Genomic DNA, 55,724 nt, shown 5'->3' with positions numbered 1-55,724 from the left:
AGCCAGCCGGGAACCCGGCCGCCGCTGTGGTCGGCCAGCAACCAGCGATCATGTGCCAGCGGCTGCAGGGGCCAGCTGCCAGCCTCGCTGGCGAGGGCTTTGCTGTTGACCAGCAGGGCTATCCGCTCGGCCGGACCGAGGGCAATCTCCGGCAGCCCAGGGAAGCCGACCTGCAAGGTGGCAATCTGTGGGCTATCGGCGGCATCGCTGGCGAATATTGGGGCGATGGCGCTCTCGCTGCTGCCGTGCTGATACAGCTCAAGACCGCTCGCAGCGCTGCCGTTGCTGACGGCGCGCAGCAGGGGGCGGTCGACATCGTTACGATCGCCCCAGCGATATGGGTCCTGCATGCGCAGCAGCGCGGTCTGGTCAGCGGAGGAATGGATTTGCAGTTCCCTTGCGCCGGCCTGTTTCAGCAGTTCCCAGAAGCCGTCGAGGTCGCCGATCAATTGCGCGCGCAGGCGCTGCACCTCAGGATGGGCGCGGCCGTGCTGCCGGATCAATTCGTCAACGCGCCGCACCAGACGCTGGGTGTCCGGGTCCTCGGTAAGGCTGTACACCGCGATCTGGGCTTCGCCTCGCTTTGCCTGCTGGGTGTGCTCCAGCGCACGCAGCTCTGCTCGGGCATCGATGAACAGGTCGGTACGCCACTGTTCATCGCGCTGCTGCCAGGCCGAACTGGCGAGGAACAGAAAGAACAGTGCTAGCAACAGAATGCCGAGCGGTAGGGCGATGCGCCCGTTGCGTAGGGGTTTCGGGGTGGCCATGAGTATTCCAGGTGCGTCCTCAGGCCTGACGATAGCGGTTTGCCGGGCGCCCTGCCAGCGCCCGGTGCCGGTCCGGTTTACAGGCTGTTGTTAACGTGCCCACCGTCGACGTTGATGATGGTGCCGGTCATGAAGGAGCCCGCCTCGCTGGCGAGTAGCAGCAGCGGGCCATCCAGTTCGTCGAGGCGGCCAAGGCGGCCCATCGGCACCTTGCTGCGCACGTAGTTCTGGCCGTGCTCGGTGTCGAAGTAGTCAGAATTCATTTCGGTGCGGAAGTAGCCGGGGGCAATGGCGTTGACGCGGATACCGTTCTTGGCCAGTTCCATCGCCATGGCCTTGGTCAGCTGCACAACGCCAGCCTTGGCGACGGCATAGTGGGCCAGAGCCTTGCCGACGCGCAGGCCGAGGATCGAGGCGATATTGATTACGCTACCGCCCTGGCCGCTGCCGGCCATCGCCTTGCAGCCGCGATGGGCGACGCGCCAGGCGCCGTCGAGGTTGGTGTCGAGCATACTGCGCCAGTTGCCTTCGTCCATCTCAAGGAAGGGGACCGGGTCGCCGATACCGGCGTTATTGACCAGGATGTCGCACACCCCGAAGGTCTGCTCGGCGGCGCTGAAGCCGGCGTCGACGCTGTCGGCATCGGTCACGTCCATGGTCACCGCCATCGCCTCATGTCCCTGTTGCTTGAGTTCGTCGACCAGTGCCGACAGGCGATCGGCCCGGCGGGCGGCCAGCACCACGCGCGCGCCAGCGGCAGCCAGTACGCGGGCGAAGTGGGCGCCGAGGCCGCTGGAGGCGCCGGTAATCAGGGCGGTCTTGCCGGTCAGGTCGAAGCGCATGGTGGTCATGAGACGGATCTCCTGTTGTTAGGGATTGGGCAAACAGCGTCCGAGTATCGGCTAATGGACGGTCGGGCACCAGCAAAGGCTGGCTCGGTGATGTTGCTCAATCAGCACTGCCGAGCAGCGCCAGCGGCAGGCTGACCTGCACCAGCAGACCGCCGAGCGGGCTGTCGCCGAGCTGCAGGTTACCCTGATGGCGCTCGACAATCCGCTGCACAATGGACAGACCCAGCCCGGCGCCTTGGCTGCTGCCCTGGGTGTGGAACCGTTCGAGCAGGCGCTCACGGTCCGCTGCGGCGACTCCGCTCCCGCTGTCTTCGACCCGCAGCACCAACTGGTCTGTCTGGCGCTGCAGGCTGATCAGGATGCGACCGCCATCGGGCGCGTGCTGGATGGCATTGCCGACCAGATTCTGCAGCAGCATGCCGAGACTGCCCGGCTCCATACTGACCTTGTCCGGCAGGTCGCTATCGCTGATCAGTTCCAATTCCTGGTCTCGCCTCAGCGCCAACGGCAGCAGCTCGGCAACCTCATCGCGGCAGCTCTGCAGCAGGGCAAGCGGGTTCCGCTGCCGTTGCTGCTCGTCGGCCAGGCGTGCCAGGGTGAGCATCTGTGAAATCAACCGGGTGGCGCGCTCGACCCCCTGCCGCAGGTGCTGCAGTGCCTGTTCGCGCTCGCCCGGGTCAGTGGCCTGCATGGCGTTTTCCGCGTGAATCTTCAGGACTGCCAGTGGGGTGCGCAGTTCGTGGGCCGCATCGGCAATAAAGCGCTGCTCGCGGGCCAGCAACTGGTGCAACTGCTCCAGCATGCGATTGAGCGCGGCTTGCACCGGTTCCAGTTCGGCGGGCAGGTCACCCAGTACGATCGGTTGCAGGCTGTTCGGTTCGCGCAGGCGGATCAGCTGGGCCAGCTGGTCGAGGGGCTTGAGTCCGGAGCCGATGGCGAACCAGACCAGCAGCATCATCAGCGGTATGCCGAGCAGATCGGGGACCAGGGTGCCGCGCACGATCTTGTCGACCAGTTCGCCGCGCACATCGCTGCGCTCACCGACCCAGACCGCCAGACCGCTGTCCGGTGACTCGAGCACGTAGCCGCGCCACCGGTACGTTTCCTGTTGCAGGTCGGCAAAACCCGGTTGCCAGTCGGCATCAGTGAGCTGCGGCACGTTGAAGGAGCGGGCAATCACGGTGCCGTTGGCGTCGCGGACCTGAAACGCCAGCTTGCTTTCATAGCGGTGGCCGAGCTTGGGGTGCTCGCCGGTGGTTTCCAGCAGCGCCTGGGCCAGCTGTTCGGTCGGAATCTGGCCCTGCGAGGCTCCCAGCAGCCCGATCAGCACCCGCGCACTCTGACCGAGTTGGGCGTCGAACAGTTCTTCTACCTCATGGGTAGAATCATGATGGCTGGCCCAGCCCATGATCAGGGTGCCGACCAGCAGTAGCCCGAGCACCCGAATCAGGATGCGCTTGCGGATGGATTTCATGCGTCGCGTTCTATCATGTAGCCGATGCCGCGTAGCGTGCGGATCAGTCCGCTGAACAGCTTGCGTCGCAGGTGATGGATGTGGACTTCCAGGGTGTTGCTGTCGACTTCTTCATTCCAGCCATACAGCGACTGCTCCAGCCGGTCGCGGGTCAGTACCCGGTCGGGCTGGGCCATGAGTTCATGCAGCAGCACGAACTCCTTGCGTGACAGGTTGACGTTGCGGCCCTCAAACGTGACCTGCTGGCTCTGCGGGTCGAGGGTAACCCCGCGCAGTTGGATGAGTGGCTCGGCGCGCCCGGCGCTGCGTCGCAGCAAGGCACGGATGCGGGCCTTCAACTCGGCGCTGTCGAAGGGCTTGATCAGGTAGTCGTCGGCGCCGGCATCGAGGCCGGCGATGCGGTCCTGCACGCCATCGCGGGCGGTCAGCACCAGCACTGGTACGGCCTGATGGCGGTCACGCAACTCACGCAGTACCTGCAGGCCGTCCATCCGCGGCAAGCCCAGATCGAGGATGGCCAGATCAAAGGGCTCGCTGCTCAGGGCGTGCAGCGCGCTGGCGCCGTCCTGCAGCCAGTCTAGGGTGTAGCCCTCGCCCTTGAGCGAGGTCAGGATGCCCTCGGCGAGGGAGGTATCGTCTTCTACCAGCAGCAGTCGCATGTATTACCTGTTGGCGATTTTGTCCAGTCGGGCGCGGATTTCAGCCTGGCGGCCTTCGTCGGCCAGCGGACGGTCCGGGCGCGGTGCAGCGCCCTGCGCCTTGAGCAGTGCGCTGCGGGCTTCAGCATAGCGCTTCTGGTCGATCAGGTAATCGGCCCAGAAGAAATTGCTGTCGATGCCGTCCGGATTCAGCACCAGTGCCTGTTGCAGCAACGTCTCGGCCTGCTCGTCGTCGCCAAAGCCGATCGGCCAGCCGGGCACTTGATAGTAGAGTGCTCCCAGACTGGTATAGGCCGAGCCCTGCAGGGCCTGGGGGTCAACCTGCAAAGCGTGTTCGAACAGGCTCTTGGCCTCCTTCACCTTGCCCAGCGCGCCGAGTCCGCCTTCAGCGCCGGCCCAACTGCTGAGAATGATGCCGCGCCAGATCAGCAGTGGCGCACTGTCCGGTTCCTCTGCCAGGGCCTGTTCGGCCTCGGCTGCCAGTGCTTCGAAGGCATCGGCTTTCTGATTTTCCGGCAACTGATACTGAATTTCTGCCCAGCGTTTCTGCAGCGGAGCGATATCGGCGGCAAAGGTGCTCAGGCTGAACGTGGCCAGCAGACCGGCGAGAAGATAACGAACCCAGATGGACATGATCAGTGCTCCTTGGTGTGAACAGAAGGTGTGGCGTAATGGCGGATAGTCGGCAACTGGCGGCGCAGGGCCTTGTCGACCAGTCGCGGTAGCAGGCCGTTGAGGCGTACGAACAGTCGCTCAGGAAAGCCCAGATGAACCTCGCGCAGATCGGCATCCAGCGCCTGAACCAGGCGCTCGGCGACCAGTTCGGGGCTGTCCATGCTGACCTGCAGTTCGGCGTTCATGGCTTCCACTGCGGCGTTGTTCATCTCGGTGCGGGTCGCCCGCGGAGCGATGTAGAGCACGCCCACGTTGGTATCGGCCAGCTCCCGGCGCAGCGCTTCGGAAAAACCGCGCAGGGCAAACTTGGTAGCGCAGTAGACGCTGAAGCCGGGGTAGCCGATGGACCCGAAGGTCGAGCCGATATTGACTACGCAGCTCTGCGGCTGGCTGCGCAGCAGCGGCAGCAGAGCGTGGGTCAGCTGCAGGGTGGCAGTCAGATTGGTCTCGATCAGGTCGTTGATGGCCTGCTCCTGCATGTTCTCGAACAGGCCGAAATGATTGATGCCGGCGGCGTTGATCAGCAGGTTGATGTTGCCCAACTGCTGAGCCTGACGCAGCACGCTGGCGCGGTCGGCCGGGCGGCGCAGGTCTGCCTGCAGGCAACTGACCTGGGACGGGTTGCGTTCGACCAGCGCCTGCAGCGCCTGATCCTGGCGGCCGACGACCAGCACCTGCGCTCCCCGCGCGCAGAGCGCGGCTACGATGGCGCGGCCCATGCCGCCGGTCGCACCGGTCAGCAGCACACGACTAGCTGACAGCTGCATGGCGCACCTCCTCTTCAACCGAGCCGGGCAGGCTGCGGAACATCTCGGCGTAGAGCCGATAGATCACCTTGGCGGTGTGCAGTACCGCGGTGCGGTCGGCGTCGTTGTCGATGCGATTGACCAGTTGCTCGAAGAACTTCATGTGCTCCAGGTCCAGCGAGCCGTGCGAGGTCAGGTAGCTGAACGCCTGCGGCGGCAGTCCGAGACCTTCTTTCAGGCTGCCGGCAGCCTGGGTAGCCAGTGCGATGCTGGTGCCTTCCAGCACGAATACCATGCCCAGCATCGACATCGGATTGAGTCGGTTGATACGGTCGTACATGGTGCTGACCATCAGCTCGGTGGCCAGCGCCGGCGTGCTGTGGCGGACCGCCTCGGCGTCGCCACCGCAGGCGCGGATGTCGTTGAGAATCCACTCCTGATGGCCGATTTCCTCCTCGATGTACTCGGCCATGGCTTCGCGCACCCATTCGTGGTCACTGTCCAGTCGCGAGCCGCAGGCCATCAGCAGTGGCACGGTGTGGCGTACGTGATGGAAGGCCTGGGCGAGAAAGGCGATGTAGCTGTGGCGTTGCACCTCGCCGCGCAGGGCGGCCTGGATCAGCGGCGAACTGAACAGGTATTCGCGCTCACTGGTGGTTTCGGTTTGCAGTTGCTCAAAGAAAGTCATAGCGCAATGTCCTCGGTCAGCAGGCCCAACAGGGCCGGACGATAGTGTTCAATGATCTGCTCACGGCGCAGGCGACCATTGCTGGTCAGCAGGCCGTTGTCTGGGGTGAAGGGTTCGCTGGCGGTCAGCCAGGGGCCGATACGGGCGTAGTCGGGCAGGCGGCTGTTGGCCTGGGCAATCGCCTCTTCTATGTCGGTTACTCGGAAGGCCGGGCTGCGTGGCACGATCAGTGCCACGTTGACCGGCAGGGCTTCGCCGTACACCAGGACCTGGGCAATGGCCGGATGGGCGGCGACCTCGGCCTCGACCCATTCGGGGTTGACGTTGCGGCCGTAGGCGGTGATGAACTGGTTTTTCTTGCGGCCGAGGATGCTCAGGTAGCCATCCTCCAGCCGGCCGATATCACCAGTCGGCCACTCGTCGACGGTCAGCGGCGGCTCGCCCAGATAGCCCAGTGCGCGAGCGCCACGGACCATGATTTCGCCGTCATCGGCAACCCGGATCTGCACGTGCGGCAGGGGCTGACCGACCGTGCCCGGACGGTTGTGGCCGGGGCGGTTGAGACACACGACTGAGGCGCATTCGGACAGGCCATAGCCTTCGAAGACCGGCAGGTCGTGCTTGGCCGCGCGCTCCAGCAGTGACGGTGCAACCCGGCCACCGCCGACGGCAACAAAGCGCAGGCTGCGCGGCAACGGTATACCGGCGTCGGCTGCCTGCAGCAGCCCCTGCAGCAGTTGCGGTACCAGAATCAGGCTGTGTGGCTGGCTCTGGTTCAGCACGTCCAGCAAGCGGGTCGGGTTGATCTGCGCGCCTTGCAGGCCGGTATCGGTCGGTACGCTGATGCTGGCGCCGTTGAGCAAGGCGGTGATGGCGCCCAGGTTGTCCAGCAGCACGGCCAGTGGCAGCAGAATAAGGTGTTGCTGCGGGTCGACCGAAGAACAGGCCTCACGCAAGCTGTCCGCGACCTGCAGCATGGCGCCGGCCGACAGGCAGACGCCCTTCGGTATGCCGGTGGTGCCGGAGGTAAAGGTGATCTTGGCGGTGCCGGCCGGGATGCCTACGCCGATCGGCGCCCGCTGCCAGCCCAGTGACGTGGCGGCAAATCCCAACGGTTGCAGCTCCGCGGCGTCGTCAGCCATGCCCAGCACGGTATCGACACCGGCGCGGGTCAGCAGGTGCTCGCGTTGTTGGCGGGTGAAGAAGGGGGCGATGGGCACGCAGGTCAGGCCGGCTTTGAGCAATGCCAGATCCCACAGCAGCCATTCGCGGCCGTTGGGCAACGCCAGGGCGACGCAGCGGCAGCCGACGGCGCGCAGGTGCTCGGCGCGACGACCGATTTCTGCTGGCAGCTCGGCGTAGCTGATGCTGCCCTGCTCGTCGCTCAGCGCGAGCTTGTTGGGGCGCTCAGCCGCGAAACGGTCGAGGCTGTGCCAGAGGGTTTCAGGCGCAATCATTTGCGATCTCCGGGCCAGTTTGCAGGTAGTCGGGTTGGTAGCGCATACGCTCAAACAGGCCGCGGCGCTCCAGCTGGTTGAAGCCTTCCGGGATATAGCCGGCCATTACCCGCGGTTGGGTGGCGTAGTAGCTGCCCCACTGTAGGCGTGCTTCGCCCAGGCGCAGGGGATCGGCCGGGCCCAGATCAATCGGGCTGAGGGTCAGGCGCTGGAAGCTGTTGAGCAGCATCGGCGTGCCGGTGAATACCACCCAGGTGTATCCGCTGGTCGCCAGGTAGTGGGTCAGTGCGATGATCAGCAGACGACCGGCGCCAGGGGCCAGGGCCGCCAGGTTGCCGACCTCGACCACCTGTTCGCGGTGCACCGGCAGATCGGTGTGCTGACGGATGGCGTCGCACACGGGCTGATCCAGATAGTGCTCAAGAAACAGCGGGCCTTCAGCACCGCCGCGCATGCCGACACCGGCGCGCAGTTCGCCTTGCTGGCACAGGCCCAGCAGTTCCGGCATGAATTGTTGGACGTCGGCACCGTAGGTGGCGGCAAAGCAATCGTGAACAAAGTGCTCCAGCCGTGACCGCAGTCGGCAGTCGGAATGCTGGGGTGCGTGTAGCAAGGTGGCGTCATCGCCCAGGCGGGCGAGCTGCCGAGCCTGTGGAACCGGGGTCTGTGACATGGCATTCCTCCTCATGTTGGGGAGGAGAATGGCGGGCGAATCTTAAGATCGGCTTAAGCGAAGCCCTATTGATCGATGCTTGCTGAATTTTCGTCATTTCCGCGCAGGCGGGAATCCACCGAGACGCCGGGCACAGTGATGGATCCCCGCCTGCGCGGGGATGACGTGGTTTTGGGGCTCGTGCGAGGGGGCTGATCGGGCGAGGTGAGGTATTGGATTCCGTTCGGTCACAGCATGCTGTGACCCTACGATTGACGCAGATCCGGTGCAGCCGGCCCGCGAAATTTCTCCATGTGCGTAGATACCGTCATCCTGATCAGTGTGCAAGCGCTCTGATCGGGTCGAACGGCTGACCTGATTTCAGTACGCCGTAGATGATGTGCAGCAGCTTACGCATGGCCGCGCAGACGGCCAACCGACCAGCTTTACCGCGTTCAGCCAGCCTCACTTTCATCGCTTTGATGACCGGGTTGTAGGTCATCGCCGACAGCGCTGGCATGTATAGCGCTGCGCGCAACCGGCCTGACCCGGTGCGCGAGATGGTCGACTTGCCTCGGTATATCCCAGATTCCTGCAAACGCGGAGTCAGACCACAGAACGCTGCCAGCTGCCTTGCGCTGTCGAATCGCAGGGGGCTGCCCAGCTCTGCCAGCAGCGTGGCGGTGGTGCCATCACTGACACCATCAATGCTCTTCATTAGCCGCTTTTGCTCTCGTAGGTCCGGGTCATTGTCGATGTGGTCGTTGATAGCGGTGTTGATTAAGGCGATCTGGCCGTCCAAGTGCTCCAGATGAATACGGATAGAGGCTTGGGCTGATTCTGCGCTAACGTCCAGACGGTTGCGCTCCATCTGCGCCAACTCCTTCAGGTCGGCAAGCCGACGCACCAGGCCGCGTAGCTGACGGATGCTCTCTGGCTCGGGCTCCCAAGGACGCAGTTCTTCCAGATGGCGCTGTGCGTAGCGGGCGATCAATTTGGCGTCGGTCTTGTCTGTTTTAACCCGGCGCAGCTCGCTTTGCGCATATTTGGCGATGCGTGCAGGGTTGATGACACAGACCTGATAGCCCTGCTGATGCAGATGCGTCGCCAGCGCTTCGTGGTACACGCTCGTTGCCTCCATCAGCACCCAGCAATGTGGCTCAGCATGCTTCTCTAACCATTGGTCAAATTGCTTGAAGCCTTCGGGGGAGTTCGCCAGTTTGGCTTTGGTGCGGTATTTATCGCGCTCCAGCGGCTTGGCGATGTCGAAGGTGTGCTTGGCAATGTCGATTCCGATAACGCAGGTCATGGGGCCTCCGGCTCTGTTGACAGGCGATCGTCACCACACTCTGTTCTACCTTGCGAATACGTGCTCAGGCGCTCAGCGCCGGCACCAGATACCGTTCGAACTGTCTGAGTGTGTTGGCAGGTGACGGCCCATCTACGGACCAAGCTCTTGAGGCTTCAGGGGCACGACGACCTGTCACCTGCCACCCGATGATCAGTCGGGGACCATGGTCACAGGGACCACAGTCAACATACAAGGGGCTCGGCATGCCGTGCCCGTCTGCGTCTGGGAACCCAAGGGTTGAGCTCCTCCCCGCCCCTGCGTATATGCTTACCCCCTGCTCCCCACGCCACCAACCCGAGACCTGTCATGGAACAGACTGCCCTGCTGATCAACACGCCAACCACCCTGGCGCTGACGGTGATTGCGCTGTGGCTGGGCTACTGGATCAATCAGCGAGTGAGTCTGCTGAGTCGCTACAACATTCCGGCGGCGGTCAGCGGCGGGCTGACTGTCAGTGCGTTGGTGGCGGTGATTCAGCTGCTGTCTGATCGCGAGATTTTGTTTGATCTGGAACTGCGCAATCTGTTGCTGATCGCGTTTTTCAGCACCATTGGCCTGTCGTCGCGGCTACGCCAGCTGCTGGCCGGAGGCAGAGCGTTAGCGATCATGCTCGGGCTGGCGGTGGTGTTTCTGCTGTGCCAGAACCTGGTCGGTACGCTGCTGGCGCTGGGACTGGGGGAAAGCCCGCTGTATGGGCTGATTGGCGGCAGTATTTCGCTGGCTGGTGGCCACGGTACCGCGCTCACCTGGGGGCAGTTGTTCGAGGAACACTTCCAGCTGGCTAACGCCAGCACCCTGGGGTTGGCGATGGCGACTGCGGGTTTGATCAGCGGTGGCCTGCTGGGTGGACCGGTATCGGCCTGGCTGATTCGACGTCACCAGTTGGCCAGCCGCGAGGTCGAGAGCGAGATGCCGCAGCTGGAAGCGCACGGCAAGACGACCTACCTGATCGATCTGGATCATCTGCTGACCGCGGTGCTGCTGATCGCGCTGTGTTTTGCGCTGGGTGCCAGTGTTTACGATTGGTTGTCGGGGCTGGGTCTGCGGTTGCCGGCGTTTCTGACTTCCATGTTCCTCGGCATCCTGCTCGCCAACGGGCTGGATATGGCGGGCGTGGAGGTCGATGCCAGACCGATCCAACTGGTCGGCGACCTCAGCCTGCAGCTGTTTCTCGGCATGAGTCTGATCAGCCTGCCGCTGCTGTCATTGCAGGGCGCGTTCGGAGTGATCGGTATCATGCTGCTGATGCAGGCCCTGATGATCACCCTGTTTACCGTATTTCTGGTGTTTCCGCTGCTGGGGCGTAATTACGATGCAGCCTGCATCAGCGCGGGGTTTATCGGCATGGGGCTGGGCGCAACGCCAGTCGGCATCGCCAATATGGATGCCTTGACCAGCCGTTACGGTCCCAGCCCCAAGGCCTATCTGGTGATCCCGCTGCTCGGTGCCTTCTTTATCGACATCGCCAACGCGACGCTGGTGCAGACGTTGCTTGAGTTCAAGCTGTTCAACCCTTGAGCAGGGTGCCTTCGCTGTCGAGTACCTTGAGCTGGATCGGCAGGGCGGCGGCGACGCTTTGCGAGACGGTGCAAAACTGCTCGAACTGGTCGAGGATGCGCTCCAGCCGTTCAAAACTGCTGGCCGGATGGCCGAGATGCAGGGTCACCTCCACGCTGACTACGCGCATCCGGTTCTGCTCGTTGCGGCCGATCAGGCCAGCCGCCTCGGTACGGATGCCATCGTTCGGCTGGCGGAATTTGGCCAGGGCGAAGATCAGGCTGTCGCTCAGGCAGTTGGCCAGCGCGGTAACCAGCAGCTGAGCCGGGCTGGGGCCTTCGTTGTTGCCCAGTGGTGCCGGCTCGTCGGTGATCAGCGGTGGCGTGCCGTTGCTGAAGCGGGCTTCAAAGCGATAGCCCTGCTGCTGTTCAAGGGTGACTTCTACGCGATCCTCACTCATTGCTGGCTCCATTTTCGTTAGCTTGCTTGCAAACAATCTATTTTTTTATATATTGTTAGTCAATAGAATGTTCCAAGAGATCGTACTGCTGTCATGAACAATCAATCCGATATCCAGCGCCTGCGCAATTCTGCCGATCAGGCCCATCAACTGCTCAAGGCGCTTGCCAATCGTGACCGGTTACTGCTGCTTTGTCAGCTGGTTGATGGCGAGCGCAATGTCAGCGAGTTGGAGACGTTGCTGGGCATCGTCCAGCCGACCCTCTCGCAGCAACTGGCGGTATTGCGTCGTGAGGGGCTGGTCGACACCCGTCGTGAAGGCAAGCAGGTCTACTACCGGGTGGCCAGCCGCGAAGCATTAGCCATTCTCCATACCCTTTACGGCCTGTTCTGTGCCGAGGAGACCCCTGATGAGCATTGATTGGGCCGCCTTTACCCCGTGGTCAGCGTTGCTGGGCGGGGCGCTGATTGGCGCGGCAGCGGCGTTGCTGATGCTGTTCAACGGCCGCATTGCCGGCATCAGCGGGCTGGTTGGACGGCTGTTGACGCCCCAGGCGGGTAATGGCGAGGCGCTGCTGTTTGTGCTTGGTCTGCTATTGGCACCCTGGCTGTACATGGCGCTGGCTGGTGAGATTAACGTGCAGGTCGAGGCCGGCCCCGTTGCCCTTATCGTCGCTGGGTTGCTGGTCGGCTTCGGCGCACGGCTGGGCTCGGGGTGCACCAGCGGCCACGGTGTCTGCGGCCTGTCCCGGCTGTCGCCGCGCTCGCTGGTCGCTACCCTGAGTTTCATGGGCGCGGGTTTTATTACTGTGTTCGTTCTCCGTCACCTGCTGGGAGTCTGAATCATGCGTGGACTGATTGCGTTGGCCAGCGGCCTGCTGTTCGGTTTCGGCCTGCTGATCTCGGGCATGGCCAACCCGGCCAAAGTGCTTGGCTTTCTTGATCTGGCGGGTGCCTGGGACCCGTCGCTGGCGCTGGTCATGGCGGGCGCGATTGGTGTTGCCTTCCTGCCCATGCAGTGGGTTCAGCGCCGTGGTACGACCCTACGGGGCGAGCAGGCGCAGCTGCCGACCAGCAGGACGATCGATCGCCGCCTGGTCATCGGCAGCCTGCTGTTTGGCGCTGGCTGGGGCGTGGCCGGTTTCTGCCCGGGGCCGGGGCTGGTTGCGGCCTCCGCATTGATTCCGCAGGCGCTGTTGTTTGTTGCCGCGATGCTGCTGGGCATGTGGCTATTTGCCCAATATGACCGCCGGGTGAAGGCGTGAGTCAGGATCTGCGCCTGCAACCGCCGGGCAGCAATGCGCTGTTCGGCTGGATGCGCCACTACCGACGTGCCTGGCTGGCGGGTGATCTGACAGCCGGGCTGGTGGTTGGCATCATGATCATCCCGCAGAGCATGGCCTACGCGATGCTGGCCGGATTACCGGTGCAGATCGGCCTGTATGCCAGCATTTTGCCGCTGATTGGTTATGCGCTGCTGGGCAGCAGTATGACGCTGTCGGTCGGCCCTGTGGCGGTCACCGGGTTGATGACCGCCACCCTGCTCGCCCCGCTGGCCACTGCCGGCTCGGCCGATTACCTGCAGTTGGCAATCTGGCTGGCGCTGCTGTCTGGGGGCATGCTGTTGGCATTCGGGTTATTGCGGTTGGGTTTTCTGGCCAACTTTCTTAGTCATCCGGTGATCAGCGGTTTTATTAGCGGTGCGGCGATTCTGATCGTGCTCAGCCAGCTGCCGAAGATGCTTGGCCTGGCAGCCTGGCCGGACGACCCGCTGACCCTGTCGAGCAGCTGGGACAACAGCAATTCGCTGGTGTTCGCCATGGGCCTGACAGCACTGTGCTGGCTGATCTATGCGCGCAGCAGGCTGGCTGCGCACCTCGGTGCGCTGGGCCTGTCTGCGACCGTGGCCGGCCTGTTGGCCCGGCTGGCGCCGATTCTGGTGGTGGTGCTTGGTGTGGTACTCACCCTGCTGGCTGATTTGCCGAGTCATGGTGTGCCGGTGGTGGGTGAGATTCCGGCCGGGCTGCCGGCACTAGTATGGCAAACACCCGACCTGTCGGCGCTACGCTCGTTGCTGCTGCCGGCAGCGCTGATCAGTCTGGTCAGCTTTGTTGAAAGCGTCTCGATTGCCCAGTCGCTGGCACGGAGAAAACGCCAGAGCATCGACCCGGATCGCGAGCTGCTGGGGCTTGGCGCTGCCAATATTGGCGCCGGCTTGAGTGGCGGCTTTGCGGTGTGCGGCGGCTTTTCGCGTTCCAGTGTGAACATCGAGGCTGGTGCCAACACACCGCTGGCCGGAGTGATATCCGCGCTGGTAATTGGTCTGATTCTGATCAGCATCGCGCCGCTGTTTGCCTGGTTACCGCAGGTGGTGCTGGCGGTGGTAATTCTGGTTGCAGTGGTGCCGCTGATCGATCTGGCCAGTCTGCGCCGCGCCTGGCGCTACGACCGGGCGGAAGGCCTGACCCTGCTCAGCACCGCCGCTGGTGTGCTGGTGCTGGGCATTGAGGCGGGTATCGTGCTGGGCGTTTGCTTCGCCATTGTTGCCCAGCTCTGGCGCGGCAGTCGCCCGCATGTGGCGGTGGTCGGCCGGGTGCCGGATACCCACTACTTTCGCAATACCAAGCGCCATTTGGTCGAAACCGAACCGCATCTGCTGGCGCTGCGGATCGACGAGAACATCTTCTTTGCCAACACCAAGGCGGTCGAGCAGGCCATCTCGCAGGCGCTGGCCGAGTACCCGGACACCAGAGAAGTGTTACTGATTCTGTCGGCGGTCAATCACATCGACAGCACCGGGCTGGACATGCTCAGCGAGCTGACCGAGGGCCTGCGCGAGCGTGATATCCGGCTGCACCTCGCAGAGGTCAAGGGGCCGGTGATGGACCAACTGCAGCATACCGACTGGATCCGACAGCAGATCGCCCAGGTTTTCCCCAGCACCGATATCGCCTTTAACACCCTGGGCAAGGTCAGAGACCACGCCCCAGAGCACTCAGGAGAGTAGCCATGAAAGCCAATGTAGGTACTATTGATCGTGTTCTTCGCATCCTTGTGGGTGTATTGCTGATTGCCCTGACCCTGACCGGCACAATCGGACTTTGGGGTTGGATCGGTGTGGTGCCGCTGGCAACCGGAGCGTTCCGCTTCTGCCCGCTGTATCCGCTGCTGGGGATCAACACCTGCGGGAAGTGAGCCCCCAGAACAACCAAAAAAGGAGTTTGTATGAAATCCGTGATGACTACCCTGCTGGGCTCTGCCCTGCTCGCTACCAGCCTCTCTGCTGCCGCGATGGACCCGGAAAAGCAGATTGAAACCCGTCAGGCCGGTTTTACCTATATGGCCTGGAACATGGGCAAGATCAAGGCCCAGGTAATCGACGGCAGTGTTGAATACAACCAGCAACAGGTCGAGGCTGCGGCCAACACCATTGCTGCGATTGCCAACTCGGGTATCGGCGCGTTGTTCGGTCCGGGCACCGAGCAGGATATCGGCGATGTGCATACCCGTGTCGATCCGGCATTGTTTGAGAACATGCAGGACGTTGCCCAGCTGGCCGGCAATATGGGTACCGCTGCCAATACCCTGGCCGCCAAGGCGGCGACCGGTGACCAGTCGGAAATCCGTATGGCCTTTGCCGAGGTAGGCAAGACCTGCAAAGCCTGCCACGACAAGTATCGGCTGGATTGATGCGCTATGCGTGACGACAAAACCCCGCCATCTGGCGGGGTTTTGTTTTATAGGCGCAACTGGTAGCGCCGGTTGAGAAGGCCTACCAGGCCGGCACGGCGGGCGCGGGCGGCGGCGCGGGAATCCAGGCACCGGAGGCAAACCAGATAGCGGCCGCAGCGATGACCAGCGCGATCACCAGTGCAATCCAGCCGCCGCCCTTCATCTCTTCAACCTGATTGGCCGGCACCTCTGCCTTGCCGTGAATCATCGGCCCAAGCAGGTTCTTGCCGCGCAGCCGATACAGCACGATAGCGAGGATATGCAGCCCCAGCAGGGCGTAGATCAGTTCTTCGGTAGAACGGTGCCAGCCGCTGAGCAGGCTGCCAGTGTCGCTCGAAACCAGCCGGCTGAGCGGGCCATAGAAGGCTACATCGTCGTTGCTGAACAGGCCGGTCACTGCCTGAAACGCCATCAGCCCGAGCAGGGCAAATACCGACAGCGCCCCGATTGGGTTGTGCCCCAGCGCCTGCCAACGGCCGCTCAGATAGGCCTTGAGACGGGCCGGAGTAGGGAAAAAGCTGGCAAAGCGCGAGTGGGTCGAGCCACAGACGCCCCAGACCAGGCGGAAGGCCAGCAGGCCGATCACGGCGATACCAAAGCGCTCGTGCCATTCAATCCAGTTGCCACCGAGACTGATGGTCACCAGCGCGCCGGTGACGGTCAGTGCCAGCAGCCAGTGAAACAGACGCAGGGGAAGATCCCAGACCAGGGTTTTCATCAGGGCAGACTCGTGGTTGTCGGACAGAGGCTGCAAGGCTACCCCTCTGCAGCCAGGGCTCGCAAGCGTCTGGGCGGAGGGGTGCGTTGATATGTCGCTCAGGGCTGCATGTTACGACCCAGCTTGTCGCGCAGCAGCTCCGGGTTGTTGCCGGCGGCCTTGTCCAGCTCGGCCAGTTCTTCGGGGATGTACCAGTGCAACTGGTCCGAGTGGTAGCTGTTCCACACCGCCTTGGCCACTTCAATCGCCTCAATCAGCCGGAATGGCCCCTTGTCCGGCGCTGCCGCCATCATCTCCTCGCTGGGCATCCCGGTCTTGATCAGCCCCGGCAGCGCGTCGGCGCAGCGGATGTCGTAGCGGCGAAACTCGTTGGACAGCGCCTCGGTCAGGCCTTTGACTGCGTGCTTGCTGGCCGAGTACACCGCGATCAGCGGCATGCCCATGGTGGCCGAGGATGACGAGGTGTTGAAGCACAGCGCATTCGGTGTCGCCTTGAGCAGCGGCAGCGCGCTGTGGGTGCCGTTGAGTACACCGATGACGTTGACGTTGATGATCTTCAGCTGATCCTCAAAGGGCAGCTCATCGAAGAAGCCGCGCATGACGATGCCGGCATTGTTGAACAGAATGTCCATGCGCCCGTCGGTGGCTTCGGCAAACGTTGCCACGGCGGCATCAAACTGGCCCTTGTCACTGACATCCAGCGTCTGGATTACGCAGTTGTCGGCGCCCAGCTCCGCCTGCAGTGCCTGCAGACCGTCCAGATTCAGGTCGAAGGCACCGATAAACCAGCCCTTTTCGCGAAACAGACGCGCGGTTTCGCGGCCCATACCTGATGCCGCGCCGGTGATGAAAATCGACTGCCGCCCTGCTGCCAGTGTCATACGCCCATCCTCTTGTTGGTGTTGTAGGTCAGCTGACGGTAGCACCGCGGGCCGGCCTTGGGAGCCAATCGGCAGTGCGGCTGATTGAGCAGCAATCAGAGGGGTGATGAAGCGCCACCGGGCGGGGCGCTGGCGTGTTTTGTGGGACGGGTCAGACGCGTTCTTCCTCGCGCAGGGTGAGCACCTCGTAACCGTCCGCGGTCACCGCGATAGTGTGCTCCCACTGGGCGGACAGCTGCTGATCGCAGGTCACCACGGTCCAGCCGTCCTTTAGCGTCTTGGTTCGTGCCGTGCCCTGATTGATCATCGGCTCGATGGTGAAGGTCATGCCCTCGCGCAGTACCAGGCCTTTGCCCTGGCGACCGAAATGCAGAACCTCAGGCGCTTCATGCATCTCGCGGCCGATGCCGTGCCCGCAGTACTCGCGCACCACCGTGTAGCCACTGCCCTCGGCATGACGCTGAATGGCGTGGCCGACATCGCCCAGGGTGGCGCCGGGTTTGACCACTTTGATGCCCTCCCACATGGCGTCGTAGGTCTTGGCGACCAGCCGCTTTGCCGCTGCCGACACCTCGCCAATCAGGTACATCTTGCTGGAATCGGCGATAAACCCGCCCCTCTCCAGGGTAATGTCGATATTGACGATGTCGCCATCAGCCAGCACCTGCTTGTCCGACGGCACACCGTGGCAGACGACATGGTTGACCGAGCTGTTGAGTACGTACTTGAAACCGTACTGGCCCTTGCTGGCCGGGCGCGCACCGAGCTGGTCGACAATGTAGCGCTCGGCCAGATCGTTGATCGCCATGGTCGACATGCCAGCCTTGATCTGCCCATCGAGGTAGGCAAACACCGCCGCCAGCAGCCTGCCCGACTCGCGCATCAGCGCCATCTCCTGCGGCGTTTTCAGCCTGATCTCAGGCATCGGAAAGCGTCCTCATCTCGACCTCGGCATGCCGCAGCTGCGCGCGCATGATGTCGGTAAACGACATACCAGGGTTGGCCTCGGCCAGCATGCCGATCTTCATCCAGTACTCCGCCTGCGCGTTGATCGAGCGAACCATGACCGAGCTGGCCTTGCGGACCTCCTCGTGCAGCTCATCGTTGATCTTGACGATACCCATACCTGAACCTGGCTATATGAAAAGAGGGCAAATCGTATATGAAGCATATATGGTATGCAATGCGCAGCCGGCTACCGCAGACGTGTCGTCGAAACAATTGCTCACCAAATAGACGCTTTCCCGGCATTAGTGATATTGCCGTGACCGGCAGCATCTAGGCTTGCTGCAGCAGCAAGGGCCCCGCGCACTGGTGGGGGGGTTGTGTCTGGGCATTCGCGTGGTCGCTCCGCTACGCGGCGGGTTTGGCCTTGGCCGCTCCAATGCGACCGATGAGCCGATTAGGCTCCTTATTTGGCTCATACGGTGAGCCGAACAGCTGCTATATTGGGCTCATGAGATCGTGAGGGCGCGTAATGAGTGGCGTGGAATGGATATGGCAACAGCCGGACTGGCCTGCCTTTACCTGGCGTGTGGACGTTCTGTCTGCGTCGCTGCGCGCCTGTGCGCAGGCGCAGGGCAAGCTACTGGGCATGGCGGGAGCGATAGACCCGGGCGATGAGTTGCGTGGGCAGCTGGATACCCTGCTGCAGAACATCATTACCTCTTCGGCCATCGAGGGTGAAACGCTTAACGTGGCCTCGGTGCGCTCGTCGCTCGCTAGGCGCCTTGGCCTGCCGCCGGACGGGAAATCCAACGCCCGTAGCGAAGGGGTGGCCGAGTTGCTGCTTGATGCCACGTGCAATGTCGATCAGCCCTTGACCCTGGGCCGTCTGTTCGACTGGCACCAGCAGTTGTTTCCGGACGACGCTTTGCCGCTGCACGGTGCCATACATGTCGGCGGGTTGCGCGGTGACGAGCCAATGCAGGTGGTGTCTGGCCGTCTGGACCGACCCAGAGTGCATTTTGAAGCGCCGCCCCGTGCAGGCCTGGAGGCGCAGCTGGAGCGGTTTCTTCAGTGGTTCGCTGTCAGTCGCACAGACCATACGCTTGACCCGCTGCTGCGCGCCGGCATCGCCCACTTCTGGTTCGTCACCCTGCACCCCTTTGATGACGGGAATGGCCGCCTGACGCGTGCCATTACCGACCTGGCGTTGGCACAGGCAGATGGTCAGGCCATTCGCTTATATGCCATGTCGGCCAGTATTCTCGATGACCGCTCGGGGTATTACCGAGTGCTCGAAGCCAGCCAAAAAGGCGAGCTGGATATCACGGTTTGGCTGCAGTGGTTTCTGGCGACTCTGCTGGACAGTCAGCAACAGGCAATCGCTCGTATTGAGCGGTTGCTGATCAAAGCGCGGTTCTGGCAACGGCACCGTGATGTCGTGTTTTCGTCTGAGCAGACCAAGGTGCTTAACCGTTTGCTTGACGGAGGTGAGCGTGGTTTTGCCGACGGTATCAGTGCCAGCCAGTATCAGGCGGTTGCCAAGGTGTCCAAAGCCACCGCTACCCGCCATTTGACTGATCTGCTGGAAAAGGGCTGCATCGAAAAGCTGCCGGGTGGCGGGCGCAGTACCCGGTACAGGTTGAGCGCCGTCCCGTAGGGCGGAGTAAGCGCAGCGTCTCCGCGGCTTTTGCGTGTGTGTGGGCGGCACCTATGTTCGCTGGCCCTGTGCATGGCTGGTGGAGACGCCGTTGGCTTACTCCACCCTACCGTGCCGCGTCGGCTCGTCAGAGCACCGCCTTGCCCAGCAACAACACCCCCGTCACCACCAGCAGGCTATACACCACCTGCCGAAAGCGCTGTTCGTTCAGGCGGTGATGGAGGATTTCGCCGAGCACCACGCCGATTACCAGCAGCGGCAGGTAGCTGGCGATGCGTGGCAGGTTGGGCAGGAGGCTGCCGTCGAGCAGAAACAGCACGGTCATGCTGCTGTTGAGGGTGAACCAGACGCTGATCAGGGTGGCGCGCAGCTGGCTTTTGTCCAGTCGGGTACCGGCCAGTGCATAGACCAGCAGCGGGCCGCCGGAGGCGAACAGGCCGTGGGTCAGGCCGGCGCCGAGGGTCAGGCTGCGGCTCAGCCAGCTAGGGTGCGGCGGGCTGATATGACCACGGAACATGCGCAGCAGCTCACGACCGGCAAACCACAGCACCAGCACACCGAACAGCGCCTTGAGCAGCTCACCGCTGAGCCACGGTCGCAGGCCGTAGCCCAGCAGCATGCCGATCAGCATCAGCGGCAAGATCAGCTTGAGCAGCGTTGGCCAGTGGATGTGCTGGCGGTTGCGCCAGGCCAGATAGCCGCTCATGCAGATATTGAGCGGCACCAGTACCGGCAGCATGGCCGGAATCGGCAACAGCAATGCGCCGAGCGACAGGGCAATAACGATACTGCCGAAGCCGGTGATGGCTTCGATGGTGTAGGCCAGCAGGATAAACAGCCCGAGCCAGAGCCAGGGATTGAGCAGCAGGGTGTCGAGGGACATGGTGTCTTCTTGTTGTCGCGGGTGTGTAAGGAATCCGGAGAGCGTCCGCGTCATCATGCGTTGGCGCGGAGCCGGATTCTGCGTCCCGCCGGTTGGTGATCAGCCCAGTTCGCCGGCAAAACGCTTGCGTACCTGGCGCAGATACAGCGCCGGGGCAAAACGCCAGAGCAGGCTGCCGAAGCGGGAAACCGGCTCGGGCAGCAGCCAACGGTGCCGTTTTACCAGTGCTTCGTCAATCAGACCGACCATCCATTCCGGGGTGCGCATGCCGCCGACCATGGAGCGCGCGTGGCTGGCGGGCTTGCCGTCCTTGCCGAGGGCGTTGTGCTCGATCGGGGTGTCGAGGAAGCTCGGGTACACCATCAGTACATGGATGTTGTCGCGCTCCAGTTCCAGCCGCAGCACCTCGAAGAACTGGGTCAGTGCACCTTTGGCCGCGCAGTAGGCGGCGCGGCCCGGCACCGGCATCCAGCCGGCCATCGAACCGATGCAGAGAATCTCGCCGGCGCTGGCGCGCAGCAGCGGCAGCGCGGCCATGGTCAGCTCGACCGGGCCCTGCCAATCCACCGCCATCACCTTGCGGAACACCGCCGGATCGGTCTGATGCGCTGGTGAGCGGTGGGTGATGCCGGCGTTGTTGACCAGCCTATCGAGGCGACCGAAGTGGTCGCTGGTGGCCTTGATCAGCCGCTGGATATCGTTGGCGCTGGTGATGTCGGCGGTGACGGTGAGCACCCGTTTGGGGGCGTTCAGTTCCTCTTCGCGCTGCTTGAGCAGCGCTTCGTTGACGTCGGCCATGACCAGGCTGTGGCCGGCGTCGAACCAGCGCTTGGCCATCGCCCAGCCGAGGCCGGAAGCAGCGCCGGTGATCAGAATGACTTTCATGGGGGGCTCCCTTTGGTCGCAGCGGCAAGCTTCAAGCTGTAAGCCCCAAGCTGGCCGCTGCATCCTTCGCATTTGGGGTTGGCGCCTCACTGCCGGGCGCGCTGAGTGGTTTTCGCTTGTCGCTTGCAGCTATTACTGCCGCAGGCCGCGCTGCTCGATGAAATACTCGAACGTCTCCGCCGAGGTCTTTTGCAGCTGATAGCCAAACTCCTCCTTCAGCCGCCGGTTGCTTAGCACCGGGCGATAGCGCAGGAAGTTGATCTGCTCCGGGCCGGTGGGTTTGCCGAGCCATTTGGCAACCTGCAGGGCACTTTTAAGCAGCCAGGGAGAAACCGTCAGCAGCGGCTTGTTCAGTCGCTGGGCGATCTCGCGCATGGTCAGGGCGCCGTCGCCGGCCATGTTGAAGATGCCTTGGCGGTCACCACGAATACCCATTTCCACTGCGGCCAGCACGTCCTGATCCCAGATGAACACGAACGGCGAGTCGCTGCCCTTGATGGCCAGCACCCGCTTGGCTTCGAACAGGTTGGTGATCTGGTTGCGGGTCTCGCTGCCGAGCACGGTGCCCGGCCGGAAGATCAGCTGGCGCAGTCGTGGATGCTGGTGACGATAGAGCGCCAGCGTCTCCTCGATCTGCCGTTTGTGATCGGAGTAGGCGAACTCACGGTTGCCGCGGATGTCATCTTGCTCGTCAATCCAGCTTGGATTGTCGGCGTAGTAGCCGTAGGCCGCGCCGGAACTGGTGACGGTCAGATGCTGCACCCCAGCCTCCACGCAGGCTTTGAGCACGTTGCGGGTGCCGTTGACGTCGATGTCGAAGTCGCGGTCACGGTCTTTCGAGGCCTGCAGGATGGACGCCAGATGCACCACGTGGGTGATCTGTTCGCGCTTGAGCAGATCGACCAGACCGGCGTCGCGGATGTCCATGACCTGAATCGGAAAATCCAGATCGTCACGGCCGCGAATGTCGGTGCCGATAACGAAGAAGTCCTTGGCCAGACGGTTGCCCAGCTGGTGACCGATATAGCCGGCGGCGCCGGTGATCAGAATGCGTTTGCTCATGGTTACAGGCTCTGCGTTACGCCGCGGCGCGCGGCGTCTTGTTGTTCTTGTTTTTCCCGTTGCTCGACGCGGCGGCTCTGGTGCGCCCACAGCTGCGACAGGGTCAGCCCGGAGACCAGATGCCAGACGCCCCAGAAGGCGGTGATCAGCATCATGCCGCCAGCGTCGGGGAAGAAGGTGAAGAGAATCACCAACCCCAGACCGGAGTTCTGGATACCCACTTCCATGGTCACGGCGCGGCGATCGGCCAGCGGCAGGCGCAGCAGCCGCGCCATGCCGTAACCCAGGCTCAGCGCCAGCAGGTTGTGGGCAACCACCAGCCAGAAGAAGCTGTGGAAGCGCGCGATAAACAGGTCGAAGTTGTTGGTAAAGGCGATGGCGACAAAGCCGAGGAACACCAGCAGGGAGATCACCCGCAGCGGTTTTTCACTGCGCGTTACCAGCGCCGGCCAGCGCTTGCCGCTGAACATGCCGAGCAGCAGCGGCAGGGCCAGCACCAGCAGCACGATGACCAGAATGCCCGCCGGATCGAGGCTGATCTGGGTCAGATACTCACGGGTGTGCGGGTTGAGCCAGCCGTAGAAGGCAAAGTTGAGCGGCGTCAGCACCGTCGCCGCCAGACTGGAAACCGCCGTCATGCTGACGGAAACGGCGACATTGCCGCGGCCCAGCCAGGTCATGACGTTGGAGAAGCTGCCGCCTGGGCAGGAGGCGACCAGAATCATCCCCAGCGCCAGTTCCGGGTCGATGTTCAGCAGCCAGGTGAACAGGCAGGTGGCGGCCGGCAGCAGCAAAAACTGCGCAATCAGTCCAGCCACTGGCGCGACCGGCGCCTTGATGATGCGCTTGAAGTCATCCAGCGTCAGGCTCAGCGATACACCGAACATCATCGCCGCCATGATCAGGTTGAGAGTGATCAGGCTGGCCGGGTCGAATTGGATCGGCAGCGCGCCGCTCATGTCGCCGGCACCGGCTGCGGTGCGGCCTGCTCAAGACCGGCCTCCAGCTCGGCAATGTGCTGGTTCAGGGCCTGCAGGTATGCGTCCTTGTTGACGTAGTAGGCCATGCGCGCGAGCTTGATGTAGTCGTAACCGCCATCCAGATTGGTGCTGGCCTGCTGCCGCTTGGTGGCGGCAAAGCTGGCTGCCTGGGCACTGCCCTGACGGTGCTGGTGAATATACAGCGCGGTCAGCCGGGCCTGCAGGTTGCGGCCTTCCCAGCCGAGACCGGCGGCCTCGATCATGCCCATCATGAACAGGTTGTCGTACTCGGGGTGGAACACGTTCAGGTAGAGCTGTGGCGCATCCAGCGTGGCCGGCCAGTTCAGGTGCTCGCGCCCGATGAAGGGGTAATCCAGCTGATACCCGGTAGCCAGCAGAATCAGGTCGTATTCGGCGCTCTCGCCGTCAACAAAATCGACCCGGTTGCCGTCCATGCTGCGAATGTCGCGGCGGGCGTGGATGTCGCCATGCCCCAGGTGATGCAGGATCAGCGAGTTGACCACCGGGTGCGACTCGTACATGCGGTAGTCCGGATCGGGCAGCCCGTAGTCCGAGGGCTTGCCCATGATGAAGCGGATCAGGGCAGCGTCGATTTTCTGTTTCACTGGGCGTGGCAGCTTGAACTTGCGGCCGGCGCTGAGGGTATCGGTTGGCTTGCCCTTGATGAACTTGGGCAGGAAGTAATAGCCACGGCGCAGGCTCATATCAACTGATTTGGCGTGGTGTACCGCATCGACCGCGATGTCGGCGCCGGAGTTGCCGCAGCCGACGATCAGCACCCGCTTGCCCTTGAACACCTCGGCGCTGCGGTACTCGGCCGAGTGCATGATCTGGCCGTCGAAGCGGCCCGGCAGGGTCGGCCGGTTGGGCGTGTGCAGGGTGCCGTTGGCGATCAGCAGGCCCTCAAAGCGGCGGCTTTGCTGTTCGCCGTCGCGCTCGGTGACGATGGTCCAGTACATACCGTCGCGGGTCACGCTCAGCACCCGGGTGTTGAATTCGTAATGACGGTACAGATCAAAGTGCTTGGCGTAGGCCTGGAAGTAGCGCTTCATCTCGTTGTGATGCGGGTACAGCGCGACGCTGTCTTCCATCGGGAATTCGGCGAACTCGGTCATCCGCTTGGAAGAGATTAGGTGCGCGCTGTCGTACATGGTGCTGTGCGGGTTGTCGATGTCCCACAGCCCGCCAACATCGCTGTGCAGCTCAAGGCCGATGAAGGGAATGTCCAGCTTCTGCAGGTTGCGGGCAGTGGCCAGACCCATAGGGCCGGCGCCGATGACAGCGTACATGGGGATACCTCAACTTGTTCTTGTCGTTGTTATGAGCCCTGCCCGTCACCTGTTACATCCGGGCGGTGGCAGGGTTATGATCACGAGTCTAGCCAAACGCCCTGCGGCGGTATCGGACAAAACGGGACAGGAATCCGGCAATTCAAGCCATGTCGAGCGTCGATCACAGCGTTACTCCCCTCTATGCCCAGGCGCTGCTGCAGTCGGCCCAGCGGCAGGGGATTGCGCTGCCCGCCGAGCTGGTTGCGCGGCTGCAGGGCAACGAGCGTATCCCGCTGGCGGTGCAGGATGAGCTGTGGGAGTGCTACTGCGAACTGGCTGCTGATCCGCTGGCCGGTTTGCGTCTGGGGCTGGACATTCAGGTTGGCCATCTGGACAGTGCAGGGATGTTGCTGGTGACCTGTGAGACCCTCGGCGAAGCGCTCGCCGAGCAGGTCGAATATGCGCCGCTGATTGGTGCCGGTGGTGAGTTTCAGCTGCTGCGCGACGGCGAGGAAATGGCCATCGACTACCTGCCGCAGCTCAAGGTGCGGCAGGCCGAACGGGTCGAGGCGGTGCTGGCCGGCCAACTGAATCTGACCCGCTGGGCGACCGGTGGCCGATTCACCCCGAGCGGCATCTGGCTGGCCCACGCCCCGCTGGCGCCGCTGGCGGACTACCGCGCCCTGATCGACGTGCCCCTGTACTTCGAGGCCGGTTTCAACCGCATCACCTTCCCTGCCGATCAGCTTGAGCTGCCACAGATTCAGGCCAACAGCGCGCTGCGTGATCACCTGCGCCAGCTCGCCGACCAGACCCTCGCCAGCCTCGGTCAGCACAGCCTTGCCGCCGAGGTACAGGCGCAGGTGCGCAGCCAGCCGCGCTGGGGCAAGGAGCGGATTGCCGAACAACTCGGGCTGAGCGGTCGCCACCTCAACCGCAAGCTCGCTGAGGAAGGCCTTTCGTTCAAGACGCTGCGCGAATCGGTACTGCAGGAAATGGCCTGCCAGGCATTGCAGCAGGGGCGCCTGAGCGTCGCGCAGATTGCCGAGCAGTTGGGCTTCTCCGACGAGAACGCCTTTGTCCGTGCCTTCCGCCGCTGGCAGGGTGAGACGCCGGCGCGCTACAAGGCGGGGCGTTAGCGCAGCGACATACCCGGCTTGATCGCTCTGGCGGGTGGTTGTGGCTGGCGTCTTGCTGGCTTGCCTTTAATTTCTGCTGGCGTATGGTAGGGCTCTCATCCTTGTTCTGACCTTCTGACTGGAGCCGTGCGCGTGTCCTTCGCTGTCAGCGCCCAAGCTGTTGCCTTCCTGATCTGAGCCGGGGCGGTTCGTCCGCACCCGGCTGCCGGTACCTGTTCCCTTCCCTTTTGCTGGAGACTGCAGACATGACGTCTGTTGCTGTTGGCGCCTATCCGCGCCTGCGTGCGCTGCTGCGTCAGCGTGGCGCCTGGTATCTGACTGGCCCGCAGGAGCTGGCCACCGTAATTGGTCGGCTGGAGCGGCTTGAGCGCGAGCCCTGCGCCGAACTGGCGCGCCCGGGCAGCCGCCTGTTGCTGCTGGACCTGCACAGTCAGAGTCTGTTCAACCTGCGTCTTGCCGAGCGCAGCCGAGGCGCCGATGAGGTGTCGATTTTTTCCCCGCTTGGTGCGCGCCTGCTGGGAGCGCGGGTCGGTGAGCAGGTGAAGCTGGACGGCTATGGCAGTGGCTGGCGCCTGCTGCTGGTGCAGGTTCAGCCGGGCTGATGCTGACCTCGGTTTTCTGCGCAGGTGCTCTACGGTCAGCCGGATGGCTCCGGCTGACACTGCCGGGCGTGCTATTTGCCGCCAGATGACGCGAACTGACAAGCGGCCGGCCGGCGCAGCGACCATGATGTGAGCAACGATAATGACATGAGTGTGCCTGCGCCCTGATGCGCGAACGGGAGTATGCATGCCTCCCTTTCCGCAGCGCAGATCGCTCTGGTCGTTGATCGTTTTTCCTGTCTGCTGCCCGCCCGTGTGATGGCGCGACGGGCAAGGTGCGTTATCCGAACAGACTCTGACAAGAAGAAAAGGGAGCACTCACATGCAACATCCACGTCCGTTGAGGCACTGGGCCCGCGCTGCGCTCTGCGCAGTGACGCTCGGCGCCGCCTCCATGGCCACCGCCGCCGACAAGCCGAACATCCTGATCATCATGGGGGATGACATCGGCATCACTAACATCAGCAGTTACAGCCACGGCCTGATGGGGTATCAGACCCCGAACATTGACCGGCTGGCCAACGAAGGCATGATGTTCACCGACTACTACGGCGAGCAGAGCTGCACCGCCGGCCGCTCGGCCTTTATTACCGGTCAGCATCCGGTACGCACCGGCCTGACCAAGGTCGGTGTACCGGGCGCGCCGGTCGGCATTCAGCCGGAAGATCCGACCCTGGCCGAGCTGCTCAAACCGCTCGGTTACGCGACTGGCCAGTTCGGCAAGAACCACTTGGGTGATCGCAACGAGTTCCTGCCGACCGAGCACGGCTTTGACGAGTTCTTCGGCAACCTCTATCACCTGAATGCCGAGGAAGGTCCGGAAGATCCGGACTGGACCACTGATCCGACAATCGACAAGCTGTTGCGCCCGCGCGGTGTGATTCGCAGCAGCGCCGACGGCAAGGTTGAAGACCTCGGTCCGCTGACCCGCGAGCGGATGGAGACCATTGACCGTGAATTCCTGCAAGCTTCGATGGACTTTATCGATCGCTCGGTGAAGGCCGACAAGCCGTTCTTTGTCTGGTTCAACTCCACCCGCATGCACTACTACACCCACCTGTCACCGGACTCCGCCGGTTTGTCTGGACAGGATTTCTACAACGACGGCATGGTCGAGCATGACGGACAGGTTGGCGAACTGCTCAAGCAGCTTGACGATCTGGGCATCGCCGACAACACCATCGTGCTCTACACCACCGACAATGGGGTGCACTATAACCAGTGGCCGGACGCCGGTATTACGCCGTTCCGTGGCGAGAAAAATACCAACTGGGAAGGCGGTTTCCGCGTTCCTGCGGTGGTTCGCTGGCCTGGGCATATCGCCGAGGACGTGGTCTCCAACCACATCATGTCGCACCAGGACTGGGTTCCGACGCTGATGGCTGCGGCTGGTGTGCCGGACGTCAAGGAACAGCTGCTGACCGGCTACCGGGCTGGCGCCAAGCAGTTCAAGGTGCACCTGGACGGTTTCAACTTCCTGCCGTATCTGCAGGGTGAAAGCGAAACCTCGCCGCGCAACCAGTTCTACTACTTCAGCGATGATGGCAAGTTCCTCGCCATCCGTGATGGTGACTGGAAGGTGGTGTTCCAGGAGCAGCGGTCGCGTCGTTTCGACGTCTGGCGCGACCCTTTCGTCGAATTGCGTATTCCCAAGGTGTTCAACCTGCGGCGTGACCCGTTTGAGCGCGCTGATACCGATTCCAACAGCTACAACGTCTGGTGGGACAAGAAAGTCGCCGTGGTAGGTGGGCCGGCGATGATTCGTGTGCAGCAGTTCCTGAGCACCTTCCAGGAATTCCCTCCGCGTCAACGTCCGGCCAGTTTCACCATTGATCAGATGATGGAGAAGTTCATGAACATGCAGCAGCAGTAAAGGCTGCATTTGCGGTCAGCGACGCCCGGGCCCTGTGCCCGGGCGTTGTCGTTTCAGGGGTTGAGACGCCAGTCGGCGGCGCTCTGCCCGGTGGCTTTGGCTGGTGACATATGCAGGCGCCGCAGCGCCCGCCGCAGGTGGTCTGGCTGCCAGTCACTCGCCGTGCCGTAGCAGGCGGCCTGCAGCGCGGCAACAGGCGCAGCCAACTGTTCAAGGATGTCGGCGCGCTGCGACGCCGGCAGGCTCGCCAGCCAGCGCTGCAGTGCATGAAGGACGGCCGTTGGCTGGCCGCGACCTAAGTCCCGCATCAGCGCGCGCTTGCGTTGCCAACGGGTGCCTTGAGCCGAGCAGGCCAGTGCGTTGGCGAGCAGCGCGATGACCGCTGCAATCAGCGCCAGATGTTGCCAGGCGCTGACCGTCGGCGCCGTTGTTGCGGCCGGCGCGCCAACCTGCAGACGCCGTGCCGGCAGACTCAACTGCAATAGCTGGCCGTTGCGGGTGTCGCGCCACTGCAGGGTCAGCGCCGGGATTTCCAGCGTGCCGCTTTCGAGCAGCAGATAGCGTACGTCTTCTTCACGCACGTAGCGCTGGATAACCCGCTCGCCCTGCTGGTCCAGCCGCGGCGGGCTGCGATAGATCCGCGTGCCGGGCACCGGGGTCAGCGGCAGCTCAGGCGGGAGCAGGGTTCCGGCGTCATCCAGCTCGATGCGCAGGCGGCGCAGCAGAATGTCGCCAACCTGCCACTCACTGCGCACCGGGGTGTAGCTCTCAGTCAGCCGCAGCTGCGCCGGCAGTGATGAATCCGCCTGCGCCGGACCAGCGTTGACGACAAAGTGCAGTGCGGGCAGCTTGAGTGTCTGTTCGCGTGGCTGGCGCTGTTCGTCAGCGTAGCGCACGGTGATCTGGCCCGGCTGCAGCTGATAGTCGCCGGGTGGCAGTGGTGCAAAGTGGTAGGTGCGCTCTATGCCGGCCCAGCTGTGGCCGTCGATGCGGGGGCTGAGGTTGCGGCTGGCCTCGGGGGCGGCCTGGTGGTGTTCGTCCAGCTGCAGGATCGGGAACTGCGGGGCGGCAAGGAAGTAGCTCGGGACCAGCAGCTGCAGTTGCAGCTCCAGCCCCTGTCCGCTGTGCAGGCCTGCGTCGGCGTTGCTCTGCCATTGCAGCCGTGGCTCGGCGGCCAGCGCGGGCAGCGTCAGCAGCAGTAGGCTGAGTAGCAGATAGGGCTTCATGGTCTCGGCTCCGCTGGTGCCAGCTGCATCAGCATGCGCCGTTTGAGATAGCCAGCCGGGCTGGCCTTGAGGTTGTCCAGCCAAAGCTCGGTCTGCTGCTCTCGGCTCTGCTGCTCGGTCGCCGCACCGTTGCGCTTGCGCTCCAGATCGTAGCGGATTTCATCCGGGTCCATGTCTCCGTCCTTGCCCTGCTGCTGCCGCTGCACGGCGATCAGCAGCAGGGCGCGCTCCAGGTTGTCCTGCGCCTCCTGCCATTGCGGCCGCTGGGCCAATGCCAGCTGGTAACGCTCGACGGCCTCACCGTAGCGCTGTTTGCAGCTCAGGGCGTTACCCTGGTTGTAGTAGTCCTCGGCGCTGATGCCCTGCTCGAAGGCGGCCAGTGCGGCCTCGCAGTCACCGGCGCGGTACAGCGCGACGCCGCGCCAGCGTGGATCGCTGAACAGCGCTGCGGCTTCGCTGTAGTTACCCTGGCGATACAGCTGCATGGCCTGTTGCTGTTCGCTGCGCCAGAGCCGCCACAGCTCCAGCTCGGCGGCCTCGCCGTGACTGGGTAACAACAACGGCAACAGTATCAGCGCCGGGGCGACGCTACGCAGGCGCAGTAGCAGTAGCACCGCGATTGGCCAGAGCAGCCACCAGCCACGGTCATGCCAGCGACTGTCGGGATCGGCCTGCCGGGCCAGCCGCTGACTGGCGTCGAGGGCGCGTAGCAGGGCCGGCAGATCACTGTCATCGTCACGCATCTTGATCACCGGAGAGTCGAGCCGGGCGGCCAGTTCGCTGCTGTCGCCGCCGGCGTCCCAGAGCAGACTGTGGCTGGCGGCCAGCGCAGCCTCGGCGCCGGACTCCACATCGGCGGTGACCAGCAGGCGCAGGTAGGGTTGCTCGGCACTGGCCTGCAGCTGGTCCATCTGCTCCAGCACCGCAGCGGTGTTGCGGCCGAGGCGGGGCATCAGGTCGGTACTCAGGCTGTCGAGGTAGAGCGTAAACAGCGCCGCATCGTCGGTGGGCGGTAGCAATAGATGCGCACTGCCGGCATAGGCGAGCAGTGCGTGACGGGCGCCGGGACGCTGGGCGAGCAGGTCGTGGATCTTCAATCTGGCGCGCTCAAGCCGTGATACGCCGCGCTCGCGCTGATTCATGTCGGTGCTCAGGTTGAGCGCGATCAGCAACGGCGCATGGCGCTCGGCAAAGGGCGGCGCTTCGCGGTCCCAGGTCGGGCCGGCAGCCGCCAGGCAGGCCAGCAACAATATGCTGACCAGTGCCGCGCTGCTGCCGCTACTGCGCCCGCCGGGGACCAGCAAAAACGGCAGCAGTTGCGGCGCAATCAGCCGCTGCCAGCTGGCTTTTAAGCGGGTGCGGCGCAGCCACCAGCCGAGCAGCAACAAGGGCGGCAGCGCGAGCAGCCAGAGCGGACGCAGAAAGTGCAGCGGCAGCCAGTCGATCATGCCGCCCTCCGTGGTAACGGCAGACTCAGCAGCAGGCGCAGCAGCAGCACTGCAATCATCGCGGCCAGTGGATACCAGTACAACGGCGTACGCGGCTGGAATTCGAGCCGTTGCTGCAGTTGCGGGGTCAGCCGGTCGAGCGCGTCGAAGGCGGCCGCCAGCTCGCGCTGGTTGCTGGCGTGCAGGTAGCGCCCGCCGGTAATAGCGGCAATGCGCTGCAGCTGTTCGGCATCGAGCCGTTGCTCGCCCTCGGCGTTGGGGTCACCGAAGCCGATGCTGTGGATAACGATGCCTTGATCGCGGGCGACCAGCGCGGCGTCGTCCGGTGACTTGCGGCTGCTGGTATCGCTGCCGTCGCTGAGCAGGATCATCACCCGCTCCGGGCTCTGGCTCTGCCGAAACAGACGAATGGCCAGGCCGATGCTGTCGCCCAGTGCGGTACGCGGCCCGGCAATGCCCGGCTGCAGTTCGGCCAGCAGCTGGCGCAGGGTGGCGTGATCCTGGGTGAAAGTGGCCTGGGTGTAGGGCTGATCGCCGAATACCAGCAGGCCGAGACGGTCGCCGGCGCGGCGCTGAACAAAGTCATCGACCACCTGCTGCACCGCCTGCAGCCGGGTGCGTCCGTCGCTGGTGTCGGTGTTCGCCATCGACATCGACGCATCTAACGCCAGTAACAGGTCACGCAGCGGCTGTTGCTTGACCAGCGGCGGTTCCAGCCGGCTGGGGGCGGCCAGTGCCAGCACCAGCAGGCACCAGGCCAGTGCTTCCAGCAGGGTTGCCAGCAGTCCGGCGCTGCTGCCGGCGGCGTTGGCCGGGGTCAGCCCAAGCGGGCCGGCCAGTTGGTGGAAGAAAGGCAGTCGCAGCGCGTCCTGGCGTTGTCGGGTGCCGGGCAGCCAGCGTTGCAGCAGCCAGGGCAGCGGCAACAGCAGCAGCAACCAGGGCAGGTCAAGGACGTACATGGTGTTGAATCCAGTAGCGGCTGTGCTCGAACAGCCGGACGCGAGCCTGCTCACTGAGGCTGGTGCAGCGTTCGGTGGGCCAATAGGCCAGCGCGCCCAGTTCAGCCGGCAGCGGGCGGTCGCTCTGCTGCTCCAGCCGCTGCAGCCAGGCGTCGCCGTGCAGGCTGGCGACGTGCTCACGCGGCCAGATCTGCAGCGCGGTGTGGCGCAGCAGCCGGGGGAGTTTCTGGAGTTGCTCGGGGTGTTGCCTGCAGCTGGCCTGCAACCGGTCGAGCTGGCGCAGGGCCTGCCGGCGGTAGGCGTTCTGCCGGTAGCGCTGGTAGCGGCGCAGCAGCAGCCATAGCGCGACCATCGCCAGCAGGATCAGCATGGTGCTGGCTGCGGGGGCCGGTGGCCAGGGCGAAATCGGCGGTGGCAGGGCCACATCGTGCAATGGCGGGATGACCAGATCAGCCATGCTCGCCTCCGAGCAGCGCGCGCAGCTGGTCCGCAGCGGGCTCCGCTGCCGACAGCGGCAGCACCGGAATGCGCAGCCCGGCCGGCCAGTCGAGAATCTGCTGCTGGCGCTGCCGGTGCAGGCGCTGCAAGGTCTCGCGTTGGCGGCTGCTGTCCAGGTTCAGGCGCATCTGCAGATCGCCGTCGCTGGCCAACAGTTCACCGCCGCTCGGCAGCTCGATCAGCAGCGGGTCCTGGGTCCAGCACAGCAGCAGATCGTTGTGTCGCCGCAGCGCTGCCAGCAGGTCGTGGGTTTCGTCGTTCAGACCGTTGAAATCGCTGATCAGGATCAGCAGGTGATCCTTGCCAGCCAGTCGGCGGGTGCGTTCGAGCATGGCGTTGAGCGCCTGCGGGTTGTCGCCGCGGTGACGCGCATGGAGTTGCTGGTTGAGGTCGCACAGACGGCCGAGCAGGTGCATGAAGGCGCGGTTGCCGCGCGCGGGCCGCAGTTCCTCGACGGTTTCATCGTTGAATAGCAACGCGCCGACCCGGTCATGGCGTTGCAGCGCGGCCCAACCGAACAGCGCGGCGGCTTCGGCGGCCAGTACCGACTTGGTCGTCCGGCGGCTGCCGAAGAACTGGTTCATGCGCTGGTCGACCAGCAGCAGCACCGGCTGGTCGCGTTCCTCGCTGTACAGCCGCAGAAATGGCCGGCGCAGCCGGGCGGTCACCTTCCAGTCGATTAATCGGGCGTCGTCACCGGGCCAGTAGGGGCGCAGCTCCTCGAACGACAGGCCGCGACCGCGCAGCCGGGTTTCATGGCGGCCCGAGAGTACACTGGCCGCCACCTGACGGGCGTGCAGCGGCAGCCCCCGGGCCTGCTCGCGCAGCGCACTGAGTTGTTCCAGGTCGACGTAGGCGGCCGACGACGGCTGCATGGTCAGGCGACAGCCACCAACTGCAGCAACCGCTGCAGCAGCGCATCGGCGGTCATGCCACCTGCTTGCGCTCGGTAGGACAGAATCAGTCGGTGGCGCAGTACCGGCAGCACCGCCTGCTGCACGTCTTCGGGCAGCACGAAGTCGCCACCGCGCAGCCAGGCGCGGGCACGGGCAACCCGATCCAGCGCGATGGCGCCACGCGGGCTGGCGCCGACTTCGACCTGCCCGGCCAGCGCCGGATCGAAGCGTTCGGGTTGGCGGGTGGCGCGCACCAGATCGACGATGTACTGCTCAATGGCCGGGCTGACGTGAATCCGGTCAACCTCGTGGCGAGCGGCCAGCACGGTCGCCTGCGCCATTTTCGGCTGCTCGGCCGGGCTGCCGCGGTCGTGTTCACCGCGCACTAGCTGCAGCATCGCCAGTTCGGACTGTTCGTCCGGGTAGTCAACCGTCAGGTGCATGAGAAAGCGGTCGAGCTGGGCTTCGGGTAACGGGTAGGTACCCTCCTGTTCGACCGGATTCTGGGTCGCCATGACCAGAAACAGCTCCGGCAGCGGGTGGCGCTGCCCGGCAACCGTGACCTGGCGCTCTTCCATCGCTTCCAGCAGCGCGGACTGAACCTTGGCCGGAGCACGGTTGATCTCGTCGGCGAGTACCAGATTGGCGAACAACGGGCCAGGGCGAAAGGTCAGGTGACCTTGCCCCAGCTCGCCGAGGTATTGCTCGGCGCCGGTGATGTCCGAGGGCAGCAGGTCCGGGGTGAATTGCAGGCGGACGAAGTCGGCCTCAAGGGAATGGCCGAGCTGCTTGATGGCGCGGGTTTTGGCCAGGCCGGGCAGCCCTTCGACCAGCAGATGGCCGTCAGCGAGCAGCGCCAGCTGCAGCCCCTCGATCAACGCCTGTTGACCGAGAATGCCATGAGCCAGCTGCACACCAAGTTGTTGGAATTGTTCTAGGTTGTCCATTCAGGACTCCAGGGTGCATGTCTGTCACGATCCTAGAGCGCTGACGAAAATGTTGCATGGCTTTTTATGACAATCTGCTATCTGTCGCTGCCATTGTGCTGTTGGCTCAATATCCGGACTGAATGACCTCAATGCCCTTGGCCAACACTTCACGCCAGGCGTGGCGGGTCTCCATGCTGGCTTGCCCGTCGTGCTGTTCAACCGTGTTGATCAGGGCATCGACCCAGTAGTTGTACAGGTGCGGCTGGATGTCGAGGTTTTCGCGCGAATGCGATTTCGCCAGCGCCTGCAGCTTGGTGGGCGGCAGCCCGCGGGCGAACAGCACCAGGTTGAGGATGCCCTGGCGCAGCAGCAGTTTCTGCGCCGGCATGTCGGTATTGGTGAATTTGGCACGGACTTCCGGCGAGCTCTGCAGGAACTGCTGGTAGAAGTCATCGAAAAAAGTGGCCGAGGCGCAGCAGCGGCCGTAGCTCTGCATGACAATGTCAGGGGCGTTCATGGTGCTCCTTCAGGTGCGGCGGGGTGACGCCGGAGCGCAAGTCTACCAGCTTGGCGAGCTTTGCTCGCTGCTGGCGTTTTGCCCTCGCGTCGCTCTGTGACGCGGGTTACAGTCCGTCGGCCGACCCCGGCACCCGTGCTGAAAAGTCAATCCGCCTAAAGTTGGAAGCGCTCCATCTGCTGACGCAGACTGACTGCCAGCTGGGCCAGCGCCTGACAATCGGCCTGACAGGCGCGTACTTCGTTGGCGGTGGCATGGGCGAGGTCGGCGATACTCTGCGCGTTGCGGGTGACCTCTTCGGTGACGCTGGACTGCTCCTCGGTAGCGGTGGCGACCTGGTGGTTGATGTCGCTGATCTGTTCCACCTGGCCGGCAATGGTCTGCAGCGACTCACCGGCCGTGCGGCTGGCTTCCACCCCGCTGGCGGTCGCGTCCTGCCCGGCGCGCATGGCGCTGACGGCCTGCTCGGCACGGCTCTTGAGCGACTCGATCATCTGCTGGATTTCGTCGGTCGAGGCCTGGGTGCGGCTGGCCAGGGTGCGCACCTCGTCGGCGACCACGGCAAAGCCGCGGCCCGACTCCCCTGCCCGCGCCGCTTCAATAGCGGCGTTCAGCGCCAGCAGATTGGTCTGCTCGGAAACGCTGCGAATCACCGTCAGCACCCGGTCGATGGAGGTGACCTGGTCGGCCAGTTCGGTCACTGAGTCGGCGGCGCGGCCAATGTCGGTGGACATGCGCTCGATCGCCTCGATTGAACGACCAACCACGGCCCTGCCCTCGACCGCTTCGGCCTGCGCGGCGCTGGAGCTGTGCGCAGCGCTGTTGGCGTTGCGCGCGATCTCCTGCACGGTCAGACCCATTTCGTGGGCAGCGGTAGCGACCAGGTCGGTCATTTCGTGTTGGCGCCCCGCGCGCTCGGCGGTGTTGTCGATCACCTGTGTCACCTGAGTCACCGCGCTGCTCAGCTGACGACTGGTGGTAAGCACATCGCTGATCAGCTGGCGCTGACTGGCGACGAAGGCGTTGAAGCCGCGGGCCAGTTCGCCCAGTTCGTCGTCACGCTTGTCATCCAGCCGTGCGTTCAGGTCGCCGCCGCCGGCCGAGATCGCCGCGAGTGCTTGCGACACCCGACGCAGTGGTTGCACCAGGCCGCGCACCAGCAGCGCCATCAGCGCCAGTGCGAGCAGTCCCACGGCACCTGCGATCAGGCTGGTGCGCAGCAGGGCGGCGCGGGCTTCGGCGTAGATTTCGTCTTCCGGCACCAGACTGACGAGGGTCAGACCAAGCCGTTGCAGCGGTTGCGCGTTGGCCAGCCAGGCTTCGCCATCACGCTGAAAGTGCACCGCGTCGCTACCGGCCACACGCAGCGCGCTAGCGGCCTCCGGGCTGGTCAGGTCACTGAGGCTACGGCTGTCGTTGAAGCTGGCGTTGGGGTGGACCTTGACCTGCTGATCGGCGCCGATCAGGAAGACCACGCCGCGCTCACCAAACTGAAAGCCGCCGATCAGCTCCGACAAGCTCTGCAGGCTGTAGCCCAGACCAGCGACGCCAAGGGTCTTGTCCTTGAGGGCAATACGCTGATTGATGAACAGCGTCGGCAGGCCCGAGGTCTTGTCGGTGTCAATTGAGGCGACCTGATCCTGGTCGCCGTCGACCAATGCATAAAACCAGCGGTCTGCCGGGTTGTTGCGGTCGAGTACCCGGACTTGGCCCTGCTCGGAGTAGAAGTTGCCGCTTTCCAGCACGGCGATGCTGGTGGTGAGTGCGTTCTGCTGCTGCTTGACGCCATCCAGATAGCGGGCGAAGGCACTCATCCGGATCGGGTTCTCGCCATAGGCCAGCCAGTCCTGCACCAGGCTATTGCCAGCGATGGCCTCGGTCGCCGAAATCGGTCCGGCCAGGGTGCGTTCCAGGTCGTTGCGAATGGCGCTGACCTGCGCGGGCAATGCCTGATTGATCAGATAGCGCTCGGTCATCTGCCGTAGCACCGAGGAGTAGATCAGCACCACAATCAGGGTGGTGACGCCCAGCGCGGCGCCCATACTGATGATCAGCTGCCATTGAATACTGCGTTTCCAAAGGGTCACAGGCTTACTCTCGACAAAGTCTGGCCGTCGCCGCAGGTGCTAGGGAAGCACTGATCAATTCCACACGCCCTCTGCGAGTGCTCAAGCATGCAGATGCAAGGCGCGATGTGCGGCCAATAGTGGTTCTATTGGCAAGCAGCGCAACGCAGTAGATGCATGCTTGAGCGCTCGCCCTACGGGGCGTTCAGGCTTGGCCGCACTCTGCGTTGTGATTTCTCGACAGGTCCAGACATGCCTTCGAAACCACGCCTTGATTGCACCCAACCTGAACGCCAGAGGGCATGTGGAATTGATCAGTGCTTCCCTAGGCCTGCGGATGGGCAACGGTCAGGGGGAGGTAGAGGGGCTGCGGTGACAGATGAGCCGGGCGAGTCGCCTGCAGCCCCGATAATCAGTCTTTCCAGAAGTCCTCGTGCACGCGGATGGATTCTTCTTCCAGCAGCGGGCCGATTACCTCGACGGCGCGCTGGCCGGACTCGAATACCGTGCGGCAGGGCAGATCCAGCGTCGGGTTTTCCGGATGGTTGCCAGTCATGTCCTTGAGGCGCTTTTCGCTGGCGCCGTAGACCACCCGGCCAACGCCGGCCCAGTAGACCGCGCCGGAGCACATGGCACAGGGTTCGGCGCTGGTGTACATGGTGCAGCCAGCCAGCACCTCGGGGCTGTAGGTGGTATTGGCGCGGGTCATCAGCACCCGTTCGGCGTGGCCGGTCATGTCGTGATCGGGCAGGAAGGCGTTCAACTGCTCCATCAGCACGTTACCGTCGGCGTCGACCAGAATGGCGGCGAACGGGTGGATGCCTTGTTTGCCGGCTTCTTCGGCCAGGCGGAAGCTTTCACGCAGAAAATGAATATCGCGTTCGGTATGACTCACGGGGGGTGTCCTTGCTTGTATCTTGAAGGCCGGCGGCGCAGGCACCGCCGGCTGTTATCACTTCTTCTTCGGCAGGCTCCAGGCGAAGAAAATCTGTTGGGTCCACTGCACCGACTTGAACAGCAACAGGCTGACGGCGGCGAGGAAGAACAGTCCGGCAAAGGCCTGCGGAATCTTGAAGAACGAGGTCGAGAACTGGATGAAGTAACCGAGCCCTTCTTCGGCGGCGACAAACTCCGCCACCACCGCGCCGATAATCGCCAGGGTGATCGCCACCTTGAGACCGCTGAAAATGTGCGGGATCGCATAGGGAATGCGGATTTGCCAGGTTTCCCGGCGGGTCGGTGCGTCCAGCGAGCGGCTCAGTTCGATCAGTTCGGCCGGCGTCTCGTTGATCCCGGTGGCGGTCGAGACCACCAGCGGGAAGAAGGTCAGCAGGCAGGTGATCAGCACCCGTGACGGATCGTCCGAGCCCATCATGACGATGATCAGCGGCGCCACTGCGACCACCGGGGTGGATTGCACTACCACCAGCATCGGATACAGGGTGCGCGAGAGCAGCTCCGAGCGCATCATCGCGATGGCCAGCGGAATGCTGATCACGATCGACAGGGCAAAGCCCATCAGCGCCACCCGCAGGGTCGCCCACAGGTGCATCATCCAGCGGCTGAATTCGACGTCGAAGAACGCCTTGGCGATCTCGCTCGGTGCCGGCAGCACGTAGGTCGGCAGCTCGAACACGCGGCAGACCAGTTCCCAGAGCACGATCAGGCCGACAAAGAACAGCCACGGCGACAGGTTCAACAGCAGCGCGCGACGCGCGGTGGCGTCAGTGGGCGTCTGGCTCATAGATGTGTTTCCTTATGCGGTCAGTCAGCTCACTGAAGCGGGGCAATTTGATGGTATTCGCACTGCGCGGACGGGGCAGGTCGACCTCGATCAGATCGAGCACGCTGCCCGGCCGCTTGCTCATCACCAGCACGCGGTCGGCGAGCAGCACCGCCTCGGAGATCGAGTGGGTGATAAACAGCACGGTTTTCGGATTTTCGTCCCATATTTTCAGCAGATCGAAGCCGATCTGCTCGCGGGTCATTGCATCTAGTGCCGAGAACGGTTCGTCCATCAGCAGAATATCGGGGTTGAGCAGCAGCGCGCGGACAATGCCGACCCGCTGCTGCATACCGCCGGACAGTTCGTCCGGCATCTTGTCGGCGAAGGCCTCCAGACCGGCCATCGCCAGCAGTTCGTTGGCGCGCTTCTCGTCCTGGGGCGAGTAGCGACCAAACTTGTGCTTGAGCGGGAACAGCACATTCTTGCGAACAGTCAGCCACGGCAGCAGGGTCGGCTTTTGAAACACGATGCCAACGTCGTCACGGGGGCCGTCTACCTGCTTGCCGAAGACGCTGACTGTGCCTTCGCTTGGAACCAGCAGACCCGAGACCATGCGCAGCAAGGTGGACTTGCCGCAACCGGAGGGGCCTACGACCGCCACAAACTCGTGGCGGTTGATGTCGAGGTCGATGTTTTGCACCGCCATCGGACTGCCGGGGGTCGGGTCATAGCGATGACCGACCCCTGACATCCGCACGAAAGCGCGTTCGCTAGTGTGCTCCATGGTTACTCCGCTACAGGCATGAAGTCGCGGTTGACGATGGTTTCTGGATCCAGCGAGTCAACACTCAGTTCGTTGGCCCGGGCGACCCACTCCCAAGTGGAGGCGATGCGCTCGGGGGTCATGGTGCCCAGTCCATCGGCTTCGCTGATTTCGTTGAAGGTCAGCGGCATGGAGTCGCCGATCTGGGCGGTCGCTACGGCGGCGTCGACTTCCGGCACCATGGTGTGCAGGTCAGCCGCGGCCAGTTCCGGATGCTCGTGGGTGAAGCGAACCGACTTGTCGTAGGCGCGCATAAAGCGCTTGGCCACGTCTGGACGCTCGCTGAGGAAGCGGTCTGCAGCGACGACCGCGGAGCTGTACAGCGACAGGCCGGCGTCAGACCAGCGGATCACGTTGATGTCCTTGCCAGCGGCCGCCGCCTGTTGCTTGAACAGCGCAATGTTGGTGACCCAGGCGATGATCGCGTCGGTGTTGCCGGTTACCAGCATCGGACCCAGTGCACCCGGATCGGACTTGGTCAGGCTGACCGCGTCGGCGGGCATGTCGTTGGCTTCCAGCACCAGCGGCAGAAACGCGTTGGAGGAGGTGAACGGCGAGGTTGCGACCTTCTTGCCGGCAATATCGGCGAAGGTGTTGATACCGCTGTCCGACAGGGCGAAGAAGGCGTGCGGGCCCTGGTTGAAGATCATGTAGACGGCGCTGACCGGCACGGTGTCCTGCGCGCGGGCAGCCATCAGGGCACCGATATCGGCGCTGCCGATGTCGGCCTGACCGGTAGCGATTTTGGTAATTGCATCGGTTGAGCCACGGCCACTGGCAACCGAGACTTCCAGGCCTTCTTCAGCGAAAAAGCCCTGCTGAATACCGGCGTAGACCGGAGCTTTGTCGCCCCCCGGCAGCCAGTCCAGTTGGTAGGTAACCTTGTCGGCTGCAGCGGCGAACCCGCTGGCAGACATGGCGATGACCATCGCCAGTACGCCGGACGCTTTTTTCAACATGAGTCATTCTCCAGAGTGATGTGCTTGGCTTTCTTATCCTGACCAGTTGGGCAGGTTTTGTTTCTCTTCAGCAATTTGCGGGCCAGCATTTTCAGAATGGCCATAATTGGCTGGAAGCCCCTTGTTTTAAGGGGCTTGGCCCTGGGCCGAGGAAGGCACGAACGACGCGTTTGAATTCCTGACCAAACGCATCGCTCGCTTTTGGTGCGGTGTGAACCAGAGTCGTGCGCCGGTTCAGCTGGCGGGTGACGCGTCCTCCGGTGCAGCACGGCGGTTGCGTAAGACTTGGCGGCGGTCGGCCAACCCGACCACCAGAATACCCAGCGCAATCAGGGCAAAGCCGGTCAGATCGCTGCGGGTCGGAACCTCATGCAAGAACCACGCGGCCGACAGCATGCCGACCGCCGGCACCGAGGCCGAGCTGAGTGACAGGCTGACCGCCGGCAACGAGCGAATCGCCGCCACCTGTGCTGCCACGCAGATGCCGGAGGCGATCGCCCCGCTGAATACCAGCATCCAGACAAAATTGGGCTGCCAGTCGATCTGTCCGGGGTCTTCCACCAGCAGTGCCAGCGGCAACAGCGCCAACACTGAGGTCAGCAGCTGCCAGGGGATCAGCGACAGCACGTCGCCCTGCCAGTGATGTCGCCGCACATGAATCAGCCCGGCAGTCCAAAGGATGGTGCCGAGCATGATCAAGCCGCCGCCGATAAACACCTCGTGGTTGCTCCAGTCGATGCTCAAGGGGTTGAACACGGTCAGCAGGCCAGCGAGCCCCAGGCCGACGCCGATGGCGCGCGGCAGGGTAAAGCGCTCACCGAGAAACAGCGCTGCCGCCGGCACCACCCAGATCGGCGTGGTATAGGCCAGAATCGCCGCTCGTCCGGCCGGCAGGTATTGCACGCCGAGGGTCACCAGAGTGATGAAGGCCATGTTCTGCAACACGCCGACCGACAGCAGCACCGGCAGGTCGGCCCGTCGTGGCAGGCGCAGCACGCCGAGCGCGGCGGCGATGATGAACATCGCCACCGTGCCCAGCGCCATACGCATGCAGGTGAACAGCATCGGCGGGCTGTTGGCCAGCCCAAGCTTGAGGATCGGAAAGTTCAGCCCCCAGCCGAGGGCGTTGAAGCACAGCAGCAGGTAGCCCAGGCCGAAGGCGTAGCTGTGGCCGCCGGTGTGCCCGGCGGCCGGTGACCGCGCCACCTCAGTGCTCCACTTCGAGGGCGCTTTCGTGCCAGTTGCGCAGCGCGCGGTCGGACAGCCAGACCATCAGCGCAAACAGCGCGATGCCGGTCAGGGTGATCAGCAGCAGCGCGGCGAACATCCGCGGAATCTGCAGGTTGTAGCCTGATTGCAGGATCATGTAGGCCAGCCCGGCCTTGGCCCCGCCGGTACCGGCAACGAACTCGGCGACGACCGCACCGATCAGCGCCAGCCCCGAGCTGATGCGCAGGCCGCCGAAGAAGTACGGCAGCGCGCCCGGAATGCGCAGACGGGTCAGCTCCTGCCAGCGGCTGGTGCGGTACATGCGAAACATGCTGAGCAGGTTGGGATCAACGCTGCGCAGGCCCAGAGTCGTGTTGGAGATGATCGGGAAGATGGCAATGATCACCGCGCAGACCGTCAGCGCCCAGGTGGTGTCGTCCACCCAGATGATGATCAGCGGCGCAATTGCGACCACCGGCGTTACCTGCAACAGCACCGCGTAGGGGAACAGGCTCAGCTCAATCCATTTGCTTTGCACGAACAGCAGTGATGCCGCGACGCCCAGCACCACGGCGATGGCGAACGCCAGGAAGGTCACCTTGAGGGTGATGAAGAGCGCGCCGAGCAGCGGCCTCCAGTCACTGATCAGGGCTTTGAAGATCTCCGCCGGCCCCGGCAGGATGTACTTGGGCATTTCCAGCGCCTGCACGGCGATTTCCCAGAACAGCAGAAACAGCACGCCAACAGCGAGCGGCGCAGCGACCTTGACGAAGGTCTCGTTGTGGATCAGCGGCGTGCTCATGCCTTGATCTCCTGTGGCTGACCCATCGCGCTGGCGCGTTCCAGCGCCTGCGACACCTGACGGCAGTAGCCGGCAAATTCGGTCGAGACGCGGAAGTCGGCACTGCGCGGAAAGGGTTGATCGATGCTGATGTCGTCGACGATGCGGCCAGGGCGAGCGGCCATCACCACCACTCGGCTGGACAGATAGACCGCCTCGTAGACGCTGTGGGTAACGAAGACGATGGTCCAACCGTTTTTCTGCCAGAGCTTGAGCACGTCGTCGTTGAGCTTGTTGCGGGTCATCTCATCAAGCGCGCCGAAGGGTTCGTCCATCAGCAGCAGGTTGGGTTCGGTGACCATGGCGCGGGCAATCGAGGCACGCATCTGCATGCCGCCGGACAGCTCCCGCGGGAAGGCATTGTCGAAGCCCTTGAGGCCGACCATTTCGAGCGCGTCGTCAATCTTGCGCTCCACGTCTGCGCCGCTCTGGTGCTCCAGGTCCAGCGGCAGGCGTACATTGTTGCGCACCCGTGCCCAGGGCATCAGGGTCGCGTTCTGAAACACGAAGGCCAGCTTGCGGCCCTTGTCGCCAACTACATCAATGCCCTGTTCCCAGAACCTGACGGTGCCGGTGGTTACCTCACCAAGGCCGGCCATGATCCGCAGCAGGGTGCTCTTGCCGCAACCTGAGGGGCCGAGCAGGCTGACGAATTCGCCCTGGCGGACAGTCAGGTCCGCCCCTTTCAGGGCAACGGTGCCGTTGGCGTAAATCTTGTTGACGCCTTCGACCTGCAGTACCGGGCGTGAGCTGGTGCTGCCGTCGCTGTTGTCCGCGTCGGCCATCGGCTCCGTTTGGGGGCCGGGCTTGATAGGCGTCACTCTTGAGGAAGTCATGCGGGTCTCCCGTGGGCGGCCCGCAGGCGGGCCGCCAGCTGGTAAAAAGAATCAGGGCAGAACGGGTTCGGCGGGCAGGTAGTCGAGGCTGTAGACGCTGTGAATGTCCAGGTCCTCGGTGGTCAGACCGGCTTCGAGCATGAAGTCATACAGCTTGGCCCAGCGGGCGTCGGTCATTACGCCGATACCGCGGGTAGCTGCGTCACCACCGGTGACCAGACCGTACTCCTGCATCTTGGCGATGCCGTAGGCAATCTGCTCGTCGGTCATTTCCGGATTGGCTTCCTTGATCAGGGCGTTACCCGGTGCCGGATCCTTGAAGTAGCTGGCCCAGCCTTCCATGCTTGCCTGCACGAAGCGACGGACCAGATCGGGGTTTTGCTCGATCATCTGGTCGGTGGTTTCAATGGTGGTTGCGTAGGCCGGATAGCCGTAGTCAGCCAGCAGGAATACGGAGGGTTTCACACCGGCCTGTTCCATCGCGAAGGGCTCGGAGGACAGATAGCCCTGCTGAACGATGCTGTCGTCAGCCAGGAACGGCGCCACGCTGAAGGTATACGGGCGGATCATGTCGTCGGTGTAGCCGTACTTGGATTTCAGCCAGGGCCAGAAGGTGGTGTTGGCAAATGCCGCGATGTAGACCGGCATGTTGCGCTCCTTGATCTGCTCAAGCGAGGTCACGTCCGAGTGGGCGATCAGCGCCTGCGGGTCACCCTGGAAGGCGGCAGCCACGGTTTTTACCGGCAGGCCTTCCATCACGGCTTTGACGTTGCCGATCGGGTAACCCATGGAGAAGTCGCGTTTGCCAGCCACCAGCAGCTGCATGCCGTTGACCTGCGGGCCGCCCATCTCGATAGAGACATCGAGACCGTATTTTTCATACAGACCGGTGGCCTTGGCCTGATAGAAACCGCCGTGCTCGGCCTGGGCGTACCAGTTGGTGCCGAAGACAACGTGCTCCAGGTCGGCGGCCATCAACGGCGCAGACAGACTGCTGGCAAGCACGGCGCCGGCCATGCCGAGCAGTGCAGACGACTTCAGGTTCTTGCGGGAGTGGCGCATGTGGTGCTCCTTCGATTCAGTGATAGCTGACCAGTTATTCAATATTTGCTATCCAGCAAGCGCCGTGCCACATGCCTGTAAGGCCCGGTTTTACATTTCCTGATCAGTTGGTCAGCAAAAATCGTGCACCGCATTGCGCCCTTTGCATGCACCGCTGCACCCCAAATGCACACGCACAGCGACATTTCGTCGCAAGCCCACTGCGAATGGGGCGAAATGGGCAACTGGTATAAAACCTGCTTTGGCTCAGGCAGGGAATTTCCGGGCCGAGAGAACCTCCTGGATCAGACTCCTGAGTCAAGATGACGCTCCTCTGTCATAACGCCGCCCTGGCGTACGGTTCTCATCCGTGAAAGAGGAATCACCATGTCTGCGTCAACCGCATATCTGGTATTGCAAGGCGGCCGGGTGCTCGACCCGGCTTCAGGGCTGGATGCCGTCGCTGATGTTGTGGTGCGGGATGGCACCATTGTTGAAGTAGGCGCCAATGCGGCGGCCAATCACCCCACTGCCAAGGTGCGCGATGTCAGCGGCCATCTGGTTACGCCGGGGCTGATCGACATCCACACCCACTGCTACCCGGGCCTGGGTGACTTCTGTCTGCCGACCGACCTGATGGGCGTCGACTCCGGTGTACCGGTGATTGTCGATGCCGGCACTGCCAGCACCACCATCATCGAGCTGGCGCGCAAGGCGATCATTGATCACCCGGATACCAAGACCAAGGTGTTCGCGCTGATGGATCCGTCGCAGATCTATCTGGCGAACAAGAGTTTCATCTGCCATTACCTGCGTATCGCCGGTGACGAGCGCAATATCGACATCGAAGCCGCCAAGGCGGTGGTGGATGCCAACCGCGACGTGATTGTCGGCTTCAAGGTGCGCCCCACTATCACCGACAACCCGGACCGCTCACCCTTCCTGGATGCCGCTCACGCCATCGCCCCGGACCTGCCGGTCATGATTCACCTCGGTTCCTTCCCGCACACCCCGGTGCTGGACACTAACAAGCTGCTTTATCAACTGCGCAAGGGCGACATCATCACCCACGCCTGCCGCGGCGGCGGCGGTCAGCTCGATGCGCAAGGCGAGCCGACCAAGCCATTCATCGACGCCTACGAGCGCGGCGTGCTGCTGGACATCGGCCACTCCGCCGGTGACTTCCACTTCCGTACCGCACGGCGGATGATCGAGCGCGGCTACATGCCTAGCACCATTTCCACTGACCTCAACGTGTTCAACGTCGACGGTCCGGTATTCTCGTTGTCGACCACCATGTCGAAGATCTGGGCGCTGGGCGTGCCGCTGATCGAGATCATCCGCATGAACACCGTCAACGCCGCCGCCGCAATCAAGCGTGGTGAGGAATACGGTGAGCTGAAAGTGGGCCGCAGCGCCGAGGTCAGCGTGCTGCGCATCGAAGAAGGTACCGTGCAACTGAGCGACGGCCATGAAACCATCGAAGCCAGCCGCCGCTTGCGCGCGGTGGGCTGTCTGCGCGCCGGCACCTGGCATGATGCCGTACACGACCTCAAGAGCGCACCGGATGCGCTGCAGGAGGCCGTGTGACGGCCGTCGCCGCACTGGCGGCGGTGGATTCCACGCAGTTTTACGAGCAGTTGGTGGCTGATCTGGCGGCCCGCCGCGAGGCGTTGTCGGAAGCGGAACAGAGCTTTGGTGGCTATGCCCCGCTTGGCCGTGAGGAGCTGATCGAATGGCTGCAGTTCCAGTGCTGGTACGAGCGTGAAGCGGCTGGCTTCATTGGCTCCTGGCTGCGTGATACGCCCGAGAGCGAGGTATTTGTCGGCCTTTGCCGGCAGGTCGCTGACGAGGGCAAGCACTATAAGCTGCTGGCCTCGCATCTGCAGTCGCTCGGTGCTTCGATGGACGGCTGGAAGCCGGAACCGGAGTGGGTCGCCTGGGTCAGCGAGTTCTACGCAGCTGGTGACGACACACTGGAGCGTATTGCTGCGCACAACATCACTGGGGAACTGGGCGCGATTAATGCCTTTGAAGGTATTCTGCCGCGCATCCCGGAGGCCACTCAGGCGGTGCTCGCCAAAATCACCCCGGACGAGAAGTTTCACGTCTCCCTCGGGCGCATGGCGGTACAACGTTTCGCCACCACGGCTGACCGGCAGGAGCGTGTCACCAAGCGGGTGTGGGATGCCTTCGAACTGGAGCAGAAAGGCCGTCTGGCCTTCGAGCGCAGGTTGCGTGAAAAGGCCATCGCCCGCGACAGCATCGCCGCGCTGCCGAGCAGTGACAAGCCGCAGTGGATCTGTCAGGTGTGCGGCTGGATCTACGACGAAACCGTCGGTGATCCGGACTCCGGCATCGCCCCCGGCACCCGCTTCGAGGATATCCCGGACGACTGGATGTGCCCGGAATGTCTGGTAACCAAGGATGATTTTGTCTTGCTCAGCGTGTGAGCGAGCGGGAACTGAAAAAGGCGGCCTTCGGGTCGCCTTTTTTGTGCGCATGATTTGTCGAGCAACATTCGCCACCCGGGCACAGCATGCTGTGCCCGAGGCCAAAATTGCACGGCCCCTCGTTTGATCGTTCCCACGCTCCGCGTGGGAACGCATGCCGGTACATCACAACGGCGACAACGCCCCATCCTCATGCTCGGCCAGCCATTCGGCGCGGCGTTCCAGCAGGGCGCGGCAGGCGCGTTCGGCGTCGCTCATGTAGCGCGGTAGGTCGCCGTTGAGTAGTTGCTGGTCCTGCATGACGATGCGCCCGGCGACCATGGTCATGCAGACGTCGCCACCCAGCGCCCCATGCACCAGATTGTGGTGCACGTTCATGAACGGGCCGTCGGTGAGGAACGGCGTCATGCGCGGGGTGTCGGCGCGTACGGCGATGATGTCGGCCTGCTTGCCGGGCTCCAGTGAGCCGATCTGGTCGTCCATGCCGATGGCGCGGGCGCCTTCGATGGTGGCGCTGCGCAGCACGTTCCAAGCGCCGTAGGCGGCGGCATCCATGCAGCGCAGTTTGGCCAGCAGCGAGGCGATCTTGATCTCCTCCAGCATGTCCAGATTGTTGTTTTCCTTCTCGCCATCGGTGCCGATACCGACCGCCACGCCAGCGGCAATCAACTGCTCGATGGGGGCCGAGCCGCTCGCCAGTTTCATGTTGCTCGACGGGTTGTGCGCGACGCCGATGTTCTTCTCGGCCAGCAGCGCGATTTCGTCGCCATCCAGCCAGACGCAGTGGGCCAGCAGCACGCGCTCGGGTTCGAGCAGGCCGAGTTGTTCCAGCGCGCGAATCGGGCTGCAGCCAAAGCGCTTCATGGCTTCGCCGATTTCCGCTTCCGCTTCGTTGGAGTGGGTATGCAGACCGGTGTTGTAGCGCTCGCACATGGCGACCGCGCGGCGGCACGCCTCCGGTGTGGCGTAGTACATGTGTTCCAGCCCGACCCAGACGTTGATGCGGCCATCGGCCTTGCCATGCCATTGCTGGATCAGCGCCTCGTTGTCATCGAGCGTATCGAAGTAGTCGTAGCCTTCGGCCTCGCCAACGTAGGGCACCATCACTACACGGTTGCCAAGGGCTTCGGCGGCGCGGGCGGAGCCGGCCATGTAGCGCCACATGTCGACCGAAGTGGTAGTACCGGACAGCAGGCTTTCGGCATAGCACAGCCAGGAGGCGATCTCGGCGTCCTCGGCGGTCAGTACGCGGTGCATCGGGTCGATGAACAGCCGCAGCCAATCCCACACCGGCAGGTCTTCAGCTGTACCACGCAAAAAGCCCGAGTGGCTGTGGGTATTGATCAGGCCGGGCAGCAGCACGGCCTGACCGTAATCGATCAGTTCGGCCTCGGGGGCCAGGGTGCGAATCTCGTCGAGCGGGCCGACGGCGGCGATGCGGTCGGCCTCCACCAATACGGCGCCGTGCTGCAGCACCGGGTTGTCGGGGGTCATCGGCAGAACGATGGCGGCGGTCAGGATGCGCCGGGTTGCGGGCGCATTGGCCTCAAGTGTCATTACGGATGCCTCTGTAGAAGTAAAAAAGCCGACGCGCGAAGGCGTCGGCGTGGGCGTGCTTAGTTGGCAGCGCCGCGAGCGGCCTCGGGATACTCGGCCATCATCGCCTTGATCGCATCAGTGCCGATGAAGCGAGTGGTAAAAGCCTTGGTGTAGTCGGTGTCTGCGTCGAGCAGATCGAGGGACTTGAGCTGTTCGCTGATGTCTTTCCAGCGAGCGTCGGTCATGGCACCAATGCCCAACTCCAGCGCATCACCGGAAACCAGCATGGCGCGCGAGGTGATCGCGTCGAACGAGTAGGCCAGTTGCTCGGGCGTCTGGTTGGCATCCAGCCGGTTGATCTCGATGTTGGTTGCCGCAGGATCAGTCAGGTAACGGTACCAGCCCTCAACCGAGGCATTGACAAAGGATTCCACCAGCTCGGGGCGGTTCTCGACGGTATCGGTGGTGGTGACGATCAGGGTCGAGTAGGAGTTCCAGCCATAGTCGGACAGCAAGAACAGGTTGGGGTCGATACCCGCCTGCTTGACTACGAACGGCTCTGCGCTGATGTAGCACTGCTGGATCACGCCGGTATTGGCGATGAACGGCCCCATCTGGAAGGTATAGGGGCGTATCTGCTCATCGGTGTAGCCATATTGCGACTTCAGCCATGGCCAGAATGACTGATGCGCATCCTGCGACAACAGAATCGGCTGGCCCTTGAGGTCCTCCAGACTGTCGTGGCCAACGCCCTTGTGGGTCATGATGGCCTGCGGGTCTTTCTGGTAAAAGGCGGCGACTGCGACGATTGGCAGCCCTTGAGAAATGGCTTCGAGAATCTGCCCGCTGGAGTGCAGCATGACAAAATCGGCTTTGCCGGCCAGCAGCAGCTGTAGGTTGTTGACCTGCGGGCCGCCCGGCTCCTGTTCTACCTCAAGACCGTATTTTTCGTAGGTGCCGTCCACGGCTGCCTGATACCAGCCACCGTGCTCAGCTTCCGGAAACCAGTTGGTTCGATAGCTGACCTTTTCCAGCGCTGATGCAGCGAGCGGCATGGCCAGAAGAGCGGAACCCAGCAGTGCTGCTATGGCTTTTTGGCCTGCGCGCTGACGAAATGAAGAATGTGCTGCACGTGTTGCCTTGTTCATCAAGTACCCCTGTTCATTAGACTGCTTTGAATGTTGGGCGGGCGTTGACGAACCCAGACTTCAGGTTCGAGTGCTCAGTGGGCTGAGCTTGTGGTTTTTTGAAAGCTGACCAGGTAATCAGTTTTTTTATGTAACGCGCAAATCAGAAAGCAACAGCCATGCCATGGCTGTATATGGTGGGCTAGAGGCATTTCCTGATCGAAAAGTCAGCAATTTGGGTGCACCTGCTGATGGCACTGCACCGTAAATGAACGCCCGGGGAGGCAAGGTGGGAGTGGCGGAATCCGCAACGGGACTCCGCCAATGTGCTCAGCGCTGGGAGATGACCTGCTGAACGGGCGCCGAGCGGGGCTGTCTGGTCGACTGCCAACTCCCGCCCAGCGCACGGAACAGGTCCGTCAGCGCGAGTTGCTGTCGGGTTTGCACCTGCACATGCGCGAGCCTTGCCTGTAGTTCGCTTTGCTGGGTATCCAGCACCCGGAAGTAGTCGGTTGCGCCCGACATGTAACGGGTCTGAGCCAACTCGAGTGCCCGTTGGCTGGCAGTAGACCGGCGCTTGAGGGCCTCGCTCTCGCGGGCTAGCGTATCGGTTGCGGCCAGCGCGTCGGAAACCTCGCGAAACGCAACTTGGATGCGCTCTTCGTAGGCGGCAACGGCAGCATCGCGGCGGGCGACCGCCAGATCCAGAGCCGCACGATTGCGCCCGCCGTCGAACAGCGGCAGGGTCAGTTGCGGGCTAAATGCCCAACTGTTCTGGCCGCTATTGAACAGATTGCTCAGATCGCTGCTGGTGTTGCCAAGCGCGCCGGTCAGGCTGACGCGTGGGAAGAACGCTGCCCGCGCCGCGCCGATATTGGCCTGGCGCGCCAACAGTTGGTGCTCTGCTGCCCGGATGTCTGGCCTGGCTTCGAGCAAGCTGGAGGGCGCACCGGGCGCCAGAGATCCAAGCTGTAATGGCTCGGCGGTCAATGGCGGGAGCGAGCCCAACCGCTGGGCGCCGGTGAGAAGGCGCAGGGCATTCTCGGCCTGGGCCACGGCACGGCCCAGTTGCTCGATCTGCGCGACCACCGCCTGTTGCTCGGCAAGCGCCTGCTGGTAATCGAGCTCATCGGCGGCGCCGGTCGTGCGTAGCAGGCCGATCAGCTCCAGGCTGGCATTGCGGGCAACCAATGTCTCTTCGGCAATAGCCAGCTGGCGCCGGGAGCCGGCCCGCTGCAGGCTGGCCGCTACGACGTCGGCGATCAGGCTGATACGCGCGCTTTGCGTCGCCTGCTCGGATGCCAGGTAGCTCTGTAGTGCGGCTTCCGACAGATTGCGCACGCGACCAAACAGATCCAGTTCAAAGGCGGCCAGCCCCAGCCCGACCTGGTATTGACTCTGCGTTTCGGCACCGCTGCTGGTGCTGACGTCTGCGGGCATCCGCTGGCGTTGGCCGCTGGCATCAAGCCCGATGTTCGGCATTCGGTCGGCGTGCTGAATGCCGTACTGGGCTCGGGCCGTTTCCATGTCCAGCAGGGTCTGACGCAGGCTGCGGTTATTGCTCAGAGCCTGTTTGACCAGTGCACGCTGGCCAGGGTCAACGACAAACTGTTGCCAGTCAGTTTGTTGTTCGGTAACTGCCCGGTTAGCCCCGCCAAGTTGCCATTGGTCTGGAATCGGTGCTGTCGGGCGCTGGTATTCCGGTGCCAGCGAGCAGCCGCTGATGGCTAGCCCGAGGGTCAGTAAGGGAAGCAGTCTAGGCATGTTGAAGCTCCGTTTCGGCCAGCTCGCGGGCACGGGTCGAGGCACTGGCTGCGCGGTGATCACGGGCCAGCAAGGTGTATAGGGTGGGCAGGACGAACAGGGTGAACAGCGTACCGACCAGCATGCCGGCCACCACCACGATACCGATGGCGAAGCGGCTGGAGGCCCCGGCGCCAGCGGCAAACAGCAGCGGGATCAGGCCTGCCACCATGGCGGCGGTGGTCATCAGCACCGGGCGCATGCGGATGATCGCTGCCTTGTGCATGGCGTCCAGCGGACTCAGGCCCTCGTGCTTCTGGATGTCGTTGGCGAACGACACCATCAGAATGCCGTGCTTGGAGATCAGTCCAATCAGCGTCACCAGTCCGATCTGCGTGTAGATGTTCATGGTTGCAAAGCCAAGCCAGAGCGGCAGCAGCGCGCCACAGATGGCCAGCGGTACGGTCATCAAGATCACCAGCGGGTCACGGAAGCTTTCGTACTGAGCCGCCAGCACCAGGAAGATGACGACCAGCGCGAAGCCGAACGACACCACCAGCCGGTTGCCCTCCTTGACGAACTGGCGGCTGTCGGAGAGCCAGTCAATGCTGGTGCCGGGTGGCAGCGGCTGGTTCTTCAGGAAGTCGACCGCTGCCCCCATGGTCACACCGGGCATCAGCACGGCAGACAGAGTGGCCGAGTTCATCTGGTTGAACTGCGGCAATCGGTTGGCTTCGGGTTGGGTGTGCACGTCGACCACAGTGGCCAGCGGCACCAACTCGCCGGAGCTGGCTCGCGCGTAGTAGCCGGTCAGGTCATCGGGTGCTTGCCGCTGGGCGCGAGGCACCTGGGTGATGACGTCGTAGGAACGGTCAAACCAATTGAAGCGGTTGACGTAGTTTTCGCCCACCAGCGTGGCCAGAGTATCGGCAATGTCCTGCATGCTGATGCCCATTTCACCGGCCTTTTCGTGGTTGATCGTCAGCCGGGCCTGCGGGCTGTCAAATGCCAGATCGCTTTCGACGTAGGCAAACAGACCGCTGCCCCAGGCGGCGCCCTTGATCTGTTCCATCGCCTGATACAGTGCGCTGAAATCGCTCGGTGCGCGCAATACCATTTGCACCGGCAGCCCGTCGCTGCCGGCTGGCAGCGGAGCAGCCTGGAAAGCCGTTACCGAGGCCGAGGTGATCCGCGAGCTGACCGCGTTGAGTGCGCCTTCGACCTGCGCAGCTGTCATCTGACGTTGATCCCAGGGCGTGAGTACCACGCCACCAAAGCCGTTGTTCTGGCCATTGGTGCCGTTGACGAAAAAGCTGGCCTCATAATCCGGCAACGCGCGGAACTGCTGCTCTACCGCGCGCGCCGCCCGTTCGGTGTAGTCGACGCTGGCATACTGCGGTGCCCGCGTGGCGACAAACACGTAGCCCTGATCTTCACTGGGCGCCAGTTCACGCTTGACCCCGAGGAACAGCACGACGATACCCGCCAGCACGGCAACACATACCAGCACCACCGCGCTGCGGGCGTGCAGAGCATGGCCGAGCACGCGGCCGTAGGCGGCTGACAGCCGTTGCATGCGGTGCTCGATGCGTTGGGCCAGCTTACCTTCGGAGACCTTGGAGGACAGCAGATAGCTGCTCATCATCGGTGACAGCGTCAGCGCGACCACCCCGGAGACGATGACCGAGCAAGCCAGGGTGAAGGCAAACTCCTTGAACAGCGCGCCAGTCAGGCCACCCATCAAGCCAATCGGTGCGTACACCGCAGCCAGTGTGATGGTCATGCCGATAACCGGCCAGACGATCTCTCGCGCACCCAGCAGTGCGGCCTGCACCGGACTGCTGCCTTCTTCGATATGCCGGTGGATGTTCTCCACCACGACGATGGCGTCGTCCACCACCAGACCGATAGCCAGCACCATGGCCAGCAGTGTCAGCAGGTTGAGCGAGAAGCCAAATGCCAGCATCAGTGCTGCAGCGCCCACCAGCGACAGCGGGATGGTGACGATCGGAATCAGTACCGTGCGGAACGAGCCCAGGAACAGGAAGATTACCGCCACTACGATGATGACGGCTTCCAGCAGCGTCTTGAGCACCTCGTCGATCGAGGCGTTGACGAAGCGGGCAGTGTCGAACACGTTGGCGACCTTGATGCCGGGCGGCGCTGCTGCCTGCAGCTCAGGCAGCAGCGCGTTGACCCCGGCAACGATCTCCAGCGGATTGCCGTCGGGTGTTGGCGAGATGGCCAGCGATACGGCTGATTCGCCGTTGCCAAGGAAGCTGCTGTCGTAGTTCTGACCTCCCAGCTCGACGGTGGCGACATCGCTCAGGTGTACCACGCCACCTGCTCCCTGCTTGATCACCATGCTGCGAAAGTCATCCAGCGTGCGCAGATCAGTCGCGACGGTGATTGGCACCAGAATGTTGTCGCCGCGCAATGCACCGGGCGCGGCCTGCACGTTGTTGCTGCGCAGCGCGTTGACCAGATCGCTGGCGGTCAGATCACGTGCAGCCAGCTTGATCGGGTCAATCCACAGTCGCATGGCGTAGGTCTGGCCTCCGCTGATGTCCGCAGACGCCACCCCCGGCACCGAGGTGATCAGCGGCTGGGCGACCCGCGCCATGAAGTCGGTGATCTGTGCGATGCTGTGTTGATCGCTGCGGAAGGTCAGGTACTGCACCGCGGACACGCCGTCGGTGAGCTTCTGAATCTCCGGGTCATAGACCTCTGGCGGCAGCTGATAGCGGGCCTGCTGCACCTTGGCCAGAATTTCAGTCATGGCGCGGTCGGCATTCGCGTTCAGCACCAGCTTGGCCTTGATCTCGCTGCGGCCGAGCGTGGACGTTGAGGTCAGGTATTCGATACCGTTGGCGCCGGCGATGGCCTGCGCGATCGGCGTGGTGACAAAACCCTGCATGGTCTGTTGTGACGCACCGGGGTATTGGGTGGTGATCACAATGGTCGCGCTTTCCATCTGCGGATATTGGCGGATCGGCAGTGAAAACAGCGCCGCCAGGCCGGTGAGCAGAATCATCACGCTGAGCGCAATCGACAGGATTGGCCGGTGAATGAACAGATCGGTGAACTTCATTGCTCACCCCCGGGCGCGGACGCTTGCGGGCTCACGACATGCACAGTGCTGCCGGGTTGGATGCGCAGTTGACCTTCGGTCACGACCAGATCACCGGTGTTCAGCCCGGTGGCGATTACGGCCTGTTCGCCGATGTAGCGGCTGACCGTGACCGGAACCTGCTCGGCGCTGCCCATGCCTTCGGCGTTCATCTCGCGTACCACCACCGCGAGGTTGCCCGACGCACTGGTAATCAGTGCGGTTGCGGGTACCAGCAGCGCCTCGGGTTCAGCAGGAAGCATTACCTCCACACTCGCGTACATACCTGGCAGCCATTGCGCGCCAGGGCTTTGCAGTGTCGCTTGGACGCTAGCGTTGCGGGTATCTTCAGCGACCTGCGGCTCGATGGCAGTGATGGTCGCCGTTGCTGGTTCGACGCCAGACAGGCCCGTGTCGATGCGCACGGTCTGGCCCAGGCGCACGCGCGCCAGCTCCTGCTGGGGCACGTCAAAGTTGATCTGCAGTTCACTGAGGTCAGTCAGGCTGACTGCGCGATCACCCGGATTCAGGTACTGCCCCAGGTCGATGTGGCGAATGCCCAGTCGACCGGCGAACGGCGCGCGAATGTGCTTCTGGCTGATCTGCGCCTGCAGCAGTTCAACCCGGCTGCGGCTGTCGTCGTACTCGGCCTGTCGCTGCTGCTGCAGCTCGCGGGACATGGCGCCGCTGGCAGACAGTGTCCGAGCGCGTTCAAGCTGCTCCTTGGCGAAGGTCAGGCGCGAGCAGGCGGCGATCAGCTCGGCCTGCTCGACTGAATCATCCAGACTGGCCAGCAGACTGCCGCGCTCAACCTGCTGGCCCGGCTCGAAGGCGATCTGTGCGACGCGGCCCGAAGCCTCGACGGACAACACCACCTGACGGGCCGCACGCAACTCGCCCAGGGCGCGCAGACTGACGGGCGCGTCCTGCCGGATGACGTGGCGCGCGATCACGTCAATCGGGCCGCCCCCGTGCCAGCCCCCGCCGTCGTTGCGGGCGGCACGCCAGAACCAGAGTCCGGCGACGATCAGAACGATAACAACAAGAACGGTAGCAATGGCCTTCCAGCCTGTGCCACGCCCGGATGGCAGTGAATCAGTCATGCGGTAATTACTCCAAAGCAGACGGTTGTCGAATTCCCCTGCGCGGCCAGTTGGCTCGCAAGCCGCACCCTGAACTTGCCGGCTTCTTTGGTCGGCGTCGGTGGTTCAAGGTGCTGTTGGAAGCGCATTGGCGGGGGGCAAACGCCACCCCGCCTGCCAAGGCAGAAACGGGTGTATTCGGCAAAGGCAGCTTCCTTGCTGCAAGGCTGTTTTCAGGAAGCGGCGGCAGTTATAAATCCTCAAGCTAACTTAAGGTCAAGCGCCGAATACACTGCGAGAGTCTTCGCGGTGGAGGGTAGGAGGAAACGTCAGGGACGTTCGAGAATATGCGCGCCCGGGCCCTTTTCGCCCATCACGTCATTCGGGTTGCGCAGCGGGCAATCTTCCAGCGAAAGGCAGCCGCAGCCGATGCAGCCGGACAGTTCGTCGCGCAGCCGTTGCAACTGAGAAATGCGCTCATCCAGATGGGCTCGCCAGCGTTGGCCTGCTTCCTTCCATTGACGGGATGAGGGTTTTACCGTGGGGTCGAACGGGCCCAGGGTGGCGCGTACGTCCTCCAGCGGAACGCCGACGCGCTGCGCCACCTTGAGGATCGCGAGATAGCGCAGCACGCGGGACGAATACCGGCGCTGGTTGCCGGCGGAGCGGGTGCTGGTGATCAGTCCAATGGACTCGTAGAAATGCAGGGTGGATGCTGGCAAGCCGCTGCGACGGCTCACCTCGCCGATGCTCAGAATGCGCTGGGTCA

Annotated in this window: 55 protein-coding genes (2 of these 55 running past the window's edge); 13 read left to right on the top strand and 42 right to left on the bottom strand. The window is 63.3% G+C overall.

Going from position 1 to position 55,724, the window contains the following annotated elements; translation table 11 throughout:
- The 10 genes from ACKPCU_RS02300 to ACKPCU_RS02255 all read right to left on the bottom strand — a co-directional run.
- On the bottom strand, window positions 1-767 hold the beginning of the coding sequence (locus ACKPCU_RS02300; RefSeq protein ID WP_321349573.1) for a PAS domain-containing protein. It extends 3,613 nt beyond the left edge of the window; 767 of the gene's 4,380 nt are visible here — the first part of the coding sequence; it begins with the start codon at window positions 765-767; the stop codon falls past the left edge of the window.
- A gap of 77 nt (window positions 768-844) precedes the next feature.
- Window positions 845-1,618: an SDR family NAD(P)-dependent oxidoreductase gene (locus tag ACKPCU_RS02295; RefSeq protein WP_104736755.1), complete on the bottom strand. Its 774-nt coding sequence runs from the start codon at window positions 1,616-1,618 to the stop codon at window positions 845-847.
- A gap of 97 nt (window positions 1,619-1,715) precedes the next feature.
- The gene (locus ACKPCU_RS02290; RefSeq protein WP_321349570.1) at window positions 1,716-3,092 is read right to left on the bottom strand and encodes an ATP-binding protein; all 1,377 of its coding nucleotides are present in this window, start codon (window positions 3,090-3,092) and stop codon (window positions 1,716-1,718) included.
- Window positions 3,089-3,751, bottom strand: a complete 663-nt coding sequence (locus ACKPCU_RS02285) for a response regulator (protein ID WP_321349569.1) — start codon at window positions 3,749-3,751, stop codon at window positions 3,089-3,091. The genes ACKPCU_RS02290 and ACKPCU_RS02285 overlap by 4 nt, the downstream gene beginning before the upstream one ends.
- 3 nt (window positions 3,752-3,754) lie before the next feature.
- Window positions 3,755-4,384 carry a tetratricopeptide repeat protein gene (locus ACKPCU_RS02280; protein ID WP_118131589.1) on the bottom strand — a complete coding sequence of 210 codons (630 nt, stop codon included), beginning with the start codon at window positions 4,382-4,384 and terminating at the stop codon, window positions 3,755-3,757.
- Between the two features lie 2 nt (window positions 4,385-4,386).
- The gene (locus tag ACKPCU_RS02275; RefSeq protein ID WP_104736759.1) at window positions 4,387-5,193 is read right to left on the bottom strand and encodes an SDR family oxidoreductase; all 807 of its coding nucleotides are present in this window, start codon (window positions 5,191-5,193) and stop codon (window positions 4,387-4,389) included.
- Window positions 5,177-5,860 (bottom strand): TenA family transcriptional regulator, encoded by a 684-nt coding sequence (locus ACKPCU_RS02270; protein ID WP_104736760.1) that lies wholly within the window; start codon window positions 5,858-5,860, stop codon window positions 5,177-5,179. Before ACKPCU_RS02270 ends, ACKPCU_RS02275 begins: the two co-directional genes overlap by 17 nt.
- Window positions 5,857-7,317 carry an AMP-binding protein gene (locus ACKPCU_RS02265; protein WP_321349565.1) on the bottom strand — a complete coding sequence of 487 codons (1,461 nt, stop codon included), beginning with the start codon at window positions 7,315-7,317 and terminating at the stop codon, window positions 5,857-5,859. The genes ACKPCU_RS02270 and ACKPCU_RS02265 overlap by 4 nt, the downstream gene beginning before the upstream one ends.
- Window positions 7,304-7,990, bottom strand: coding sequence for a thermostable hemolysin (locus tag ACKPCU_RS02260; protein WP_321349563.1), 687 nt, complete (start codon window positions 7,988-7,990; stop codon window positions 7,304-7,306). The genes ACKPCU_RS02265 and ACKPCU_RS02260 overlap by 14 nt, the downstream gene beginning before the upstream one ends.
- Before the next feature lie 316 nt (window positions 7,991-8,306).
- Window positions 8,307-9,278, bottom strand: coding sequence for an IS110 family RNA-guided transposase (locus ACKPCU_RS02255; protein ID WP_321349561.1), 972 nt, complete (start codon window positions 9,276-9,278; stop codon window positions 8,307-8,309).
- Between the two features lie 348 nt (window positions 9,279-9,626).
- Here ACKPCU_RS02255 and gltS point away from each other — a divergent pair, with 348 nt between their 5' ends.
- Complete coding sequence (gltS, locus tag ACKPCU_RS02250) at window positions 9,627-10,838, top strand: sodium/glutamate symporter (protein ID WP_321349558.1); 1,212 nt, start codon at window positions 9,627-9,629, stop codon at window positions 10,836-10,838.
- Here gltS and ACKPCU_RS02245 read toward each other — a convergent pair.
- Window positions 10,828-11,277, bottom strand: coding sequence for an OsmC family protein (locus ACKPCU_RS02245; RefSeq protein WP_104736764.1), 450 nt, complete (start codon window positions 11,275-11,277; stop codon window positions 10,828-10,830). The genes gltS and ACKPCU_RS02245 overlap by 11 nt on opposite strands.
- Before the next feature lie 93 nt (window positions 11,278-11,370).
- Between ACKPCU_RS02245 and ACKPCU_RS02240 the strand changes: the two genes are divergently transcribed.
- From ACKPCU_RS02240 to ACKPCU_RS02215, 6 genes are read left to right on the top strand one after another with little or no spacing between them, the layout of a single operon-like run.
- Window positions 11,371-11,697, top strand: coding sequence for an ArsR/SmtB family transcription factor (locus ACKPCU_RS02240; RefSeq protein WP_104736765.1), 327 nt, complete (start codon window positions 11,371-11,373; stop codon window positions 11,695-11,697).
- Window positions 11,687-12,118, top strand: a complete 432-nt coding sequence (locus tag ACKPCU_RS02235) for a YeeE/YedE family protein (protein WP_104736766.1) — start codon at window positions 11,687-11,689, stop codon at window positions 12,116-12,118. Before ACKPCU_RS02240 ends, ACKPCU_RS02235 begins: the two co-directional genes overlap by 11 nt.
- Window positions 12,119-12,121: 3 nt before the next feature.
- Window positions 12,122-12,541, top strand: coding sequence for a DUF6691 family protein (locus ACKPCU_RS02230; RefSeq protein ID WP_104736767.1), 420 nt, complete (start codon window positions 12,122-12,124; stop codon window positions 12,539-12,541).
- A complete protein-coding gene (locus ACKPCU_RS02225; protein WP_321349553.1) occupies window positions 12,538-14,283 on the top strand; it encodes a SulP family inorganic anion transporter in 1,746 nt (581 codons plus the stop codon). The genes ACKPCU_RS02230 and ACKPCU_RS02225 overlap by 4 nt, the downstream gene beginning before the upstream one ends.
- 2 nt (window positions 14,284-14,285) lie before the next feature.
- Window positions 14,286-14,471: a YgaP family membrane protein gene (locus tag ACKPCU_RS02220; RefSeq protein WP_104736768.1), complete on the top strand. Its 186-nt coding sequence runs from the start codon at window positions 14,286-14,288 to the stop codon at window positions 14,469-14,471.
- 30 nt (window positions 14,472-14,501) lie between these two features.
- Window positions 14,502-14,966, top strand: a complete 465-nt coding sequence (locus ACKPCU_RS02215; RefSeq protein WP_104736769.1) for a c-type cytochrome — start codon at window positions 14,502-14,504, stop codon at window positions 14,964-14,966.
- A gap of 82 nt (window positions 14,967-15,048) precedes the next feature.
- Here the strand turns inward: ACKPCU_RS02215 and ACKPCU_RS02210 are convergent, their stop codons facing one another.
- From ACKPCU_RS02210 to ACKPCU_RS02195, 4 genes are all read right to left on the bottom strand, one after another.
- Window positions 15,049-15,762 (bottom strand): cytochrome b/b6 domain-containing protein, encoded by a 714-nt coding sequence (locus ACKPCU_RS02210; RefSeq protein WP_321349551.1) that lies wholly within the window; start codon window positions 15,760-15,762, stop codon window positions 15,049-15,051.
- Window positions 15,763-15,824: 62 nt separating this feature from the next.
- Entirely contained in the window at window positions 15,825-16,607 is a 783-nt protein-coding gene (locus tag ACKPCU_RS02205) for an SDR family oxidoreductase (protein ID WP_321349549.1), read from the bottom strand.
- 151 nt (window positions 16,608-16,758) lie between these two features.
- Entirely contained in the window at window positions 16,759-17,532 is a 774-nt protein-coding gene (gene map, locus ACKPCU_RS02200) for a type I methionyl aminopeptidase (RefSeq protein WP_321349546.1), read from the bottom strand.
- Window positions 17,525-17,731, bottom strand: a complete 207-nt coding sequence (locus ACKPCU_RS02195) for a ParD-like family protein (protein WP_321349544.1) — start codon at window positions 17,729-17,731, stop codon at window positions 17,525-17,527. The genes map and ACKPCU_RS02195 overlap by 8 nt, the downstream gene beginning before the upstream one ends.
- Before the next feature lie 353 nt (window positions 17,732-18,084).
- Between ACKPCU_RS02195 and ACKPCU_RS02190 the strand changes: the two genes are divergently transcribed.
- Window positions 18,085-19,212, top strand: a complete 1,128-nt coding sequence (locus ACKPCU_RS02190; protein WP_321349542.1) for a Fic family protein — start codon at window positions 18,085-18,087, stop codon at window positions 19,210-19,212.
- A gap of 127 nt (window positions 19,213-19,339) precedes the next feature.
- Here ACKPCU_RS02190 and ACKPCU_RS02185 read toward each other — a convergent pair whose 3' ends face one another.
- From ACKPCU_RS02185 to ACKPCU_RS02165, 5 genes are all read right to left on the bottom strand, one after another.
- On the bottom strand, window positions 19,340-20,095 hold the full coding sequence (locus ACKPCU_RS02185; RefSeq protein ID WP_321349540.1) for a sulfite exporter TauE/SafE family protein: 756 nt from the start codon (window positions 20,093-20,095) through the stop codon (window positions 19,340-19,342).
- Window positions 20,096-20,194: 99 nt separating this feature from the next.
- Window positions 20,195-20,980, bottom strand: coding sequence for an SDR family oxidoreductase (locus tag ACKPCU_RS02180; protein ID WP_321349538.1), 786 nt, complete (start codon window positions 20,978-20,980; stop codon window positions 20,195-20,197).
- A gap of 132 nt (window positions 20,981-21,112) precedes the next feature.
- Complete coding sequence (locus tag ACKPCU_RS02175; protein WP_321349534.1) at window positions 21,113-22,042, bottom strand: SDR family oxidoreductase; 930 nt, start codon at window positions 22,040-22,042, stop codon at window positions 21,113-21,115.
- Between the two features lie 2 nt (window positions 22,043-22,044).
- The gene (locus ACKPCU_RS02170; RefSeq protein WP_321349532.1) at window positions 22,045-23,001 is read right to left on the bottom strand and encodes a bile acid:sodium symporter family protein; all 957 of its coding nucleotides are present in this window, start codon (window positions 22,999-23,001) and stop codon (window positions 22,045-22,047) included.
- A complete protein-coding gene (locus ACKPCU_RS02165; protein ID WP_321349529.1) occupies window positions 22,998-24,332 on the bottom strand; it encodes a flavin-containing monooxygenase in 1,335 nt (444 codons plus the stop codon). The genes ACKPCU_RS02170 and ACKPCU_RS02165 overlap by 4 nt, the downstream gene beginning before the upstream one ends.
- A gap of 149 nt (window positions 24,333-24,481) precedes the next feature.
- On the opposite strand from ACKPCU_RS02165, the gene ACKPCU_RS02160 reads away from it, so the two are divergent.
- The 3 genes from ACKPCU_RS02160 (at window position 24,482) to ACKPCU_RS02150 (ending at window position 27,928) form a co-directional block, all read left to right on the top strand.
- On the top strand, window positions 24,482-25,453 hold the full coding sequence (locus ACKPCU_RS02160) for an AraC family transcriptional regulator (protein ID WP_321349527.1): 972 nt from the start codon (window positions 24,482-24,484) through the stop codon (window positions 25,451-25,453).
- 245 nt (window positions 25,454-25,698) lie between these two features.
- On the top strand, window positions 25,699-26,055 hold the full coding sequence (locus tag ACKPCU_RS02155; RefSeq protein WP_104736781.1) for a hypothetical protein: 357 nt from the start codon (window positions 25,699-25,701) through the stop codon (window positions 26,053-26,055).
- Window positions 26,056-26,377: 322 nt separating this feature from the next.
- Window positions 26,378-27,928: an arylsulfatase gene (locus tag ACKPCU_RS02150; protein ID WP_407651789.1), complete on the top strand. Its 1,551-nt coding sequence runs from the start codon at window positions 26,378-26,380 to the stop codon at window positions 27,926-27,928.
- 53 nt (window positions 27,929-27,981) lie between these two features.
- On the opposite strand, the gene ACKPCU_RS02145 is transcribed toward ACKPCU_RS02150, so the two are convergent.
- The 16 genes from ACKPCU_RS02145 to ACKPCU_RS02070 form a co-directional block, all read right to left on the bottom strand.
- Window positions 27,982-29,154: a hypothetical protein gene (locus tag ACKPCU_RS02145; protein ID WP_321349524.1), complete on the bottom strand. Its 1,173-nt coding sequence runs from the start codon at window positions 29,152-29,154 to the stop codon at window positions 27,982-27,984.
- Window positions 29,151-30,602, bottom strand: coding sequence for a VWA domain-containing protein (locus ACKPCU_RS02140; RefSeq protein ID WP_321349521.1), 1,452 nt, complete (start codon window positions 30,600-30,602; stop codon window positions 29,151-29,153). The genes ACKPCU_RS02145 and ACKPCU_RS02140 overlap by 4 nt, the downstream gene beginning before the upstream one ends.
- On the bottom strand, window positions 30,599-31,561 hold the full coding sequence (locus ACKPCU_RS02135) for a VWA domain-containing protein (protein WP_321349519.1): 963 nt from the start codon (window positions 31,559-31,561) through the stop codon (window positions 30,599-30,601). Before ACKPCU_RS02135 ends, ACKPCU_RS02140 begins: the two co-directional genes overlap by 4 nt.
- Window positions 31,548-32,018 carry a DUF4381 domain-containing protein gene (locus ACKPCU_RS02130; RefSeq protein ID WP_321349518.1) on the bottom strand — a complete coding sequence of 157 codons (471 nt, stop codon included), beginning with the start codon at window positions 32,016-32,018 and terminating at the stop codon, window positions 31,548-31,550. The genes ACKPCU_RS02135 and ACKPCU_RS02130 overlap by 14 nt, the downstream gene beginning before the upstream one ends.
- Window positions 32,011-32,934: a DUF58 domain-containing protein gene (locus ACKPCU_RS02125; RefSeq protein ID WP_321349515.1), complete on the bottom strand. Its 924-nt coding sequence runs from the start codon at window positions 32,932-32,934 to the stop codon at window positions 32,011-32,013. The genes ACKPCU_RS02130 and ACKPCU_RS02125 overlap by 8 nt, the downstream gene beginning before the upstream one ends.
- A gap of 2 nt (window positions 32,935-32,936) precedes the next feature.
- A complete protein-coding gene (locus ACKPCU_RS02120) occupies window positions 32,937-33,902 on the bottom strand; it encodes an AAA family ATPase (protein ID WP_104736788.1) in 966 nt (321 codons plus the stop codon).
- A 106-nt stretch (window positions 33,903-34,008) separates the two neighbouring features.
- Window positions 34,009-34,401 (bottom strand): globin, encoded by a 393-nt coding sequence (locus ACKPCU_RS02115; RefSeq protein WP_321349512.1) that lies wholly within the window; start codon window positions 34,399-34,401, stop codon window positions 34,009-34,011.
- A gap of 155 nt (window positions 34,402-34,556) precedes the next feature.
- On the bottom strand, window positions 34,557-36,488 hold the full coding sequence (locus ACKPCU_RS02110) for a methyl-accepting chemotaxis protein (RefSeq protein WP_321349510.1): 1,932 nt from the start codon (window positions 36,486-36,488) through the stop codon (window positions 34,557-34,559).
- Window positions 36,489-36,879: 391 nt separating this feature from the next.
- A complete protein-coding gene (locus tag ACKPCU_RS02105) occupies window positions 36,880-37,362 on the bottom strand; it encodes a nucleoside deaminase (RefSeq protein ID WP_321349508.1) in 483 nt (160 codons plus the stop codon).
- Window positions 37,363-37,419: 57 nt separating this feature from the next.
- Window positions 37,420-38,211 carry an ABC transporter permease gene (locus ACKPCU_RS02100; RefSeq protein ID WP_321349506.1) on the bottom strand — a complete coding sequence of 264 codons (792 nt, stop codon included), beginning with the start codon at window positions 38,209-38,211 and terminating at the stop codon, window positions 37,420-37,422.
- Window positions 38,192-38,977 carry an ABC transporter ATP-binding protein gene (locus tag ACKPCU_RS02095; RefSeq protein WP_104736793.1) on the bottom strand — a complete coding sequence of 262 codons (786 nt, stop codon included), beginning with the start codon at window positions 38,975-38,977 and terminating at the stop codon, window positions 38,192-38,194. The genes ACKPCU_RS02100 and ACKPCU_RS02095 overlap by 20 nt, the downstream gene beginning before the upstream one ends.
- A gap of 2 nt (window positions 38,978-38,979) precedes the next feature.
- Window positions 38,980-39,975, bottom strand: coding sequence for an ABC transporter substrate-binding protein (locus ACKPCU_RS02090; RefSeq protein ID WP_321349504.1), 996 nt, complete (start codon window positions 39,973-39,975; stop codon window positions 38,980-38,982).
- Window positions 39,976-40,209: 234 nt separating this feature from the next.
- Window positions 40,210-41,181, bottom strand: a complete 972-nt coding sequence (locus tag ACKPCU_RS02085; protein WP_321349502.1) for a DMT family transporter — start codon at window positions 41,179-41,181, stop codon at window positions 40,210-40,212.
- A gap of 1 nt (window position 41,182) precedes the next feature.
- On the bottom strand, window positions 41,183-41,986 hold the full coding sequence (locus ACKPCU_RS02080) for an ABC transporter permease (RefSeq protein WP_321349500.1): 804 nt from the start codon (window positions 41,984-41,986) through the stop codon (window positions 41,183-41,185).
- On the bottom strand, window positions 41,983-42,861 hold the full coding sequence (locus ACKPCU_RS02075; protein WP_229744308.1) for an ABC transporter ATP-binding protein: 879 nt from the start codon (window positions 42,859-42,861) through the stop codon (window positions 41,983-41,985). The genes ACKPCU_RS02080 and ACKPCU_RS02075 overlap by 4 nt, the downstream gene beginning before the upstream one ends.
- A 51-nt stretch (window positions 42,862-42,912) precedes the next feature.
- Window positions 42,913-43,923, bottom strand: coding sequence for an ABC transporter substrate-binding protein (locus tag ACKPCU_RS02070; RefSeq protein WP_104736797.1), 1,011 nt, complete (start codon window positions 43,921-43,923; stop codon window positions 42,913-42,915).
- A 366-nt stretch (window positions 43,924-44,289) separates the two neighbouring features.
- On the opposite strand from ACKPCU_RS02070, the gene ACKPCU_RS02065 reads away from it, so the two are divergent.
- Together ACKPCU_RS02065 and ACKPCU_RS02060 are read left to right on the top strand one after the other, a co-directional pair.
- Window positions 44,290-45,492, top strand: coding sequence for an amidohydrolase/deacetylase family metallohydrolase (locus ACKPCU_RS02065; RefSeq protein ID WP_321349497.1), 1,203 nt, complete (start codon window positions 44,290-44,292; stop codon window positions 45,490-45,492).
- Complete coding sequence (locus tag ACKPCU_RS02060) at window positions 45,489-46,355, top strand: rubredoxin (protein WP_321349495.1); 867 nt, start codon at window positions 45,489-45,491, stop codon at window positions 46,353-46,355. The genes ACKPCU_RS02065 and ACKPCU_RS02060 overlap by 4 nt, the downstream gene beginning before the upstream one ends.
- Window positions 46,356-46,520: 165 nt before the next feature.
- Here ACKPCU_RS02060 and ACKPCU_RS02055 read toward each other — a convergent pair whose 3' ends face one another.
- The 6 genes from ACKPCU_RS02055 to soxR form a co-directional block, all read right to left on the bottom strand.
- Entirely contained in the window at window positions 46,521-47,912 is a 1,392-nt protein-coding gene (locus ACKPCU_RS02055; protein WP_321349494.1) for an amidohydrolase family protein, read from the bottom strand.
- 59 nt (window positions 47,913-47,971) lie between these two features.
- Window positions 47,972-49,042 carry an ABC transporter substrate-binding protein gene (locus tag ACKPCU_RS02050; RefSeq protein ID WP_104736800.1) on the bottom strand — a complete coding sequence of 357 codons (1,071 nt, stop codon included), beginning with the start codon at window positions 49,040-49,042 and terminating at the stop codon, window positions 47,972-47,974.
- A 309-nt stretch (window positions 49,043-49,351) separates the two neighbouring features.
- Window positions 49,352-50,785, bottom strand: a complete 1,434-nt coding sequence (locus ACKPCU_RS02045) for an efflux transporter outer membrane subunit (RefSeq protein ID WP_321349491.1) — start codon at window positions 50,783-50,785, stop codon at window positions 49,352-49,354.
- The gene (locus tag ACKPCU_RS02040) at window positions 50,778-53,855 is read right to left on the bottom strand and encodes an efflux RND transporter permease subunit (RefSeq protein ID WP_321349489.1); all 3,078 of its coding nucleotides are present in this window, start codon (window positions 53,853-53,855) and stop codon (window positions 50,778-50,780) included. The genes ACKPCU_RS02045 and ACKPCU_RS02040 overlap by 8 nt, the downstream gene beginning before the upstream one ends.
- Window positions 53,852-54,976 carry an efflux RND transporter periplasmic adaptor subunit gene (locus tag ACKPCU_RS02035; protein WP_321349487.1) on the bottom strand — a complete coding sequence of 375 codons (1,125 nt, stop codon included), beginning with the start codon at window positions 54,974-54,976 and terminating at the stop codon, window positions 53,852-53,854. Before ACKPCU_RS02035 ends, ACKPCU_RS02040 begins: the two co-directional genes overlap by 4 nt.
- Window positions 54,977-55,284: 308 nt before the next feature.
- On the bottom strand, window positions 55,285-55,724 hold the 3' portion of the coding sequence (gene soxR / locus ACKPCU_RS02030) for a redox-sensitive transcriptional activator SoxR (RefSeq protein ID WP_104736803.1). It continues 16 nt past the right edge of the window; 440 of the gene's 456 nt are visible here — the last part of the coding sequence; its start codon lies beyond the right edge, outside the window — the gene reads right to left on this strand; it ends in the stop codon at window positions 55,285-55,287.

It is taken from the genome of Halopseudomonas oceani, assembly GCF_963677335.1.
In the GTDB taxonomy this organism is placed as follows: Bacteria; Pseudomonadota; Gammaproteobacteria; order Pseudomonadales; family Pseudomonadaceae; genus Halopseudomonas; species Halopseudomonas oceani.
The sequence above is the reverse complement of the archived record's forward strand: the minus strand, read 5'-3'. Positions and strand labels throughout refer to the sequence as shown.

Coding starts and splice junctions, on each gene's coding strand:
- ACKPCU_RS02275 (WP_104736759.1), bottom strand. CDS start 5,193: ATGCAGCTGTCAGCTAGTCGTGTGCTGCTGACCGGTGCGACCGGCGGC.
- ACKPCU_RS02230 (WP_104736767.1), top strand. CDS start 12,122: ATGCGTGGACTGATTGCGTTGGCCAGCGGCCTGCTGTTCGGTTTCGGC.
- ACKPCU_RS02130 (WP_321349518.1), bottom strand. CDS start 32,018: ATGGCTGATCTGGTCATCCCGCCATTGCACGATGTGGCCCTGCCACCG.
- ACKPCU_RS02170 (WP_321349532.1), bottom strand. CDS start 23,001: ATGAGCGGCGCGCTGCCGATCCAATTCGACCCGGCCAGCCTGATCACT.
- ACKPCU_RS02055 (WP_321349494.1), bottom strand. CDS start 47,912: ATGACACTTGAGGCCAATGCGCCCGCAACCCGGCGCATCCTGACCGCC.
- ACKPCU_RS02045 (WP_321349491.1), bottom strand. CDS start 50,785: ATGCCTAGACTGCTTCCCTTACTGACCCTCGGGCTAGCCATCAGCGGC.
- ACKPCU_RS02195 (WP_321349544.1), bottom strand. CDS start 17,731: ATGGGTATCGTCAAGATCAACGATGAGCTGCACGAGGAGGTCCGCAAG.
- ACKPCU_RS02295 (WP_104736755.1), bottom strand. CDS start 1,618: ATGACCACCATGCGCTTCGACCTGACCGGCAAGACCGCCCTGATTACC.
- ACKPCU_RS02075 (WP_229744308.1), bottom strand. CDS start 42,861: ATGACTTCCTCAAGAGTGACGCCTATCAAGCCCGGCCCCCAAACGGAG.
- ACKPCU_RS02080 (WP_321349500.1), bottom strand. CDS start 41,986: ATGAGCACGCCGCTGATCCACAACGAGACCTTCGTCAAGGTCGCTGCG.
- ACKPCU_RS02255 (WP_321349561.1), bottom strand. CDS start 9,278: ATGACCTGCGTTATCGGAATCGACATTGCCAAGCACACCTTCGACATC.
- ACKPCU_RS02120 (WP_104736788.1), bottom strand. CDS start 33,902: ATGGACAACCTAGAACAATTCCAACAACTTGGTGTGCAGCTGGCTCAT.
- map (WP_321349546.1), bottom strand. CDS start 17,532: ATGCCTGAGATCAGGCTGAAAACGCCGCAGGAGATGGCGCTGATGCGC.
- ACKPCU_RS02160 (WP_321349527.1), top strand. CDS start 24,482: ATGTCGAGCGTCGATCACAGCGTTACTCCCCTCTATGCCCAGGCGCTG.
- ACKPCU_RS02035 (WP_321349487.1), bottom strand. CDS start 54,976: ATGACTGATTCACTGCCATCCGGGCGTGGCACAGGCTGGAAGGCCATT.
- gltS (WP_321349558.1), top strand. CDS start 9,627: ATGGAACAGACTGCCCTGCTGATCAACACGCCAACCACCCTGGCGCTG.
- ACKPCU_RS02290 (WP_321349570.1), bottom strand. CDS start 3,092: ATGAAATCCATCCGCAAGCGCATCCTGATTCGGGTGCTCGGGCTACTG.
- ACKPCU_RS02050 (WP_104736800.1), bottom strand. CDS start 49,042: ATGAACAAGGCAACACGTGCAGCACATTCTTCATTTCGTCAGCGCGCA.
- ACKPCU_RS02095 (WP_104736793.1), bottom strand. CDS start 38,977: ATGGAGCACACTAGCGAACGCGCTTTCGTGCGGATGTCAGGGGTCGGT.
- ACKPCU_RS02185 (WP_321349540.1), bottom strand. CDS start 20,095: ATGTCCCTCGACACCCTGCTGCTCAATCCCTGGCTCTGGCTCGGGCTG.
- ACKPCU_RS02215 (WP_104736769.1), top strand. CDS start 14,502: ATGAAATCCGTGATGACTACCCTGCTGGGCTCTGCCCTGCTCGCTACC.
- ACKPCU_RS02125 (WP_321349515.1), bottom strand. CDS start 32,934: ATGCAGCCGTCGTCGGCCGCCTACGTCGACCTGGAACAACTCAGTGCG.
- ACKPCU_RS02155 (WP_104736781.1), top strand. CDS start 25,699: ATGACGTCTGTTGCTGTTGGCGCCTATCCGCGCCTGCGTGCGCTGCTG.
- ACKPCU_RS02115 (WP_321349512.1), bottom strand. CDS start 34,401: ATGAACGCCCCTGACATTGTCATGCAGAGCTACGGCCGCTGCTGCGCC.
- ACKPCU_RS02240 (WP_104736765.1), top strand. CDS start 11,371: ATGAACAATCAATCCGATATCCAGCGCCTGCGCAATTCTGCCGATCAG.
- ACKPCU_RS02265 (WP_321349565.1), bottom strand. CDS start 7,317: ATGATTGCGCCTGAAACCCTCTGGCACAGCCTCGACCGTTTCGCGGCT.
- ACKPCU_RS02065 (WP_321349497.1), top strand. CDS start 44,290: ATGTCTGCGTCAACCGCATATCTGGTATTGCAAGGCGGCCGGGTGCTC.
- ACKPCU_RS02175 (WP_321349534.1), bottom strand. CDS start 22,042: ATGAGCAAACGCATTCTGATCACCGGCGCCGCCGGCTATATCGGTCAC.
- ACKPCU_RS02205 (WP_321349549.1), bottom strand. CDS start 16,607: ATGACACTGGCAGCAGGGCGGCAGTCGATTTTCATCACCGGCGCGGCA.
- ACKPCU_RS02090 (WP_321349504.1), bottom strand. CDS start 39,975: ATGTTGAAAAAAGCGTCCGGCGTACTGGCGATGGTCATCGCCATGTCT.
- ACKPCU_RS02180 (WP_321349538.1), bottom strand. CDS start 20,980: ATGAAAGTCATTCTGATCACCGGCGCTGCTTCCGGCCTCGGCTGGGCG.
- ACKPCU_RS02280 (WP_118131589.1), bottom strand. CDS start 4,384: ATGTCCATCTGGGTTCGTTATCTTCTCGCCGGTCTGCTGGCCACGTTC.
- ACKPCU_RS02150 (WP_407651789.1), top strand. CDS start 26,378: ATGCAACATCCACGTCCGTTGAGGCACTGGGCCCGCGCTGCGCTCTGC.
- ACKPCU_RS02070 (WP_104736797.1), bottom strand. CDS start 43,923: ATGCGCCACTCCCGCAAGAACCTGAAGTCGTCTGCACTGCTCGGCATG.
- ACKPCU_RS02235 (WP_104736766.1), top strand. CDS start 11,687: ATGAGCATTGATTGGGCCGCCTTTACCCCGTGGTCAGCGTTGCTGGGC.
- ACKPCU_RS02245 (WP_104736764.1), bottom strand. CDS start 11,277: ATGAGTGAGGATCGCGTAGAAGTCACCCTTGAACAGCAGCAGGGCTAT.
- ACKPCU_RS02270 (WP_104736760.1), bottom strand. CDS start 5,860: ATGACTTTCTTTGAGCAACTGCAAACCGAAACCACCAGTGAGCGCGAA.
- ACKPCU_RS02145 (WP_321349524.1), bottom strand. CDS start 29,154: ATGAAGCCCTATCTGCTACTCAGCCTACTGCTGCTGACGCTGCCCGCG.
- ACKPCU_RS02220 (WP_104736768.1), top strand. CDS start 14,286: ATGAAAGCCAATGTAGGTACTATTGATCGTGTTCTTCGCATCCTTGTG.
- ACKPCU_RS02285 (WP_321349569.1), bottom strand. CDS start 3,751: ATGCGACTGCTGCTGGTAGAAGACGATACCTCCCTCGCCGAGGGCATC.
- ACKPCU_RS02140 (WP_321349521.1), bottom strand. CDS start 30,602: ATGATCGACTGGCTGCCGCTGCACTTTCTGCGTCCGCTCTGGCTGCTC.
- ACKPCU_RS02165 (WP_321349529.1), bottom strand. CDS start 24,332: ATGTACGCTGTCATCGGCGCCGGCCCTATGGGTCTGGCCACTGCCCGC.
- ACKPCU_RS02100 (WP_321349506.1), bottom strand. CDS start 38,211: ATGAGCCAGACGCCCACTGACGCCACCGCGCGTCGCGCGCTGCTGTTG.
- ACKPCU_RS02040 (WP_321349489.1), bottom strand. CDS start 53,855: ATGAAGTTCACCGATCTGTTCATTCACCGGCCAATCCTGTCGATTGCG.
- ACKPCU_RS02260 (WP_321349563.1), bottom strand. CDS start 7,990: ATGTCACAGACCCCGGTTCCACAGGCTCGGCAGCTCGCCCGCCTGGGC.
- ACKPCU_RS02190 (WP_321349542.1), top strand. CDS start 18,085: ATGAGTGGCGTGGAATGGATATGGCAACAGCCGGACTGGCCTGCCTTT.
- ACKPCU_RS02135 (WP_321349519.1), bottom strand. CDS start 31,561: ATGTACGTCCTTGACCTGCCCTGGTTGCTGCTGCTGTTGCCGCTGCCC.